Annotated in this window: 48 protein-coding genes, 1 tRNA gene and 2 pseudogenes (2 of these 51 cut by a window edge); 31 read left to right on the forward strand and 20 right to left on the reverse strand. The window is 71.8% G+C overall.

Features of this window, described 5'->3' with window-relative positions; translation table 11 throughout:
• Both EES41_RS20005 and EES41_RS43080 read right to left on the reverse strand, forming a co-directional pair.
• On the reverse strand, nt 1-370 hold the 5' portion of the coding sequence (locus EES41_RS20005; protein WP_254211514.1) for an ATP-binding protein. 329 nt of this gene lie to the left of the window's left edge; 370 of the gene's 699 nt are visible here — the first part of the coding sequence; its start codon is at nt 368-370; its stop codon lies off the left edge, out of view.
• Nucleotides 367-1,287 carry a hypothetical protein gene (locus EES41_RS43080; RefSeq protein WP_254211515.1) on the reverse strand — a complete coding sequence of 307 codons (921 nt, stop codon included), beginning with the start codon at nt 1,285-1,287 and terminating at the stop codon, nt 367-369. The genes EES41_RS20005 and EES41_RS43080 overlap by 4 nt, the downstream gene beginning before the upstream one ends.
• 641 nt (nt 1,288-1,928) lie before the next feature.
• Between EES41_RS43080 and EES41_RS20010 the strand changes: the two genes are divergently transcribed.
• The 3 genes and pseudogenes from EES41_RS20010 (at nt 1,929) to EES41_RS20020 (ending at nt 4,195) form a co-directional block, all read left to right on the forward strand.
• The gene (locus EES41_RS20010; protein WP_123079749.1) at nt 1,929-2,180 is read left to right on the forward strand and encodes a helix-turn-helix domain-containing protein; all 252 of its coding nucleotides are present in this window, start codon (nt 1,929-1,931) and stop codon (nt 2,178-2,180) included.
• A gap of 124 nt (nt 2,181-2,304) precedes the next feature.
• A pseudogene (locus tag EES41_RS43085) lies at nt 2,305-2,654 on the forward strand (helix-turn-helix domain-containing protein).
• A gap of 29 nt (nt 2,655-2,683) precedes the next feature.
• Nucleotides 2,684-4,195, forward strand: coding sequence for a LacI family DNA-binding transcriptional regulator (locus tag EES41_RS20020; RefSeq protein ID WP_123079750.1), 1,512 nt, complete (start codon nt 2,684-2,686; stop codon nt 4,193-4,195).
• Between the two features lie 43 nt (nt 4,196-4,238).
• On the opposite strand, the gene EES41_RS20025 is transcribed toward EES41_RS20020, so the two are convergent.
• Nucleotides 4,239-5,819 (reverse strand): restriction endonuclease, encoded by a 1,581-nt coding sequence (locus tag EES41_RS20025; protein ID WP_254211516.1) that lies wholly within the window; start codon nt 5,817-5,819, stop codon nt 4,239-4,241.
• Between the two features lie 154 nt (nt 5,820-5,973).
• On the opposite strand from EES41_RS20025, the pseudogene EES41_RS20030 reads away from it, so the two are divergent.
• Nucleotides 5,974-6,833 (forward strand): annotated as a pseudogene (locus EES41_RS20030) (PE-PGRS family protein).
• Here the strand turns inward: EES41_RS20030 and EES41_RS20035 are convergent.
• From EES41_RS20035 to EES41_RS20045, 3 genes are all read right to left on the reverse strand, one after another.
• Complete coding sequence (locus tag EES41_RS20035) at nt 6,763-8,397, reverse strand: PE-PGRS family protein (RefSeq protein ID WP_123079751.1); 1,635 nt, start codon at nt 8,395-8,397, stop codon at nt 6,763-6,765. The pseudogene EES41_RS20030 and the gene EES41_RS20035 overlap by 71 nt on opposite strands.
• 192 nt (nt 8,398-8,589) lie before the next feature.
• Nucleotides 8,590-8,663: transfer RNA gene (locus tag EES41_RS20040), tRNA-Pro, on the reverse strand.
• Between the two features lie 171 nt (nt 8,664-8,834).
• Nucleotides 8,835-9,773: a metallophosphoesterase gene (locus tag EES41_RS20045; RefSeq protein ID WP_123079752.1), complete on the reverse strand. Its 939-nt coding sequence runs from the start codon at nt 9,771-9,773 to the stop codon at nt 8,835-8,837.
• A gap of 68 nt (nt 9,774-9,841) precedes the next feature.
• On the opposite strand from EES41_RS20045, the gene EES41_RS20050 reads away from it, so the two are divergent.
• Nucleotides 9,842-10,303: a GatB/YqeY domain-containing protein gene (locus tag EES41_RS20050; protein WP_073774358.1), complete on the forward strand. Its 462-nt coding sequence runs from the start codon at nt 9,842-9,844 to the stop codon at nt 10,301-10,303.
• A gap of 57 nt (nt 10,304-10,360) precedes the next feature.
• On the opposite strand, the gene EES41_RS20055 is transcribed toward EES41_RS20050, so the two are convergent.
• The gene (locus EES41_RS20055) at nt 10,361-12,667 is read right to left on the reverse strand and encodes a transglycosylase domain-containing protein (RefSeq protein WP_123079753.1); all 2,307 of its coding nucleotides are present in this window, start codon (nt 12,665-12,667) and stop codon (nt 10,361-10,363) included.
• Nucleotides 12,668-13,053: 386 nt separating this feature from the next.
• Between EES41_RS20055 and EES41_RS20065 the strand changes: the two genes are divergently transcribed.
• On the forward strand, nt 13,054-13,404 hold the full coding sequence (locus tag EES41_RS20065) for a WhiB family transcriptional regulator (RefSeq protein ID WP_174261829.1): 351 nt from the start codon (nt 13,054-13,056) through the stop codon (nt 13,402-13,404).
• A gap of 63 nt (nt 13,405-13,467) precedes the next feature.
• On the opposite strand, the gene EES41_RS20070 is transcribed toward EES41_RS20065, so the two are convergent.
• Together EES41_RS20070 and EES41_RS20075 are read right to left on the reverse strand one after the other, a co-directional pair.
• Entirely contained in the window at nt 13,468-14,796 is a 1,329-nt protein-coding gene (locus EES41_RS20070) for an ArsA family ATPase (protein ID WP_254211517.1), read from the reverse strand.
• Entirely contained in the window at nt 14,793-15,776 is a 984-nt protein-coding gene (locus EES41_RS20075) for an ArsA-related P-loop ATPase (RefSeq protein ID WP_123079755.1), read from the reverse strand. Before EES41_RS20075 ends, EES41_RS20070 begins: the two co-directional genes overlap by 4 nt.
• An 84-nt stretch (nt 15,777-15,860) precedes the next feature.
• On the opposite strand from EES41_RS20075, the gene EES41_RS20080 reads away from it, so the two are divergent.
• The 5 genes from EES41_RS20080 to EES41_RS20100 all read left to right on the forward strand — a co-directional run bounded on the left by EES41_RS20080 (nt 15,861) and on the right by EES41_RS20100 (nt 18,864).
• Complete coding sequence (locus EES41_RS20080; protein WP_008742438.1) at nt 15,861-16,022, forward strand: DUF4177 domain-containing protein; 162 nt, start codon at nt 15,861-15,863, stop codon at nt 16,020-16,022.
• Complete coding sequence (locus EES41_RS20085; RefSeq protein ID WP_008742436.1) at nt 16,019-16,489, forward strand: RidA family protein; 471 nt, start codon at nt 16,019-16,021, stop codon at nt 16,487-16,489. Before EES41_RS20080 ends, EES41_RS20085 begins: the two co-directional genes overlap by 4 nt.
• A gap of 340 nt (nt 16,490-16,829) precedes the next feature.
• Complete coding sequence (locus EES41_RS20090) at nt 16,830-17,744, forward strand: NUDIX hydrolase (protein WP_123079756.1); 915 nt, start codon at nt 16,830-16,832, stop codon at nt 17,742-17,744.
• Nucleotides 17,741-18,586 (forward strand): MBL fold metallo-hydrolase, encoded by an 846-nt coding sequence (locus tag EES41_RS20095; RefSeq protein WP_123079757.1) that lies wholly within the window; start codon nt 17,741-17,743, stop codon nt 18,584-18,586. Before EES41_RS20090 ends, EES41_RS20095 begins: the two co-directional genes overlap by 4 nt.
• A complete protein-coding gene (locus EES41_RS20100; protein WP_073774249.1) occupies nt 18,583-18,864 on the forward strand; it encodes a hypothetical protein in 282 nt (93 codons plus the stop codon). The genes EES41_RS20095 and EES41_RS20100 overlap by 4 nt, the downstream gene beginning before the upstream one ends.
• A gap of 146 nt (nt 18,865-19,010) precedes the next feature.
• Here EES41_RS20100 and EES41_RS20105 read toward each other — a convergent pair whose 3' ends face one another.
• Together EES41_RS20105 and EES41_RS20110 are read right to left on the reverse strand one after the other, a co-directional pair.
• On the reverse strand, nt 19,011-19,856 hold the full coding sequence (locus EES41_RS20105) for a nucleotidyltransferase domain-containing protein (RefSeq protein ID WP_123082585.1): 846 nt from the start codon (nt 19,854-19,856) through the stop codon (nt 19,011-19,013).
• A 139-nt stretch (nt 19,857-19,995) separates the two neighbouring features.
• On the reverse strand, nt 19,996-20,670 hold the full coding sequence (locus EES41_RS20110) for a Crp/Fnr family transcriptional regulator (protein WP_003981529.1): 675 nt from the start codon (nt 20,668-20,670) through the stop codon (nt 19,996-19,998).
• 293 nt (nt 20,671-20,963) lie between these two features.
• Between EES41_RS20110 and nth the strand changes: the two genes are divergently transcribed.
• The 3 genes from nth (at nt 20,964) to EES41_RS20125 (ending at nt 23,998) form a co-directional block, all read left to right on the forward strand.
• Nucleotides 20,964-21,782, forward strand: coding sequence for an endonuclease III (nth, locus tag EES41_RS20115; protein ID WP_254211774.1), 819 nt, complete (start codon nt 20,964-20,966; stop codon nt 21,780-21,782).
• A gap of 358 nt (nt 21,783-22,140) precedes the next feature.
• A complete protein-coding gene (locus EES41_RS20120) occupies nt 22,141-22,782 on the forward strand; it encodes a CoA pyrophosphatase (protein ID WP_037794095.1) in 642 nt (213 codons plus the stop codon).
• A 13-nt stretch (nt 22,783-22,795) separates the two neighbouring features.
• Nucleotides 22,796-23,998, forward strand: coding sequence for a MarP family serine protease (locus EES41_RS20125; RefSeq protein ID WP_123082586.1), 1,203 nt, complete (start codon nt 22,796-22,798; stop codon nt 23,996-23,998).
• A 128-nt stretch (nt 23,999-24,126) separates the two neighbouring features.
• Here EES41_RS20125 and EES41_RS41500 read toward each other — a convergent pair whose 3' ends face one another.
• From EES41_RS41500 to EES41_RS20150, 6 genes are all read right to left on the reverse strand, one after another.
• Nucleotides 24,127-24,300 (reverse strand): hypothetical protein, encoded by a 174-nt coding sequence (locus EES41_RS41500; RefSeq protein WP_008742428.1) that lies wholly within the window; start codon nt 24,298-24,300, stop codon nt 24,127-24,129.
• Nucleotides 24,301-24,428: 128 nt separating this feature from the next.
• A complete protein-coding gene (locus tag EES41_RS20130) occupies nt 24,429-25,415 on the reverse strand; it encodes an alpha/beta fold hydrolase (RefSeq protein WP_123079759.1) in 987 nt (328 codons plus the stop codon).
• Complete coding sequence (locus EES41_RS20135; protein ID WP_008742426.1) at nt 25,412-25,870, reverse strand: phage holin family protein; 459 nt, start codon at nt 25,868-25,870, stop codon at nt 25,412-25,414. The genes EES41_RS20130 and EES41_RS20135 overlap by 4 nt, the downstream gene beginning before the upstream one ends.
• A 54-nt stretch (nt 25,871-25,924) precedes the next feature.
• On the reverse strand, nt 25,925-27,346 hold the full coding sequence (nhaA, locus tag EES41_RS20140; protein ID WP_254211518.1) for a Na+/H+ antiporter NhaA: 1,422 nt from the start codon (nt 27,344-27,346) through the stop codon (nt 25,925-25,927).
• A gap of 223 nt (nt 27,347-27,569) precedes the next feature.
• On the reverse strand, nt 27,570-29,525 hold the full coding sequence (gene acs, locus EES41_RS20145) for an acetate--CoA ligase (RefSeq protein WP_123079761.1): 1,956 nt from the start codon (nt 29,523-29,525) through the stop codon (nt 27,570-27,572).
• Between the two features lie 193 nt (nt 29,526-29,718).
• Nucleotides 29,719-32,106 (reverse strand): SulP family inorganic anion transporter, encoded by a 2,388-nt coding sequence (locus EES41_RS20150; protein ID WP_123079762.1) that lies wholly within the window; start codon nt 32,104-32,106, stop codon nt 29,719-29,721.
• A gap of 233 nt (nt 32,107-32,339) precedes the next feature.
• Here EES41_RS20150 and EES41_RS20155 point away from each other — a divergent pair, with 233 nt between their 5' ends.
• Complete coding sequence (locus EES41_RS20155) at nt 32,340-33,644, forward strand: hypothetical protein (protein WP_123079763.1); 1,305 nt, start codon at nt 32,340-32,342, stop codon at nt 33,642-33,644.
• A gap of 36 nt (nt 33,645-33,680) precedes the next feature.
• On the opposite strand, the gene EES41_RS20160 is transcribed toward EES41_RS20155, so the two are convergent.
• Entirely contained in the window at nt 33,681-34,688 is a 1,008-nt protein-coding gene (locus EES41_RS20160) for an ATP-binding protein (RefSeq protein WP_073797914.1), read from the reverse strand.
• A 109-nt stretch (nt 34,689-34,797) separates the two neighbouring features.
• Between EES41_RS20160 and EES41_RS20165 the strand changes: the two genes are divergently transcribed.
• Nucleotides 34,798-35,619 (forward strand): oxidoreductase, encoded by an 822-nt coding sequence (locus tag EES41_RS20165; RefSeq protein ID WP_123079764.1) that lies wholly within the window; start codon nt 34,798-34,800, stop codon nt 35,617-35,619.
• 814 nt (nt 35,620-36,433) lie between these two features.
• On the opposite strand, the gene EES41_RS20170 is transcribed toward EES41_RS20165, so the two are convergent.
• Complete coding sequence (locus EES41_RS20170; protein ID WP_123079765.1) at nt 36,434-37,300, reverse strand: HAD family phosphatase; 867 nt, start codon at nt 37,298-37,300, stop codon at nt 36,434-36,436.
• 489 nt (nt 37,301-37,789) lie between these two features.
• Between EES41_RS20170 and ssd the strand changes: the two genes are divergently transcribed.
• From ssd to EES41_RS43090, 7 genes are all read left to right on the forward strand, one after another.
• Nucleotides 37,790-38,956, forward strand: a complete 1,167-nt coding sequence (ssd, locus tag EES41_RS20175; RefSeq protein WP_123079766.1) for a septum site-determining protein Ssd — start codon at nt 37,790-37,792, stop codon at nt 38,954-38,956.
• Nucleotides 38,953-40,101: a TadA family conjugal transfer-associated ATPase gene (locus EES41_RS20180; RefSeq protein ID WP_073774257.1), complete on the forward strand. Its 1,149-nt coding sequence runs from the start codon at nt 38,953-38,955 to the stop codon at nt 40,099-40,101. Before ssd ends, EES41_RS20180 begins: the two co-directional genes overlap by 4 nt.
• Nucleotides 40,098-40,982 (forward strand): type II secretion system F family protein, encoded by an 885-nt coding sequence (locus EES41_RS20185; protein WP_123079767.1) that lies wholly within the window; start codon nt 40,098-40,100, stop codon nt 40,980-40,982. Before EES41_RS20180 ends, EES41_RS20185 begins: the two co-directional genes overlap by 4 nt.
• A complete protein-coding gene (locus tag EES41_RS20190) occupies nt 40,982-41,758 on the forward strand; it encodes a type II secretion system F family protein (protein ID WP_123079768.1) in 777 nt (258 codons plus the stop codon). The genes EES41_RS20185 and EES41_RS20190 overlap by 1 nt, the downstream gene beginning before the upstream one ends.
• A 36-nt stretch (nt 41,759-41,794) precedes the next feature.
• Nucleotides 41,795-41,992 carry a DUF4244 domain-containing protein gene (locus EES41_RS20195; RefSeq protein ID WP_123079769.1) on the forward strand — a complete coding sequence of 66 codons (198 nt, stop codon included), beginning with the start codon at nt 41,795-41,797 and terminating at the stop codon, nt 41,990-41,992.
• Nucleotides 41,979-42,377, forward strand: coding sequence for a TadE family type IV pilus minor pilin (locus EES41_RS20200; protein ID WP_123079770.1), 399 nt, complete (start codon nt 41,979-41,981; stop codon nt 42,375-42,377). Before EES41_RS20195 ends, EES41_RS20200 begins: the two co-directional genes overlap by 14 nt.
• A gap of 137 nt (nt 42,378-42,514) precedes the next feature.
• A complete protein-coding gene (locus EES41_RS43090) occupies nt 42,515-42,862 on the forward strand; it encodes an Rv3654c family TadE-like protein (protein ID WP_302186189.1) in 348 nt (115 codons plus the stop codon).
• 595 nt (nt 42,863-43,457) lie between these two features.
• Here EES41_RS43090 and EES41_RS20210 read toward each other — a convergent pair.
• Nucleotides 43,458-45,932, reverse strand: coding sequence for a DEAD/DEAH box helicase (locus EES41_RS20210; protein WP_123079772.1), 2,475 nt, complete (start codon nt 45,930-45,932; stop codon nt 43,458-43,460).
• An 81-nt stretch (nt 45,933-46,013) separates the two neighbouring features.
• Between EES41_RS20210 and bldG the strand changes: the two genes are divergently transcribed.
• The 8 genes from bldG to tmk all read left to right on the forward strand — a co-directional run.
• Nucleotides 46,014-46,355 carry an anti-sigma factor antagonist BldG gene (gene bldG / locus EES41_RS20215; RefSeq protein ID WP_008743037.1) on the forward strand — a complete coding sequence of 114 codons (342 nt, stop codon included), beginning with the start codon at nt 46,014-46,016 and terminating at the stop codon, nt 46,353-46,355.
• Nucleotides 46,356-46,444: 89 nt separating this feature from the next.
• Entirely contained in the window at nt 46,445-46,873 is a 429-nt protein-coding gene (locus tag EES41_RS20220) for an ATP-binding protein (RefSeq protein ID WP_008743038.1), read from the forward strand.
• A gap of 386 nt (nt 46,874-47,259) precedes the next feature.
• On the forward strand, nt 47,260-49,668 hold the full coding sequence (locus EES41_RS20225) for a sodium-translocating pyrophosphatase (RefSeq protein WP_123079773.1): 2,409 nt from the start codon (nt 47,260-47,262) through the stop codon (nt 49,666-49,668).
• 138 nt (nt 49,669-49,806) lie between these two features.
• Nucleotides 49,807-50,370, forward strand: coding sequence for a small secreted protein (locus EES41_RS20230; RefSeq protein WP_123079774.1), 564 nt, complete (start codon nt 49,807-49,809; stop codon nt 50,368-50,370).
• A 221-nt stretch (nt 50,371-50,591) separates the two neighbouring features.
• Nucleotides 50,592-52,130 (forward strand): methyltransferase, encoded by a 1,539-nt coding sequence (locus tag EES41_RS20235; RefSeq protein ID WP_123079775.1) that lies wholly within the window; start codon nt 50,592-50,594, stop codon nt 52,128-52,130.
• Between the two features lie 101 nt (nt 52,131-52,231).
• Nucleotides 52,232-52,429 (forward strand): hypothetical protein, encoded by a 198-nt coding sequence (locus tag EES41_RS20240; RefSeq protein ID WP_008743042.1) that lies wholly within the window; start codon nt 52,232-52,234, stop codon nt 52,427-52,429.
• Between the two features lie 267 nt (nt 52,430-52,696).
• A complete protein-coding gene (topA, locus tag EES41_RS20245) occupies nt 52,697-55,543 on the forward strand; it encodes a type I DNA topoisomerase (RefSeq protein ID WP_123079776.1) in 2,847 nt (948 codons plus the stop codon).
• A gap of 198 nt (nt 55,544-55,741) precedes the next feature.
• Nucleotides 55,742-57,284: the start of a dTMP kinase gene (gene tmk / locus EES41_RS20250; protein WP_123079777.1), read on the forward strand. Its footprint extends 1,664 nt past the window's final position; 1,543 of the gene's 3,207 nt are visible here — the first part of the coding sequence; its start codon is at nt 55,742-55,744; its stop codon lies beyond the right edge, outside the window.

A 57,284-nucleotide genomic window follows, 5' to 3' on the forward strand; every position in this document is an offset into this window, starting at 1 on the left:
CCTGCCAGCGCAGCCGGACGCCGGCCATGAGCAGGGAGCGGACGGCACCGTAGGCCTGGTGGGTCTTGCCAGTACCGGTGGTGCCGGCGATCAGCAGGGAGGGCCCGTACGAGATCCCTCGGGTGCCGCCGGGGCCGACCCGGCCCATGCACGCCACCTCAGTGGTCCAGGCCCGTACCCCGGGGTCGGTGGCGGTGGCCTCGCGGTACCGGGCGGGGATCCGTCGGTCGGCCAGCTTCAGCGCGGTCACGGGCTCGGACGCGGGCTGCACGGGGGCGGAGTCGGGGTCGATGCCCCGGGCGGCGAGGATCGCGTTCAGGCGGGCTGCCAGGATTCCGGCACGCTGCGGTTCGCGGGTCGCGGTGGTCACAGGGCGCCTCCGTAAGCGGCTTCCGCGTCGGCCGGGTTGGCGTAGGCCTGGTGAGAGTGGCGACCGGGAGCCTGCTTCTGCGCCGGGTTCATGGCCTCGTTGACCAGGCTGGGCAGCACGCTCGGGTGCAGGGCCTTCTCCCGCAGCCGTAGCAGTCCGGCGCGGATGTGGGCGGGGTCGATGCCTTCGGCGATGAGCTTGGCGACGGATCGCGCGAGCTGTCCCAGCACTGCGCTGGGCGGGCGGTTGGGGCATGCGGCGGCGTACTCGGCGACCATCTGCTGGGTCGAGACGGTCTCAGGTGCGGGCGCGCTCGCGCCCCCCAACGGAGTTGATCCTAGATCCCTGATCCTAGGTCCTAGATCCGGACGGTGAGGGCTCACGGACGATTCGTCGAGCCCTCCATGCACCCTCACGGAGGGCTCAGTGAATCCGCTCTGACCTGCGGAATTCTGACTCAGTGAGGACTCACGCCGTTCTGGCGAACCCTCACTGAGGGGTGCGTGAGCCTGCACGGAGTTCTCACGGAGCCCTCTGTGATCCAGCGGTGAGGGCGAGGGCACCTGGCTGCCGTCGTGGTGAGGACAGGCCGGATGGCGGACGCCGCTGGGGCGGTTGATCTTCTGGTGCTTGGCGAAGGTGACGATGTGCAGGTACCGCTTGCCGTCCTCACCCTCGTACCGGCAGATCAGGTCGGCCATGGCGAGTTGGTTGAGGTCGTCTTCGACCTCGAGCCGCCCGTGTTCGGGTCGCAGGGACCACAGGAGGCCGGCGATGACGGCCGTCTGGTCGCGGAAGCGCCCGTGGTCGTCGGCCTGGGTGAGCAGGCCGTAGAAGGTCCGTTCGGCGGCGACGCTGACGGCGGCCAGCGACTCGGAACTGAAGGCTTCCGGCTTGATGGTGCGGATGCGTGCCATGTCTATCGCCCCGCCTTCGTATCAGGCGTTGACGCGGTACGCGAGGTGGGCAGGGGGCTGTCGACGGCCGCCTGGGCCGTACTGTGGGGCATCTACGTTCCTCACCCGGCGGCGGCAGGGCCTGGCAGCCCGCCACCACCGACTCGATCGTTCAGGAGTGGGCGGTTCGGTAGGGGACTCATCGGCCCTCGGCGTTTGCGCGCCGGGGGCCGTTTCGTATTCCCTCACCGGGTCGTGGCCAACATAGCCACACCCGGCGCGCGCAAGTCCAGCGATTCCGGCTGCGGAACAGCAGCAGCCGAAATCGCGGTCGCGGTTTTCGTCGACGATAGGGCCCGACCCGGGAATAGCCAAAAAGTCGGCGGCGAATAGCGGCGTGAAGGAGAAGGTGCCCTGAAGCCCCTTGACCGGGGTCCGGGCCTCGAATACGTTGCCGCCCCTGCAGGTGTGGAGCGGCCGTGACCAGCAGGTCTGCGTAAGTGTCGCCCGAATGTCCGGAATCGTCGTGTGTGGCGGTTTGGTTGAATCCAACCCGAGTTCGACCCCGTCGGTATTTCGTCGAGCGCGAAAGCGGGCCGCAGGATGCCATACATCCCGATCCGGGATTTCCGAAATCTGGGATCCAGGGCTACAACAGGTGCATGACCCGACGTCCTACAGAAATCGGCCCTGCCGGAGAACGGACCGCCGCCGCCATTGAAAACCTGCGCATTGCGCGAGGCTTCGCCCAGCGGGAGCTCGCCGACCGGGTGACCGCTCTCGGCCGCCCCATGACCAACACGATGCTCTCTCGCATAGAGCGCACTCGGCGCCGCTGCGACGTCGACGACCTCGTCGTCATCGCCGCCGCCCTCGGGGTCTCCCCGCTCGCCCTGCTCCAGCGGGCCTCGTAGCAGCACTCCCCAGGCCGACGGTGTGCCAGCGCCCTCGCCCCGGGCTTTCAAAGCGCAATCCCCGCCCACTCCTGAACCGCCGCCACGGCGCCGGCCTGCCTGCCGCGCCAGACGAGGATCCGCCTTGCACCAATCGCCCGTTCCCCCGGCCCGCCCCACCGCGCCAGCCCTTCCCCGTCTCTACCGCCCGGAGGAGGTAGCCGAAGCCCTCGGCTGCTCCGCCTGGTGGGTCAAAGACCGGGCCAGCCGCGCCCTCATCCCCTTCGCCAGGGTCGGCCGCGCCTACCGCTTCACCGCCGAGCACCTCCCGAGATCGTCCGGCTCCACGAGACACGGCCGCCCAGCGCCCCGAGCTTCGGCGCACGAGCCGTACGGCCGGTGCCACTTCTCACGACGGCTGTCCGCCCGGCCACCGGCCTCCGTGCCCGCCCGCCTCGCCGAACCCGCCAGGACGGCTTCGGCGCCACGGCGTAGCGGGACCAGCAACCAGAGGGGAGGGAACAGTGGGCTTCGCGGAGAAGCGCGTCAACTACTGGCGTGGCCGGTACAAGACGGCGCCCGGAAAGCACAACACGGTCGTCGACTCGACCGGAGCGACCATCAAGTTCGCTACCAAGCGGGAGGCCAAGCGGGCCGCCGACGAGGCGGAGATCGGCTTCCGGCGCGGCGACGTACGTGACCCGTCACTGGGCCAGGAAACGTTCGGCGAGTACGCGAGCCGCTGGTACGAGGCCCAGGAATTGGCCGCGTCCACCATGCAGAACTACCGCCGCCACATCGAGGAGCACCTGCTCCCCGACTTCGAGGACAAGGCCCTCGCCGGCATCCTCCGCACCGACGTGGCGCTGTGGGAGAAGAAGGAACGCGCCTCCTACGCCGCCTCCAGCGTCAAAACCTGGCGGGCCACGCTCCACCTCATCCTCGCTGACGCCGTGGACGAGGGGCTCATCGACGCGAACCCCGCCGCGAAGCGCCGAGGGAGGGGCAAGCGGGCCGGCCGCTCCGCCGACCGCGGCCCGGAGAAGGTCGTCACGGACGCGCTCGGCGCCCTCCTGATCGCCGAGCGGGCCGCCTTGCTCTCCGGCCGAGACGACGAGTTTGTTGCGGTAGTCCTCAAGGCGTACACCGGCATGCGCTGGGGTGAAATCGTCGGCCTGGAGACCGAGTTCGCCCGCCGGGGCACGGTCCGTGTCGAGTGGCAGCTGTACGAGCTCGACTCGGGTGTGATGGTCCGCTGCCCGCCCAAGGACGACAGCTATCGCACCATCGACGCCCCCGACTGGCTCTCGGCCCTCGTGGCCGACCATGTCGCCCGTACCAAGCCCAAGTCGTGCCCGTGCCATGGCAGGACGTACGTCTTCCAAGGCCAGGGCACCGCCCGCACCGGAGGCCACCAGGGTGCGAAGCTGGTCGACGTAGCCCGCCGCGCCGGCGTCTCCACGGGCACGGTGTCCAACGTCCTCAACCACCCCGACCGCGTACGCGAGGCCACCCGTATCCGCGTCGAACTCGCCATCACCGAGCTGGGCTTCGTACGAGGCGGTGCACCCTCGGAACACGCCGCCCACTGGCGCCGCAACGGCTTCGCCACCTGGCTCTTCCACCCGGCGACGACGGGCTGGTACCCGAAGAAGGCGCCGCAGGAGCCCCGTCCCGTTCCGCTCCTTGGTGACCCGTTCCCGGGCATACCGGTCCGGGGCCGCAATGCCCAGGGCCGCGCCGACGCCTGCTGGACGGCTATCGCCAGGGGCCTCACCCCGCACGGCCTACGCCATTCCCACCGCACGCTCATGGAGGACCTCGGCACGGAAAAGGTCCTCATGGACGAGCGCATGGGCCACATCGACGGCTCGATCTCCGCCCGGTACGCCCACGTGACAGCGGGCATGCGCAAGCGCCTCATGCTCGGCGTCACCGAGCAGTGGGAGGCAGCCCTGGACGCCCGCCGAGGGATGGCCCCCGGGTCCCCCGTACACATACTCGATGCACTTCTGCGGGTGCGTAAGGCTGGGTAGCTGGGCGGAGGAGGTCCGGCGCCCTGCCTGGTGGGCGGGGTGCCTAGCGAGGCCGACTCTTCGGCGGGACGGGTCCGGGAATGACGTTGAGTCCCAGGTGTTCCTTGAACAGGTGCACCAGGTTGGCGCCGTCGAGGAGTTCCAGTCGTCCGTGGTCGTTGGCGAATGCCTCGCTGGCCCGGCCGAACCAGGATGTGGTCACCAAGATGCCTTTGGCCGCCCGCTTGTGCTCGACCACTCCCGCGAGAGCGGACACCGTCTCGAACGGAACCACGTTCTTGGTGCGCTTGGCCTGGATGATGCACAACCCCCTCATGACGGGATCGGTGTTCATGGCAATCGCGTCCACGCCCTCGTCCTTCGAAGGCTGGGTGTTAACGCTCTCCAGACCGATCGCCTCGAACAACTGTCGAACGAGATGCTCGAACTCGGTGGGCGTGAGGTCCATCAGCACGGGTCGGCTGTCCAGCCCCGCAACTACGTCCAGGCTGTCCATGAGTCGGAACTTGCTCAGGTCGAAGGTGACCAGGGGACGGACCGGCTCCAGCTCATAGGGATTGGGCGAGATCAGTGAGCGGAGCCGCTTCAGGCAAGCCCGGGGATCCACCTGGGTCAGGACGAGCTTGCCGAACTCCTCGCGGTCCGTCTGGAGGGTGATCAGACACGGATGCACCTCCCGGCCCGTGGCACGATCGATGGTCGCCACGTGCCCGTTCAGGGCGATGGAGCGGATCACGCCCTCGGTATCGGCGGTGAACAGTTCGTGCACGGTGCGCAGAGCGGTCTGCGCGAGGACGGAGGCGTACAGCTCCTTGCGGTCCTTCTCGGGGCGCGGAACAGGTGTGAGCTCATCCCGTGTCTTCACATACCGGTATGCCCGGGCAGCCGGGACCACGTCCTCCAAGGGCAGGTCGACCTGTACGAGGAGGTCACCGGTGTCTGCCTGGTACGAGACCTGGTGCGCCTTGGGAAAGCCATGAGGGTACGACGAGGCTGCGAGGACCTGATCGATGAACCACTCGACGGCTTCGACTTCCCTGTCACGGTAGGCGTTGTGGCGTTCCTCGATGGCTGCGTTCCACCCATCGATCCGGGCGGCTTCCTCCCGGTTCTGCTGGTCGTGCCGAACGCGAGCTTTTTCAAGCTTCGCCGTGCGTTTCTGTTCCTCGCGGGCGTGATCCTGCAGCGCTTGGTCGAACCGCTTACGCGCCTCTTCCATTCCGGCGTCATACGCTCGACGTCCGAACCCGAGGGCGCCCAGCAGGCCTCGCGGCGCCTCCGGTTCGAAGTCCGACCACCGAGGCTCGCGTGTTGGTTTGGTGCGTCCGGTGGGGGCGAAGGCGGATGGGACGAATTCCTGAGTGAGTGCGTCGAAGGTCAGCGGTCGACCGTCCAGGACCGCCGCACGCAGCAACGTCGCCAGCTGCTCGGCGTCGTGCTCGGCCACACTGGTCCGGTCGACGGCTTCCTGAGCGCGGGCCGCCTCGTATGCGAGCTTCTCCTCGCGGGCCTTCCGCTTGGCCTCCAGCTCGGCGGCCTTCCGGGCCCGCTCATGCTCTTTGGCTTGGCGTGCGAGCTCTCGGGCGTATGGGTCGTTCCCATGTGCTCCAGTGCGGCTGGCCACCGCTACCCCCCAGGTCAGTGCGTATGTATCTGCTTGAAATTCCCCACCGTATACCGCACCTAATCTGCCGTATCGATCACCCACAGATCGCCAGAACGGCGGTAGTTCCTCGGAAGACCGGCGGTGTTCTTGAGTGACCTGGCTCAATGACTGCATGGAGATCGGGGAGTGCTGGGCCTATCGGGCCAAGCCGAAGGAACTGGGCGGCGCCCTGCGCCAGGTGGAGATCGTCCGAGTGGGCGCCTCCGGCAGGTCAGGAATCCACGTGCGGTTCCTCGAAGGCGATGAGGCCGGACTGCAGGAGTGGGTCAGCGCCGGCAGTCTGCTCGTGCTCTGGGCTGACGCCGACGCCTTCCGTGCGGATGACACGGCGGAGCTCGCCCTGGCCGAGGCGTCGAGGGAGGTACGGGGGAGCGCCGAGTTCGAGGCGGCGCGGATGATCCTGGGCCTCGTCCGTCCCAAGGAGCGGCTGCGGCTGCGTAAGGCGGTGGCCGACGCGGGCGTGCTGGAGCTCGGCCACCTCGACGATACGGCGCCGCTGGTTGGGATGGAGCCCGCCGATCTGCGGGGCGACGCCATGGTCTTCGAGGACCGCAACGGCCGTTGCCTGGCTGGCTGGCTGGCTGGCTGGCTGGCTGGCCGGTCGTCGAGCGGATCGCGCGGCAGGTGGCCCAGCGGCTGGCAGAGGAGGTCCTGCCGGAGGTGGACCGCCGACAGCAGGCTGTGGACGAGGAACGCGCCCGGCCCTCCTGGCAGTCGTACCACCGCCGGGACGACCGCAAGCTGGACGGGGAGGCGGGTGCCCTGCGCACGGTCCGGGAGTGGTGCGGGGGCGAGAAGGCCGAGCGCTACGACGAGCTCGTCGCCCTACGCGCCGAGGTGCTGCGACTCGGTGAACTGGTCGAGCAGGCCGTGAAGGCGCTCCGAGACCGCGGGCACGGCGTCATCGCCTCCACCATTGAGCGCGGCCTTGGGGTCCATATCTCCAGCCTTGGTCCTGACGTACGTCGTTGAAGCCGTCACGCCACCGCTCGGGCTCCTGCTTGGGCGGTGCGGGCTCCACGGGTGGCTTCACCTTCTCCGGGCGGTGCGGGTGCCAGCCGTCGAGGAACGGCCGCAACTCGTCCCCCGTCGGCTCGGCGTGGAAGTTGCGGACACCGAGACCCTTCCCGTTCAGGGTGGGGTCCAGGCGGTCGGCCTCCGTCCTGCCCCACGCCGACCACTCTCGGAGCCGCTCGGCCTCGAAGGGGTCCTGCGTCTGGGCGGCGGTCTCGTCCAGCGCGTTGCAGAAGGTCCGGATCTCTCCTGCGGCTCGCCACTGTTCCAGCGCGGTGCCGAAGTGCTCGGCCCGAGCCGCGTCCACTGCCTTGATCGAAGCCACGCCGACCGCGGCCTCCCACTCTCGCTGGGCACGTTCCTTCCGTTCGGCCTCCAGCCGGCGGTTCTCAACTGCCTGCCGTTCCCGCTCGTCTTGCTGCCGACGCTGTTCGGCTTCCCGCTCCAGCCGGGCCCGTTCCTGCTCATCGGCCCGGGTCCTGAGTGCCCGGAGTACCGAACCGATCTGGTCTTCAAGCGGCTTCTTCGCGCTGTCGGCCCACTCCTTCTTCCAGCCGTAGTTGTAGCCCTGTTGCTGGGAGACGACCATCTCCAGCTCCCCGGACGGCTCGAACCGCTGCGCCGGAACGACCCGCTGCCAGTCGTAGGTGCGGCGGCTCGCCGCTTTGGGCACGTACCGGACCTGCTTCTGCCGTTCCTTGAAGGTGATCTCGTACGTCCGGCCATGGATCGTGAGCAGTGGCAGCGGCTGCCTGCGCTTCTTGGACACCGCGAGCTCCCCGTGGAGGGGGAGGGCCTGCTCGGAGATGAGGCGGAGCAGGGACAACGCACGCGGCAGGACCCCCTCGGAGATCTCGAAGGCGCTGTGATCCGCGGTCACGGCAGCGAGGACATCGTCCACGTCGGTGATCACGCGGCTGCGCGCCAGACGGATCCGGTTCCACTCCGTGTCGTCCTCGCCTGTCACCCGGAGCAGGCCCAGGAAGAAGTCTCCTTTGGTTCGCCCGCTGTACTTCAGGTGGTACCCAGCAGGCGCACACTGGCGAGCTGCGTCGAATGCCCTTCGGTAGCGGGCTCGATCCGCCTCGTCCGGATCGGGGACGCGCAGGAACCGGCCGGCCTGCTGCACCTCGGTGATCAGTGCCCGTCCGATCTCGGCCGGAGAGAGCCGTGGTGCTCTGGCGACACGCTGTACCGGGGGCTTCTGCTCGGCAGAGGCTTTCTCCTCGACGACGTCGGACTCCTGCTTTTTGGGTCCGGGCGTCGTCACCGGGCGGGTCTTCCGTGGTGCCGGGTCAGGCCGGTCGGGGTGATGGCCGTGCTGGAGGTAGAAGCGCCCGACCTCGGTGATCTCCGCCCGCCGCCTCCCGCCCTCCTTGGGCATGGCGATGTGCCCCCGCTCCTTCAGGGCTCGGGCGGTGAGGGCGAGTTCGGGGGTGTCCGACGTGACAGGTTCGACGCCCTCCCCGATCCGGGTCAGGAGGGCGAGCTGGCGATCGTTGAGGGGTGACCAACGGTGCATGTGATCGTCGTACCGTCGGAGATCGTGCCGGCACAAGCCATGCGGTGAGCTTTCCGGGCGGACGCTCGGCCCGGCTCCCCGTGGGAGCCGGATTCCGAGGTCGGCTCCCAGATGGCTCCCAAGACAGGCCCGTAAACCACTCAAGGGCCTGACCCGCGATGCGGATCAAGCCCTTGACCTGGTCTTACGAAGTCGGGGTGGCGGGATTTGAACCCACGACCTCTTCGTCCCGAACGAAGCGCGCTGCCAAGCTGCGCTACACCCCGATCGTCGCCTTGGCAGCTCTCGCTGTCCTGGCGACATCGATTACTTTAGCGGACCCTTGGCCGGAGACGAAATCCGGTTTCGCGGGGGGTCGGGCGGAAGGGGGCCGATGCCGTCAGGGCCGGGTCCGGGGTGTGGCGGGTGCCCGGGCGGCGGGCGGCGGGCGGGGCTCGTCAGGCCTTCGGGGTCAGGGTCAGGAGGGTGGCTTCCGGGGGGCAGGCGAAGCGGACCGGGGTGAAGCGGTTCGTCCCGCAGCCCGCCGAGACGTGGAGGTACGCGCGGTGCCCCGCGGCCTCGTGCGTCGAGAGGCCCTTCACCCGGTCGGTGTCCAGGTCGCAGTTGGTGACGAGCGCCCCGTAGAAGGGGACGCACAGCTGCCCGCCGTGCGTGTGGCCGGCCAGGATCAGCGGGTAGCGGTCGGCGGTGAACGCTTCGAGGACGCGCAGGTACGGGGCGTGCACGACGGCCAGCGAGAAGTCCGCGTCCGCCTCGGGGCCGCCCGCGACCGTCTCGTAGCGGTCGCGCTTGATGTGGGGGTCGTCCAGGCCGGTGAAGGCGAGCTCCAGCCCTTCCAGCTTCATCCGGGCCCGCGTGTTGGTGAGGTTCAGCCAGCCCGCCGTGTCGAAGGCGTCGCGCAGCTCTTCCCACGGGTTGTGGACGGCGCCGACGACGGGCTTGTTGCCGTTCAGCCCGTGGCGGCCCTGGGCCTTCTCGATGAGGTAGCGCCCCGGGTTGCGCAGCCGCGGCCCGTAGTAGTCGTTCGACCCGAAGACGTAGGCCCCCGGGAACTCCATCAGCGGACCGAGGGCGTCGAGCACCTCGGGCACGCCCTCCGTGTCGGAGAGGTTGTCGCCGGTGTTCACGACGAAGTCGGGGCGCAGGCCGGCGAGGGACTGCAGCCAAGCCCGCTTCTTGTCCTGGCCGCTGACCATGTGGATGTCCGACACCTGGAGCACGCGCAGCGGGCGCATCCCCCGGGGCAGCACCGGTACCGTCACCCGGCGCAGGCGGAATGACCGCGCCTCGAAACCGGCGGCATAGGCCAGACCTGCGGCCCCCACCGCCGCGATCCCGGCGGTGACCTTCAGGGGTACTCCGTAACGCGCGCGCATGCCCCCATCGTCGCAGACCCGGAAAACCGGCGGGCGCCATCAGCCCCGCACCTGGCAGACTCATGGGCATGACCACGCTCAAGGCCAAGCTCCAGGAAGACCTCACCACCGCCATCAAGGCGCGCGACGAGCTGCACTCGTCCACGCTGCGACTGACCCTCGCCGCCATCACCAAGGAGGAGGTCGCGGGCAAGGAAGCGCGCGTGCTCTCCGACGACGAAGTCCTCAAGGTGATCGCCAAGGAGGCGAAGAAGCGCCGCGAGGCCGCGGACGCCTTCGCCCAGGGTGGCCGTCCGGAGCAGGCCGCGCGGGAGACCGCGGAGGGCGAGTTCCTCGACACCTACCTGCCCAAGCAGCTCGGCGACGACGAGCTGCGCGCGATCGTGGCGCAGGCCGTCGAGGAGGCCAAGGCGGCTGGTGCCGAGGGGCCGCGGGCCATGGGCGCCGTCATGAAGATCGTGAACCCGAAGGTGGCCGGGCTGGCGGAGGGCGGCCGCGTCGCCGCCGTCGTCAAGCAGCTCCTCAGCTGAGGAAAGGGGGAGGGGCCCGGCCGTTCGGCCGGGCCCCTCCCCCCTTTTGCCTCTCCTCTACTGCGTGTCGCCCCCGCCGGTCAGGCCCGGCACGACCGGCAGACCCGGGAACGTGTTCCCGCCGTTCCCGCCGTTGCCGCCGCCCGCGCCGCCGTTGCCGGCCCCGGCGTTCGTCGCGCCGCCGGGGCGGCCGCCCGGCTTGTTGTCACCGCCGCCCGGCTTGTTCGGCTTCCCGGGCTTGTTCGGGCTCGGGGTCTGCGTGGAGGGCCGGCCGCCGCCGTTCGGGGTGGACGGCTCGGCGATGTGCACCGTGCTGAAGCTCGGGGCCTCGCGCCCGGACAGCGCGTCCGAGACGGCGTCCTTCCAGATCGGGCCGGGCAGGCCGCCACCGAAGACCTTCGGGTAGTACTGCCCGCCGATGGTGATGTTCTCCATCGAGATCTTCTTCGCGCCGCCCGAGCCGACCCACACCGCGCCCGACATGTTCGGGGTGTAGCCGACGAACCAGGCGTTGTGCCGGGAGTCCGTCGTACCGGTCTTGCCCGCGCTGTCGCGGTCGGTCAGACCGGCCTTCTCACCGGTACCGGAGTCGACCACACCGCGCAGCAGGGTGTTGACGGTGTCCGCCGTCGTCTCCGACATCGCCCGGTCGCACTTGGACTTCGGCACCGAGAGCGCCTTGCCGTGCGAGTCGGTGATCGACTCGATGGCGACCGGGGTGCAGTAGACACCGCGGTTGGCGAAGGTGGCGTACGCGTTGGCCATCGTCAGCGGCGACAGCTCGGCGGAGCCGAGCGCGATGGACGGCGTCTCGGGGAGCTTGACGCCGCTCGCCGGGACGACGCCCAGCTTCTGCGTCATCTCGGTGACCGGGCAGAGCCCGATCTCGTCGATCAGCTGCACGAAGTACGTGTTGATCGACTTCTCCATGGCGGTCCTGAGCGCGTACGGACCGACCTCGTCCTCGGTCTCGTTCTCCGCCGTCTCCCGCTTGTTCCTGTTGTTGTTCAGGTACTGCGTCCCGTCGCAGCGCGCGATCGGGGACGGGTAGTCCATCTTGTTCGGCGCCGAGAACACCTTGGTCGCCGGCATGCCCTGCTCCAGCGCGGCCGCCGCGATGAACGGCTTGAACGTGGAGCCGACCTGGAAGCCGAAGTTGGAGCCGCCCATCCGCTTGTCCACGGAGAAGTTGATCTGCGTCTCGTTCTTGCCGAAGCCGTACGGCTTCGACTGGCCCATCGCCAGTACCCGGCCGGTACCCGGCTGGACCATGGTCACGGCCGTCGCGATCGAGTCGTCCTGGTAGACGTGGTCCTTGATCGAGGCGTTGGCGCCCTCCTGCGACTGCGGGTCCAGGGTGGTGCGGATCGTCAGACCGCCCTGGTTCCAGACCTTCGCCCGCTCCTCGCGCGTCTTGCCGAACACCGCGTCGGTGAGGAAGGAGTTGCGGACGTAGTCGCAGAAGAAGCCCGCGCCCTTGACCGCGGTGATGCAGCCGTTCCTCGGCCTGGTCACCTTCAGCTGGACGGGCTTGGCCTTCGCGGCGTCCGCCTCCGCCTGCGAGACGTCCTTCATGTCGACCATCCGCTGCAGGACGGTGTTGCGGCGCTTGAGCGCCTCCTGGGCGTCGTTCACCGGGTCGTAGCGGCTCGGCGACTGGACGAGCCCGGCGAGCAGCGCCGACTCGTCGAGGGTCAGGTCCTTGGCCGGCTTGCTGAAGTAGCGCTGCGCGGCGGATTCGATTCCGTACGCCTGCTGGCCGAAGTACGTGATGTTGAGGTAGTTCTCGAGGATCTTCTTCTTCCCGAGTTCCTCCTCGACCTGGATCGAGTACTTCAGCTCGCGGACCTTGCGACCGAGGCTCTTCTCCTGGGCCTCGCGGACCTTCGTCTCGTCGTCGCCGGCTTCCTCGACGAACACGTTCTTCACGTACTGCTGCGTCAGTGTGGAGGCGCCCTGTGCGGCGCCGCCCTCCTGCGCGTTGCGGTTGACCGCGCGCAGGATGCCCTTGAGGTCGACCGCGCCGTGTTCGTAGAAACGCGAGTCCTCGATCGCGACGATCGCCTTCTGCATGTACGGGGAGATCGCCGTCAGGGGGACCACCTGACGGTCCCGTGAATAGACCGTGGCGATCAGGCCACCCTCGGCGTCCAGAATCGTCGTGCGCTGGCTCAGCGGGGGTGTCTTGAGATTGGCCGGGATCTCATCGAATCCTTCGACCGTCCCCTTGGCCGCGAGTCCTAGGGCGCCTGCGCCCGGGATCGCGATGCCTGCCAGGACGACTCCGGAGAGGACGGACACTCCGAGGAACTTGGCGGCCTGCTGTGGCCCGGTGAGCCCGCCGCCCGAGCGCTTCTTTCCCATGGAGGGCAGCCTACGTTCTCATTCGCCGGACACACGAGAATGCCTTGGCCTAAGCTGTCCCCAACTGTCACAGCAGTGTGGTGCGACATCAACCCCTCGGCTTGATTTTCACCCTTCCCGAATGGGGTGGACTGATGTCCGAATCTTGTCCCTCACTCTGATGGTCTGCCGCCGATTCCACCCGAATTGCCGGAATGGTCGGGCATGTCGTCCGATCACTCCGTCGGGTGATCTGCCGCTTACCCATAGTCCGTTCGGACCATTCAAGATTGGGCCCGTCGGGGGTGTTGCGCTGTGTCCTCCTTCCGTAACGTCCTCAACTGGCAGCGGTGAATATGCCGCTTCCGCCGTGGGGGAGCCTCGATTCGGGAGAGGACGGCGCCGGGATGGGCTGGGTTACCGACTGGAGTGCGCAGGCAGCCTGCCGCACTACCGATCCGGATGAACTGTTCGTTCAAGGAGCGGCACAGAACAGGGCCAAGGCGGTGTGCACCGGATGTCCGGTGCGGACCGAGTGCCTGGCCGACGCGCTCGACAATCGTGTCGAGTTCGGCGTGTGGGGCGGTATGACAGAGCGGGAACGACGGGCGCTGCTGCGCCGGCGTCCCACCGTCACTTCGTGGCGACGGCTGCTCGAAACCGCGCGCACGGAGTACGAGCGCAGTACGGGCATCCTCACCGTGGATGTGGATACGGAGGTTGACGTTCCGTACGAGACGTACGCGGCAGCCGGGTAAACCACACCCGCGCCGTCCCGCGTAAGGACGCCCCCGCATCCAGGGGCGTGGCGTACGGAACGCCTATGCTCCGGCCGGAACCCCGGCCGCGAGCCGCTCTCCGATGGCCCGTAGCCCGGCGAGGTCGTGCACATCGCCGGGCAGGGCGGCCACCTCGGCCACCGCCACCTCGGGATGCAGCGAGGTGAAGCGGTCGCGCGTGCGCTGTTCGCGCGCGATCACCTGCATCCGCTCGGCGTGCAGGCGCAGCAGCCCTGCCGTGATCTCGTCGACGTCGGCATCGGCCTCGGCAGCGGTGTCGGCACCGAGGTCGAGACCGGTATCGGGAGTGGAGCGGTCGTCGTCACGAAGTCCAGCTTTCCCGGACTCCTGATCGACAATGCCGCCCTCCTCAAGATTCTCCGCGGCCGCCAACGCCCGCTCGGCGGACAGCTGATCGGCGTCGCTGCCGTGTACGCGGTTCAGCACCAGCCCGGCCAGCGGCATCCGCTCCGCGGCCAGCCGCTCGACGAAGTACGCCGCCTCGCGCAGGGCGTCCGGCTCGGGCGCCGCGACCACGAGGAAGGCCGTACCGGGCGCCTGGAGCAGCCGGAAGGTGGCGTCCGCGCGGGTGCGGAATCCGCCGAACATGGTGTCCATCGCGGCCACGAAGGTCTGTACGTCCTTTAGCAGCGAGGCGCCCATCAGCTTGCTCAGGGTGCCGGTCATCAGCGACATGCCGACGTTGAGGAACTTCATCCCGGCACGGCCGCCCACCTTCGCGGGGGCCATCAGCACCCGGATGAACTTCCCGTCCAGGAAGGACCCCAGGCGCTTCGGCGCGTCCAGGAAGTCCAGCGCGGACCGGCTCGGCGGGGTGTCCACGACGATCAGGTCCCAGTCGTCCCGGGCCCGGAGCTGCCCCAGCTTCTCCATCGCCATGTACTCCTGCGTGCCGGCGAACCCGGCGGACAGGGACTGGTAGAAGGGGTTGGCCAGGATCGCCTCGGCGCGCTCCGGGTCCGTGTGGCCCTCGACGATCTCGTCGAAGGTCCGCTTCATGTCCAGCATCATGGCGTGCAGTTCGCCCGGGGCACGGCCGTCCCCGTCGCCGCCGACTCCGCCGTCAACGTCACCGTGACCCCCGTCGCCGCCGACCCCGGCGACCTTGCGGGGCGTGTTGTCCAGCGAGTCGATCCCCATCGACTGGGCGAGCCGCCGCGCCGGGTCGATGGTGAGCACCACCGCCCTCCGCCCGCGCTCGGCCGCCCGCAGGCCCAGGGCGGCGGCGGTGGTGGTCTTGCCGACCCCGCCCGAGCCGCAGCACACGATGATCCGGGTCTCGCGGTCGTCCAGCAGCCGGTCGACCTCCAGCCGCGCCGGCTCGTCCATGGCCATGCCCGCCTCGCTCATTCGTCGTCCGCCTGTTTCCGGAGTTCCGTCGCCAGCTCGTACAGCCCGGCCAGGTCCATCCCCGTGCCGAGCAGCGGGAGTTCGTACGTCGCCGTGCCCAGCCCCTCCAGTACGGTGCGCTGCCCGCGCTCCAGCTCCACCCGGCTCGCGTGCTCGGCGGCCTGGGCGACCAGCGGGCCCACCAGCCGCTCGGCCAGCCCGCCGCGCCGGGCGCCGCCGAGCCCGGCCCGGGACAGCGCCTTGGCGACATCGGCCCGGCGCTCCCCGGAGGCGGCGCGCAGGGCGTCTGCGTCCAGATGGTGCGGGCGCACCATGTTGACGATGACCCGCCCGATCGGGAGCCCGGCCGCGCGCAGTTCCTCGATCCCGTCGGCGGTCTCCTGGACGGGCATCTCCTCCAGCAGCGTGACCAGGTGGACGGCCGTCTCCGGCGACTTGAGCACCTTCATCACGGCCTGGGCCTGGTTGTGGATCGGCCCGAACCGGGCCAGCCCGGCCACCTCGTCGTTGACGTTGAGGAACCGGGTGATCCGCCCGGTCGGCGGGGCGTCCATGATCACGTGGTCGTAGACGAACTTCCCGGCCTTGTCCTTGCGCCGGACCGCCTCGCACGCCTTGCCGGTCAGCAGGACGTCCCGCAGCCCCGGCGCGATGGTCGTCGCGAAGTCGATCGCGCCGAGCTTCTTGAGCGCGCGGCCGGCCGAGCCGAGCTTGTAGAACATCTGGAGGTAGTCGAGGAGCGCCCGTTCGGCGGCGATGGCGAGCGCGTACACCTCACCGCCGCCGCCCGGCGCCACGGCGATCTTCCGCTCCTCGTACGGGAGCGCCTCCGCGCCGAAGAGCTGCGCGATTCCCTGCCTGCCCTCGACCTCCACGAGTAGAGTCCGCTTGCCCTCGCGCGCGAGGGCCAGCGCGAGTGCCGCGGCGACCGTGGTCTTGCCGGTGCCGCCCTTGCCGCTGACCACCTGGAGCCTGCTCACAGCGCCCGAGCCTAATTCCTCCGTCACGACACCGGTGGTGCCGGGTGGCGATGTGGCGCTGTCGCGGCGGCTACCCTCGCTCCCATGTCTAAGAAGTTCGAATACGCGACGGTCCCGCTGCTGGTCCACGCCACCAAGCAGATCCTGGACACCTGGGGCGAGGACGGCTGGGAGCTCGTCCAGGTCGTGCCCGGTCCGAACAACCCCGAGCAGCTCGTCGCCTACCTCAAGCGGGAGAAGGCATGAGTGCCGTCGAGGCGAAGCTGGCCGAGCTCGGCCTGACGCTGCCGGAGGTCGTCCCGCCGCTGGCCGCGTACCAGCCGGCCGTGCGCTCGGGTTCGTACGTCTTCACCGCGGGCCAGCTGCCGATGGTCAAGGGCAGCATGCCGATCACCGGCAAGGTCGGTGCGGAGGTCTCGGCGGAGCAGGCCAAGGAGCTGGCGGCGGTCTGCGCGCTGAACGCCCTGGCCGCCGTCAAGTCCGTCATCGGTGACCTCGACAAGATCGCGCGTGTCGTGAAGGTCGTCGGATTCATCGCCTCCGCTCCCGACTTCACGGCCCAGCCGGGCGTGCTGAACGGTGCGAGCGAGCTGCTGGGCGAGGTCCTCGGCGAGAAGGGCGTGCACGCCCGCAGCGCGGTCGGCGTGGCCGTCCTCCCGCTGGACGCCCCGGTCGAGGTCGAGATCCAGGTCGAGCTCGTCCCCGGAGCCTGACCCTCCGGGGGCTGACCGGATCGCGGGCCGCGAGCCGAGGGCCGTGCCTGCGACGGGGAGGCTCCCCTTCCGGGCTACGGAGTCGTTCACGGACGGGCCGGGTGCGCATGCGCCCGGCCCGTCCGGCGTCCCCGGCCGCCGCGCCGCGCCGGCGGCGTCTCGGGACGCGGCCCCGGCGTCGGGGCTGCGCGGGTCGGGGCGCGGCGCACCGGCGGTGTTCGGGGAGCGGGCCCGGCGAGGTTCGGGGCGCGGCCCGGCGGGGCCCGGCCGCACCACGCCGGGGGCCAGGTGGCGCGGGTGGCCCCTCGAACATCGGGCCGGATGGCCGTAGCATCCCGCCATGCCGAACGGTGATAACGGAACGCAGAGCCCGCCCCCCTCCGGAGGCCAGTGGTACCCCCCGGAGTGGCCCGACCGCATCCGCGCCCTCGCGGACGGCGCCCTCACCCCGGTGGACCCCAAACGCGCCGCGACGGTGATGCTGCTGCGCGACACCCCCGACGGCCCCGCCGTGCACATGCTCCGCCGACGCGCCTCGATGGCCTTCGCCGGCGGTGCGTACGCCTACCCCGGCGGCGGTGTGGACCCCCGCGACGAGGACCACCGCATCGGCTGGGCCGGCCCCGCGCTGGCCGACTGGGCCGAGCGCCTCGGCACGGATCCCCGTACCGCCCAGGCGATCGTCTGCGGAGCCGTCCGGGAGACCTTCGAGGAGGCCGGCGTACTCCTCGCGGGCGAGACCCCCGACACCGTCGTCGACGACACCACCGCCGACGACTGGGAGGCCGACCGCGCGGCCCTGGTGGCCCGCGAGCTGTCCTTCGCCGAGTTCCTCGACCGCCGCGGCCTCCTGCTGCGCTCCGACCTGCTCGGCGCCTGGGCCCGCTGGATCACCCCCGCGTTCGAGCCGCGCCGCTACGACACCTGGTTCTTCGTCGCCGCCCTCCCCGAGGGGCAGCGCACCCGCAACGCCTCGACCGAGGCCGACCGGACCGTCTGGATCCGCCCCTCGGACGCGGCGCGCGGCTACGACGAGGGCGAGCTGCTGATGATGCCGCCCACCATCTCCACGCTGCGGTCCCTGGAGCCGTACGAGAGCGCCGCCGAGGCCCTGACCGGCGCCGTGGTCCAGGACCTCACTCCCGTCCTCGCCCAGGCCGCCCTGGAGGACGGCGAGGTGGTCCTCAGCTGGCCGGGCCACGACGAATTCACCAAGCGCGTGCGCCTCGGGCGCCCCGGAGGAGCCTCCGCATGACCGACGCCGCCGCACTCCCCGGCCAGCCCCGCGGCACGGTCACCTCCGGGCGGGCCACCGCCCGCGCGGTGAACGTCCTGGCCCCCAACGCCTCCGCGATGACCCTGGACGGCACGAACACCTGGCTCGTCTCCGAGCCCGACTCCGACCTCGCCGTCGTGATCGACCCCGGGCCGCTGGACGACGTACACCTGCGGGCGGTCATCGACACCGCCGAGCGGGCGGGCAAGCGGGTCGCCCTGACCCTGCTCACCCACGGCCACCCCGACCACGCCGAGGGCGCCGCCCGCTTCGCCGAGCTGACCCGGACCAGCGTCCGCGCCCTCGACCCGGCGCTGCGCCTCGGTGACGAGGGGCTGGCCGCGGGTGACGTCATCCGCACCGGTGGGCTGGAGATGCGGGTGGTGCCGACCCCCGGCCACACCTCGGACTCGCTCTGCTTCCACCTGCCCGCCGACCGGGCCGTCCTGACCGGAGACACGATCCTCGGGCGCGGCACCACCGTCGTCGCGCACCCCGACGGCCGTCTCGGCGACTACCTGGCCTCACTGCGCCGGCTGCGCTCGCTGACCGTCGACGACGGGGTGCACATCGTCCTCCCCGGGCACGGTCCGGTCCTCGACGACGCCCAGGGCGCGGTGGAGTTCTACCTGGCCCACCGCGCGCACCGGCTCGCCCAGGTGGAGACCGCCGTCGAGAACGGGCACGTCACGCCCGAGCAGGTGGTGGCCCACGTCTACGCGGACGTGGACCGCTCGCTGTGGCCGGCCGCGCAATGGTCCGTCCGGGCGCAGCTGGAGTACCTTCAAGATCACGGACTCATCCCGGGGGGATCTGAATGACCACGCTGTACCTGCTGCTCGCGCTCATCGGCACCGCCGCGTGGATCACGGCGACGGTGTCCCAGCGGATGAAGGCGCTGGAGCGCCGGGCCGACCGGCTGGAGCACCGCCTCGGCCTGGTCCTGGAGCACTTCGACATCGAGGAGCCTGAGCCGGCCGGGCTGGACGAGGTACGGGCCCTCGCGCGGGACGGCCGCACCATCGAGGCGATCCGGGTCTACCGCCGGGTCACGGGCGCGGACCTGCGCGAGGCCAAGCAGGCGGTCGAAGCCCTCTAGCGGCTCCGGCGGGCCACAAGCGCTCCGGGCGGGCCCTGCGGCGGGCTCCCGGCGCTCCTGCGGGCCCTCGGGCGGGCCTCAAGCGCTCCCGCGGGCCCTCGGGCGGGCCTTTCAGTGCGCTCCGCTCCGGTGGAGCCCAGCGGGCCTCAGTGCGCTCCTGCGGGCTCCGGCGGGTCCTGCTCCGGCGGGCCCTGGCGCGGCGCCTTCGCGCCGTGCCGGGCGGTGTACTCGTCCGCGAGCCACGGCCCGAGGTCCTCTACGAGGCCGCGCACCACGGCCGGGTCCCCGACGGGGTCCAGCGCCACGGCCGCCGCGGCCCGCATCTGCGCGGCGCGCTCGGGGTAGTACCGGCCGAAGATCTCCGCGGACTCGGCGAGATCGCTGGTCCAGCCCGCGTAGCGGGGCATGACCAGCGTGAACCCGGTGCGCACCAGGTGCCGCGCGAAGGCCCGGCTCAGCTTCCGGTGCTCCTCGGGCGTGTCGGCCGCCCGGGCGCGGTCCCGCCAGGTGGGGAGCACGTCGGCCAGGCCGCCGTTGGTCTCGCGGGCGAGCAGGCTGTCCGGCCGGTAGCGGGGCAGGTGCTCGGCCAGGTCCGCGCCGAGCAGCGGGGTGCACAGGCAGGCGAGGAACCAGCCGAGGTCGAAACGTTCCTGCTCGCTCAGCAGGGCGTCCTTGCCGTACAGCAGGATCCCCGCGCCGTCGATCTGCGGGAAGTCCTCGTCGAGCCCGCGCGCGAGCACCTCGGCGGCGTCGCGGTCGTCGTCGCCGGGCTCGTGGTGCAGGGCGAGCAGCAGGTCGAGGTCGGACCGCCCGGGGCGGGCGGTGCCGCGCGGGACGGACCCGTACAGGTACGCGCTGTGCAGCCGCCGCCCGTACGCCTCCGCGACCCGCGAGCGCGCGGCGGCGACGACGGGGGCGAACTCCCGCTGGACCCGCCCGAGGGAGCCCTCCCGCTCGAAGTACCCGTACGCGTCCAGCCCTCTGTGCTCCATGCCGCCCACTCTGCCCTTCCCCGGGCCGGGGTTCGACGGGTTTTGATCCGGCCGGATCCGGCCACGCCGGCGTGGCGCGAAACGCGCGGAGGGGCCCCGCCCTTCCGGGCGGAACCCCTCCGCGAAGTCGTACTCCGGATCAGCGCGAGCGCTTCGCCAGGCGTTCCACGTCCAGCAGGATCACCGCGCGCGCCTCCAGGCGGAGCCAGCCGCGGCCCGCGAAGTCGGCCAGCGCCTTGTTCACGGTCTCGCGCGAGGCGCCGACGAGCTGGGCCAGCTCCTCCTGCGTGAGGTCGTGCACGACGTGGATGCCTTCCTCGGACTGCACGCCGAAGCGGCGCGACAGGTCCAGGAGGGCGCGGGCCACGCGGCCCGGGACGTCGGAGAAGACCAGGTCGGACATCTGGTCGTTCGTCTTGCGCAGGCGCCGGGCCACGGCGCGCAGCAGCGCGGTCGCGACCTCGGGGCGGGCGTTCAGCCAGGGCTGGAGGTCGCCGTGGCCGAGGCCGAGCAGCTTGACCTCGGTCAGCGCCGTCGCCGTGGCGGTGCGCGGGCCCGGGTCGAACAGCGACAGCTCGCCGATCAGCTCGCCGGGGCCGAGGACGGCCAGCATGTTCTCGCGGCCGTCGGGGGAGGTGCGGTGCAGCTTCACCTTGCCCTCGGTGACGACGTACAGCCGGTCACCGGGGTCGCCCTCGTGGAACAGGGCGTCACCGCGTGCGAGGGTCACCTCGCCCATGGAGGCGCGGAGCTCCGCGGCCTGCTCGTCATCGAGCGCCGCGAAGAGCGGGGCACGCCGCAGTACGTCGTCCACGAGTCTCTCTCCTATGTCGACCAGCTCCAGGGGACCGTGCTCCCCATTTTGCCGGACGGCTCAAACAGTGCAGTGCGATCAATCACAAGGATGCCGGACGCACGGGTGTGCTGTGCGGCGAGAGGCCTTTCGGGGTGGTGTTACCTGAGGTCCGGGCGGGTGTCAGCGCCCGGCCTTAGGCTGGCCGGGTGTCCAATAAGCCGGTGAGAGCACAGGCCAAGGGGTCCGCGGCAGTGCCGGGGGTCCGTAATTCAGCCGTGGGCGAACAAGCCCCCGCGAAGGCGTCCCCGAAGATCCCGTCGACCCCCCAGGGCAAAGCTTCGGCCAAGAAACCGAAGGCGGAATCCCGCGTCGCCCTGGTCCGGAGGGCCCGCCGGATCAACCGGGAGCTGGCCGAGGTGTACCCGTACGCCCATCCGGAGCTGGACTTCCGGAATCCCTTCGAGCTGCTGGTCGCGACCGTCCTCTCCGCCCAGACGACCGACCTCCGCGTGAACCAGACGACCCCGGCCCTCTTCGCCGCCTACCCGACCCCGGAGGACATGGCGCAGGCCGCTCCGGAGGCCCTGGAGGAGATCATCCGGCCGACCGGGTTCTTCCGGGCGAAGTCGAAGTCCCTCCTCGGCCTCTCGCAGGCCCTGCGCGACAACTTCGGCGGTGAGGTCCCCGGCCGGATCGAGGACCTGGTGAGCCTCCCGGGCGTCGGCCGCAAGACGGCCAACGTGGTCCTCGGCAACGCGTTCGGCGTCCCGGGGATCACCGTGGACACCCACTTCGGCCGCCTGGTGCGCCGCTGGAAGTGGACCGAGCAGGAGGACCCGGAGAAGGTCGAGGCGGAGGTCTGCGCACTCTTCCCCAAGAGCGAGTGGACGATGCTCTCGCACCGCGTCGTCTTCCACGGCCGCCGGATCTGCCACGCCCGCAAGCCCGCCTGCGGCGCCTGCCCGATCGCCCCGCTCTGTCCGGCCTACGGGGAGGGCGAGACGGACCCGGAGAAGGCCCGCAAGCTCCTCAAGTACGAGAAGGGCGGCCAACCGGGCCAGCGCCTGAGCCCGCCGCCGGACTACCCGGGCCGGCCGGCCCCGCCCCTGGGCGCCACCCCGGCATCCTGAGCACGCAGCACAGACCGAGGAACGAATCCGGCCACGGCCCGCGTTGTGCCGGTGTCGGGAACGACAGGGAGCAGGGGTGCCTATGACGCGCGGAAGCGGTAGCGGGACGCGGGACGAGAGCGTGGCCGCCCAGCCGGCCCCGCCCCCACTGCACGCCCGGCCGGGCCGGCAGGGCCCGTACGAGGGTCACGGCGGCCACGATGGTCACGGCGCCCACGACGGTCGCGGCGGCCACGATGGTCACGAGGGTCACGGCAGCCACAGCAGCCACGGCGGCGTGCGCGACGGCCTCCGCGACGGCCTCGGCGACGACGTCGGCGACGGCGTCCGCGAGGCCCCCGTCCTCTCCACCGACGGGCTGCCCGGCTGGCTCGATCCCGTGGTCCGTGCCGCGCGTACGGTCCGGCCGACGCAGCTCAGCCGCTTCCTGCCCCCCGAGGACGGCCGGGGCCGCCAGTCCGCCGTCCTCGTCCTCTTCGGCGAGGGCCCCCGCGGCCCCGAGCTGCTGCTCCAGGAGCGCGCCGGCAGCCTCCGCTCGCACGCGGGCCAGCCCTCCTTCCCCGGCGGCGCCCTGGACCCGCAGGACGGCGATCCGCAGACCACCGGCCCGCTGCGCGCCGCCCTGCGCGAGGCCGAGGAGGAAACCGGCCTGGACCCGGCCGGGGTCCAGCTCTTCGGGGTGCTGCCCCGGCTCTACATCCCGGTCAGCGAGTTCGTCGTGACCCCGGTCCTCGGCTGGTGGCGCGCCCCGAGTCCGGTCGGCGCCGTCGACCCGGCCGAGACGGCCCGGGTCTTCACGGTTCCCGTGGCGGATCTCACGGATCCCGATCATCGGGTCACCGTGGTCCACCCCGGCGGCTTCCAGGGCCCCGCCTTCACCGTCGAATCGGCTCTGGTCTGGGGATTTACCGCCGGTGTGATCGACCGGCTCCTGCATTTCGCGGGCTGGGAGCAGCCCTGGGACCGCTCGCGCGAGGTCCCGCTCGACTGGCGCGCATGAGACGGTGACCCTCGTGAACGTGCTGGACATCCTGTTGCTGGTCGCCGCCGTGTGGTTCGCGATCGTCGGCTACCGCCAGGGGTTCGTCGTCGGCATCCTGTCGGTGATCGGCTTCCTCGGCGGTGGTCTTGTCGCCGTGGCCCTGCTCCCGTTGATCTGGGACTGGGCGACGAACAACGGCACCGAGGTCACCACCCCGGTCGTCGTGATCGCCGTCGTCGCGATCATCATCTGTGCCTCGATCGGTCAGGCCCTGACCACCCATCTGGGCAACCGGCTGCGCCGCAACATCACGTGGTCGCCCGCCCGCGCCCTCGACGCGACCGGCGGGGCGCTGGTCAACGTCGTGGCGATGCTGCTGGTGGCGTGGCTGATCGGATCGGCGCTCGCCGGTACCTCGCTGCCCACCCTCGGCAAGCAGGTGCGCAACTCCAAGGTGCTGCTCGGCGTGTCGAGGGTGGTGCCGACCCAGACGAACACCTGGTTCTCCGACTTCAGTTCGACGCTGGCCCGCAACGGCTTCCCGCAGGTCTTCAGCCCGTTCTCCAACGAGCCCATCACCGCGGTGCAGGCTCCCGATCCGGACCTCGCCACCGGGCCCGTCGCCGCGGCGGCCAAGCGCTCGATCGTGAAGGTCGTCGGCACCGCGCCCAGTTGCAGCAAGGTGCTGGAGGGCACCGGCTTCGTCTTCGCGCCGGGCAAGGTGATGACCAACGCCCATGTCGTCGGCGGCGTCGGCGAGCCGACCGTGCAGATCGGCGGCGAGGGCAAGCTGTACGACGGCAAGGTCGTGCTCTACGACTGGCAGCGCGACATCGCCGTCCTGGACGTGCCCAAGCTGAAGGCGCCCGTGCTGGAGTTCACCGAGAGGGACGCGGTGACCGGCAGCGACGCGATCGTCGCCGGGTTCCCCGAGAACGGCGGGTACGACGTCCGCGCCGCCCGGGTCCGTACCCGGATCAACGCCAACGGCCCGGACATCTACCACCGGGGCACCGTCCGGCGCGATGTGTACTCGCTGTTCGCCACGGTCCGTCAGGGCAACTCCGGCGGCCCGCTGCTGACGCCCGACGGCAAGGTGTACGGGGTGGTCTTCGCCAAGTCCCTCGACGACCCGAACACCGGATACGCCCTGACGGCGGACGAGATCCGCGATGACATCCAGCTGGGGAAGACGGCGAACCGGCGGACCGACAGCCAGGGCTGCGCCCTCTGACCACCCGCCCGGGGCCACTCCGCCCGGCCGTACCCCGCCCGGGGCCACTCCGCCCGGCGGCGCCCTGCCCGGCGCCACTCCGCCCGGCGGCCTGACCCGTCAGGACCGCCGGCGCGGCCGCCGGCGCTCTACATCCGCGGATGGCGCAGGCGCGCCGAGACCCAGCGGGCCCGGCGGCGCAGGATGCGGGGGATGCCGAGTCGGGGGTCGTGGCCGTCGCGGCCGGCCCTCTCGTGGGTGCCCGGCGTCGCTGCCGAGCGGCCTTCGTGTGCGGTGTCACCGTAGTCGTGCGTCCAGCCCATACATCGAGCTGTGCCCGGGCCCCAAGGTCGGTAATCCCGTCAGGGGCGGCCAATTGGCCTATGCGCCGGGCAATTGAATGTTCGTAAGACAAGCCCGCGAGGGGCGGGTTGGGCGGTCCGCCCTGCGATCAGCGGTCCGGCTCGGGGTCCTTGAGCCAGTTCACCAGCTCGGTGGAGAAGGCCGCCGGGTCCTCTTCGTGCGGGAAGTGCCCCAGGCCGTCGAACAGCCGCCACCGGTAGGGGGCTTCGACGTACTGCCCGGAACCGGCCGCGCTGCGCGTGCGCATCACGGGGTCGAGGGAACCGTGCAGGTGCAGCGTCGGCACCCGCACCGGCCGCTTCATCCGCCGGTTGAACTGGAGGCCGTCCGGCCGCGCCATGGACCGCATCATCCAGCGGTACGGCTCGATGGAGCAGTGCGCGGTGGAGGGGATGCACATGGCCCGCCGGTACGCGGCGATGCGCTCGTTGCCCTCGGCGTCCTTCTCGTCCTCGTCCCGCAGCAGCGGCCCGGACCAGTCCCGGATCAGCTGCCCCACGAGCGCCCCGTCATCGGCGACGAGCTGCCGCTCGGGGATGAACGGCCGCTGGAAGCCCCAGATGTGCGAACTCGCCCGGGTCTGCCCGAAGTCCGCGAGCATCGCGGCGCGCCACCGCCGCGGATGCGGCATCGAGGACACCACGAGCCGGCGGACCAGCTTGGGCCGCATCACGGCCGCCGTCCACGCGAGGTAGCCGCCCAGGTCGTGTCCGACGAGCGCGGCGTCCGGCTCGCCGAGGGACCGGACGACCCCGGTGATGTCGAGCGCCAGGTTCGCGGGGTCGTAACCGCGCGGGGTGCGGTCGCTGCCGCCCACCCCGCGCAGGTCCATGGCGACCGCGCGGTACCCGGCGTCGGCGAGCGCGACCAGCTGGTGCCGCCAGGTCCACCAGAACTGCGGGAACCCGTGCAGCAGCAGGACCAGCGGCCCGTCACCCAGCTCGGCGACGTGGAAGCGGGCCCCGTTGGCCGCGACGTCCCGGTGGATCACCGTTCTCCCGCCGGGCACGCCGAGCCGGACCGCCGTGGCGGCGGTGGGCGGGGTACTGCCGAAATCCGGCGAGGGAGCTGTCATGAGGTCGAGCGTGCCACACCCACGGCCTTGTCACTGACCGGCCGGGGATGGGGCTTGACGGTCCCGACCAGCGCGGCGGTCTGCTTGACCGAGGCGATCGTCTTCTCCGGCGGCTTGACCTTCTTGAACTTCGACACGGCGATCAGCGCGAGCAGGCCCGCGAGCAGCAGGAACGCCACGCCGACGATGAGGAAGGACCAGGCGAGCCCGAGCCCGAGGTTGTGGATCCCGTACGCCGCGGCGAAGCTCAGCACCGGCAGCGAGAACAGCGCGAACACTCCGGCGATACCGATGGCGGTGCCACCGATCCCCGCGCGCTTGACGTCCTGGCGGATCTCCGCCTTGGCGAGGGCGATCTCGTCGTGCACCAGGGCGGACATCTCGGCGGTGGCCGAGGCGACCAGCTGGCCGAGTGTGCGCTCGGCGCCTTCTGCCCCTTGGTCCACTGCACTCATCGCTCTCTCCCTCTGTCGTCTGCCGTCGGCGGCTGTCCTGCGTCGTCAGTCAGATCATGCCGGACGGTCGCCCTCGGCGCTGGACCCGGCTGCGGCTTGCGCGCCGGAGGCCATCGCGGCGGCGGCCTTGCGGCGGTGTTCGGCGGCCTTCGCCTCGTGGATGCGCGCCATGCGCAGGTGGTACTCCGGCTTGTCCTGCTCGTAGATGTCGGGGATGCCGTCGAGGTCCTCGTCGAGCTCCTCGGCCTCGGTCAGCGCCCGGTACTTGCGGTCGCGCAGCTTCAGCAGCACGCTCGCGATGATCGCGGCGATGAGCGAGCCGATCAGGACGGCGGCCTTGACCTCGTCGGTGAGGGCGGCGTTGTCGGTGAAGGCGAGCTCGCCGATCAGGAGCGAGACGGTGAAGCCGATGCCGGCGAGCGAGGCGACGGCCAGCACGTCGGGCCAGGCGAGGTCCTCGTTCAGTTCGGCCTTGGTGAAGCGGGCGGCCAGCCAGGTGCCGCCGAAGATGCCCACCGCCTTGCCGATGACCAGGCCGAGGAGCACGCCGAGGGTCTCGGGCCGGGTGAAGACCTGCGCGATGGACTTGTCGGAGAGGGAGACCCCGGCGGAGAACAGGGCGAAGAGGGGAACGGCGATGCCGGCGGAGAAGGGGCGTACGAGGTGCTCGATGTGCTCGCCGGGGGACTGCCGCTCGCCCTCCTTGCGGGAGCAGCGCAGCATCAGGCCCATGGCCACGCCGGCGATGGTGGCGTGGACGCCGGAGTTGTACATCAGGCCCCAGATGACCAGGGCGAGCGGAACGTAGACGTACCAGCCGTGGACGCCCTTGCGGAGCAGGAACCAGAAGAGGACCAGGCCCACGACCGCGCCGCCGAGGGCCAGGAAGTCGATCTCGCTGGTGAAGAACACCGCGATGATCATGATGGCGAAGAGGTCGTCGACCACGGCCAGGGTCAGCAGGAACGCCCGCAGGGCGGACGGCAGCGAGGTGCCGATGACCGCGAGTACGGCGAGCGCGAAGGCGATGTCGGTGGCGGTCGGGACGGCCCAGCCGTTCATCGCGCCGCCGCCGAAGACGTTGACCAGTACGTAGATCAGCGCGGGCGCGGCCATCCCGCAGACGGCGGCGATCACCGGGAGGGCGGCCGCCTTGGGGTCCCGCAGATCACCCGCGACGAGTTCGCGTTTGAGCTCGATGCCCGCGACGAAGAAGAAGACGGCGAGCAGGCCGTCGGCCGCCCAGTGCTGGAGCGAGAGGTCCAGGCCCAGGGCGGCGGGCCCTATGTGGAAGGACCGGACGCTGTCGTAGCTGGCGGAGACGGCGGGGATGTTCGCCCACAGGAGGGCGGCGATCGCGGCCACGAGGAGCAGCACACCGCCGACGGTTTCGGCGCGCAGCGCGTCGGCGACGAAGCGGCGCTCGGGGAGGGAGAGACGTCCGAGCAGCTTGCGGCGGGGTGTGGGCGTGGCCACGGGTGGGCACCTCCGGATGGTCGACGGCATGACAAAACCTGTTGCCGACCAGACTTCCCGGCGCACCCTGTTAAGAAATTTACGCTTTCACTACTTTACAGGGCGCACGCAAGGTCTAACTGGATGATCGTCACTTTAAGCGCGAAACGGGCATGCGGCGCGTCGCGCCACATGCCCGTCCCGTTGCCGGGCCGGCCGCCCGTCGCGCGGCCGGCCGGCCGGATCAGTCCTCGCTGCCCGCCGCAGGCAGCTTGCTCTGGATCAGGTCCATCACGGAGGAGTCGGCCAGCGTGGTGACATCGCCGACCGCCCGGTTCTCCGCGACGTCGCGCAGCAGACGCCGCATGATCTTGCCCGAGCGGGTCTTCGGCAGCTCCTGGACCGGCAGGATCCGCTTCGGCTTCGCGATCGGGCCGAGCGTGGCGCCCACGTGGTTGCGCAGCTCCGCGACCAGGCCCTCGGTCTCGGAGGCGGTGCCGCGCAGGATCACGAAGGCCACGATGGCCTGGCCGGTGGTCTCGTCGGCCGCACCGACCACGGCCGCCTCGGCGACCGAGGGGTGCGAGACCAGCGCCGACTCGACCTCGGTCGTCGAGATGTTGTGGCCGGACACCAGCATCACGTCATCCACCCGGCCGAGCAGCCAGATGTCGCCGTCCTCGTCCTTCTTGGCGCCGTCGCCCGCGAAGTACTTGCCCTCGAAGCGCGACCAGTAGGTGTCGATGTACCGCTGGTCGTCGCCCCAGATGGTGCGCAGCATCGACGGCCACGGCTCGGTGAGGACCAGGTAGCCGCCCCCGCCGTTCGGGACCTCGCGCGCCTCGTCGTCCACGACGGTGGCGGAGATTCCGGGCAGTGCGCGCTGCGCCGAGCCGGGCTTGGTGTGGGTGACGCCGGGGAGCGGCGAGATCATCATCGCGCCGGTCTCGGTCTGCCACCAGGTGTCCACGATCGGGCAGCGGTCGCCGCCGATGTGCTTGCGGTACCAGATCCAGGCCTCGGGGTTGATCGGCTCGCCGACCGAGCCCAGCACGCGCAGGCTCGACAGGTCGAACTTCGCGGGGATGTCGTCGCCCCACTTCATGAACGTCCGGATGGCCGTGGGCGCCGTGTAGAGGATGGTGACGCCGTACTTCTGCACGACCTCCCAGAAGCGGCCCTGGTGCGGGGTGTCCGGCGTGCCCTCGTAGATCACCTGGGTGGCGCCGTTGGCGAGCGGCCCGTAGACGATGTAGGAGTGCCCGGTCACCCAGCCGATGTCGGCGGTGCACCAGTAGACGTCGGTCTCCGGCTTCAGGTCGAACACCGCGTGGTGGGTGTACGCGGCCTGCGTGAGGTAGCCGCCCGAGGTGTGCAGGATGCCCTTGGGCTTCCCCGTGGTCCCCGAGGTGTAGAGGATGAACAGCGGGTGCTCGGCGTCGAAGGGCTGCGGCGCGTGCTCGGTCGACTGCCGGCCGACGATCTCGTGCCACCAGACGTCGCGGCCCTCGGTGAAGGCGGTGTCCTGGCCGGTGCGCCGCACCACCAGGACGTTCTTGACCTGCGGACACTTGCCGACGGCCTCGTCGATGGCGGGCTTGAGGGCGCCGGGCTTGCCGCGGCGGTAGCCGCCGTCGGCGGTGATCACGAGCTTGGCGTCGGCGTCCTGGATGCGGGAGGCCACGGCATCGGCGGAGAAACCGCCGAAGACCACGGAGTGCGCGGCGCCGACGCGGGCGCACGCGAGCATCGCGACGACCGCCTCCGGGATCATCGGCAGGTACACGGCGACGCGGTCGCCGGCCTGTACGCCCAGCTCGGTCAGGGCGTTGGCGGCCCGCGAGACCTCGTCCTTGAGCTGCGCGTAGGTGATCGACCGGCTGTCGCCGGGCTCGCCCTCGAAGTGGATGGCGACGCGATCGCCGTTGCCGGCCTCGACGTGCCGGTCCACGCAGTTGTACGCGACGTTCAGCTTGCCGTCGGCGAACCACTTCGCGAAGGGCGGGTTGCTCCAGTCGAGCGTCTCGGTCGGCTCCGTGTCCCAGGTCAGCCGCCGGGCCTGCTCGGCCCAGAAGCCCAGCCGGTCCGCATCGGCCTGTGCGTACGCAGCCTCGGTCACATTGGCGGCGGCGGCCAGATCGGCGGGCGGTGCGAACCGCCGCTCCTCCTTGAGCAGATTGGCCAGGCTTTCATTGCTCACGACATCTCCCTTTCCCAGGGTGTCCGTTGTGTCCCCGGGGCATAGCTCATCAGTCAGACGACCAGGTGACAAGGGCTAGCCGGAAATTGGTTTAGACCTATATCGCGTACGGGCCACACGAGCGAGTGGCCCCTTCCCGCTGCAGGATGCGGGAAGGGGCCACTGCGTTGCACGGAATCCGGAGGGTATCGGTTCACACCCGCGAGGACGCCACGCCGTGGGCCGCGGGGCTCGCCTCCTCCGGTCCGCGTCCTGTCGGCCGGACGCTGTCGAAGACCCGGCAGTCGAAGAAGTCCTCGCCCTCGGACAGCAGGTACGCCTGGGCCTCGCCCACGTGGAAGTACATCCCGTGCAGCTCCAGCGTGCCCTCGGCGAGCCGCCGGGCCACCGACTCGTGGGCCCGCAGGTGCTCCAGCTGCTGCACCACGTTGGTCAGGCAGAGCTGTTCCACCGCGTCCGCCGGGAGCCGTCCGGAGATCCGGGCCCAGGCGTGATGGCGGCTGGCCATCCGCTCCAGGCTGGGCAGCCCGTGCCGCAGCCACCGGCGCAGCGGGGTCGGCGGGGCTCCGGGCGTGGAACTCAGCAGGGCCTGCATGGCTCCGCAGCCCGAGTGCCCGCACACCGTGATGCTGTCCACCTTCAGTACGTCCACGGCGTACTCGATGGCCGCCGCGACGGAGTCGTCCGTGGCCTCGGCCCCCGGTGGCGGGACCAGGTTGCCGACGTTGCGGACCGTGAAGAGATCGCCCGGGCCACTGGCCGTGATCATGCTCGTGACCAGGCGGGAATCGGCGCAGGTGAGGAACAGCTGGGAGGGCCGCTGCCCCTCGCGGGCGAGCCGGGCCAGTTCATCGCGGACATGAGGTGCGGTATCCCGCTGGAACGCGCTGATACCGCTGGCCAGTTGGCCCGCCCCGCGGCGACGGGGCTCCGCCCGGGCCGCTTCGGCCGCGCCCGCGGACGCCGCCGCGCCGGGCCTCGTGCGCTCGGCGGCCGAGCGGTGAGCGCAGTGGTTCTGCCACGGGGTCCAGGGGCGACAGCAGTGGTGGGCCCCGCGTTCGTGCCGGTCGGTTTCGGGGATCCGGGCGCCGGAGCGGCCGGTGACCTCCACCGAGCCCCCGTGCGCCAGGTGGGAGTCCTGCCAGTCCTGGAGCGTCTCGTACGCCGCGTGGTCCATGAACGAGCCGTCCAGCTCGACCACCGCGGGCGCGTCGTGCGGGATCTGGTTCAGCACCCGGCTCAGCCGGGGCACCGCGAGGAAGGTCAACTGCCCGTGCGCCCACACCCGGTGGACCCCGTCGAGCACCTCCACCGTGATCCGCGTCCGCGTCAGCCGGTACAGGGCCAGCGCGACGGCGACCGCGATGCCGATCGCGACCCCCTCCAGTACCCCGCCGAGCACCACGCCCGCGATGGTCGTGGCGTAGACGAGGGCCTCGCGGTGCCGGGTGACACTGCGCAGGTGCGTGATGCTGACCATCTGCACGCCCACCGCCATCACCAGCGCGGCCAGCGCGGCCAGCGGGATCAGGTCGAGGACCGGCGCGAGCAGCCCGGCCGCGATCAGCACCCACAGCCCGTGGAACATGGCCGATTTCCGGCTGGCCGCACCTGACTTGACGTTCGCCACGCTGCGGACGGCCACACCCGTCACGGGCAGCCCGCCCAGCGCCCCGGAGACGATGTTGGCCGCGCCCTGGCCGCGCAGCTCCCGGTTGAGGTCCGCGCGCGGCGGGCGGTTGCCCGTACCCCGCTCGGAGGCGATCAGCTTGTCGGTCGCGACCGACGACAGCAGCGACTCCACGCTGCCGACCAGGGTGATCGTCAGTACGGCGGCGATGAGGCCGAGGACCGGGCCCTCGGGCAGCTCGGGCAGCGCGTGGCTGCGCCAGGACGGCAGGTCCACCCGGGGCAGGCTGAGCCCGGCGAGCGACGCGAACGCGGTGGCGGCGGCGACGGCGGCGAGCGCGGCCGGCACCTTGCGCAGCATCCGGCCGGCCCGCCCGGGCAGCCGCGGCCAGCTGAGCAGGACGGCCATCGTCAGCGCGCTGATGCCGAGCGCGACCGGATGCAGATCGGCCAACTGCGCGGGCAGCCCGCGGACATTGGCCACGACGGAGCTCTGTGGGGTGCCGCCGAGCACGATGTGCAGTTGCGCGACGGCGATGGTCACGCCGATGCCCGCGAGCATGCCGTGCACGATGGCCGGGCTGACCATCAGCGCCGACCGGGCGGTGCGCAGCAGGGCGAGGCCGAGCTGGCAGAAGCCGGCGAGCACCGTGATGGCGCAGGTGGTCCGCCACCCGTAGCGCTGGATCAACTCGGCGGTGACCACGGTGAGTCCGGCGGCGGGCCCGCTCACCTGGAGCGGGGCGCCGCCGAGCCGCCCGGCCACGATTCCGCCGACGGCCGCGGCCACCAGGCCGGCTTGGAGCGGGGCGCCGGTGGCCAGGGCGATGCCGAGGGAGAGCGGCAGGGCGATCAGGAAGACGGCGATGGAGGCGGACAGGTCCGCCGGGAGGTCGGGGGGAAGCCGGGAGGGGAGGCCCTGGGCGGTGCGGTCGGGGGAGGTGGCTTTCATTGGTCCCGTCTCCTCGGGGGAGGGGTGAAGCGGCGGGAGTTTCAACACTCAGTAAACGAATGGTAATGGAGAGTAAAGGGTGGCGGTAGGGAATGGGGGCAAATGGCCTACGAATTAGCGCTGCCGGGTGATTAAGCATTTTGTACGGCTTGTCACATCTTCTTCAAAGCAGATCGCGTGGGACGTTGCGGCGCGGAAGTCCTGCGATGGAACTGCGAGGGAGAGGTGGACGGATGATCACCGCCACGAAGAAGATCGCCGGTGGCCTGGTCGCCGCGACGCTGGTCCTGTGCGCTGCCGGCTGCTCGGAGTCCGGGAAGTCCCCGTCCGGCGCCGGCCGCAACGGCCCGAAGGGGGCCGCCGCCCCGGTGGCCCCCGGCAGTGTCCTGCGGCCCATCGGCGACGGCTCGACCGCGTACACCGGCCCGCAGCCGAACGTACAGAAGGCGCAGAAGCTGAAGCCCGGCGAAAAGCCGCCGCAGTTCGTGGTGTTCTCGTGGGACGGGGCCGGCGAGGACAGCCAGAAGCTCTTCTCCCACTTCCGGGAGGTCGGCAAGGAGTACAACGCCCGCATGACGTACTTCCTCAGCGGCGTGTACATGCTCCCGGAGGAGAAGCGGGACCTCTACACGGCCCCGCAGCACTCCCCGGGCCACTCCGAGATCGGCTTCGGCGACCTCCAGGGCATCAAGGACACCGCCACCCAGGTCCGAGCGGCCTGGATGGAGGGCAACGAGATCGGCACCCACTTCAACGGCCACTTCTGCGGCCCCGAGGGCGGCGTCGGCACCTGGTCGGTGGACGAGTGGAAGAGCGAGATCAGCCAGGCCAAGTCGTTCGTCAAGAACTGGAAGACCAACGCCGGGCTGAAGAGCATGGACCCGCTGCCCTTCGACTACGACAAGGAACTCATCGGCGCCCGCACCCCCTGCCTCGAAGGCCAGAAGAACTTCATGCTGGCGGCGAAGGACCTCGGCTTCCGCTACGACTCCAGCGGGATCAGCAAGCAGATCTGGCCCAAGAAGACGGAAGGGCTCTGGGACCTCCCGCTCCAGCTGGTGCCCATGCCGGGCCGTGCCTTCGACACGCTGAGCATGGACTACAACTACATGGTCAACCAGTCCGGCACGACCACCCAGGGCGACCCCTCGCAGCACGCGTACTGGGGCGAGCAGATGCGGGACGGGCTGCTCCAGGCCTTCGAGCGGGTCTACCAGGGCAACCGCGCCCCGCTGATCATCGGCAACCACTTCGAGTCCTGGAACGGCGGCACCTACATGCACGCCGTGGAGGACTCCATCAAGAGCATGTGCACCCAGAAGGAGGTCCGCTGCGTGCCGTTCCGCGAGCTGGCCGACTGGCTGGACGCGCAGGACCCCAAGGCGCTGGAGTGGATGCGCGGCCTCGACGTCGGCGAGGCGCCGAAGGACGGCTGGACGAAGTTCCTGACGGCGGGTCCGCCGCCGCGGCCGGCCGCCCCCGTCGAGGCCAAGCCGGCCGCGGGCGCGGCCGCGTCGGAGTCCGAGGAGGAGCACTGACGGGACCCGGCCGCGGCTGGCGGGGGCTGGCAGGGGCTAGCGGGGGCCGCTGACGAGGCTCCCCTCCATCCCCTTGCTCAGCCCCTCGTGGAGCACGAACTCGGGGTCGACCTGCGCCGCCAGGTCGACCCCGGTCTTGGTGTTGCCCCAGCTCTCCGCGTTGCGCAGGTGGAAGTGCACCATCTGCTCGGTGTACCGGTCCCAGTCGCGGTGGGCGTACGAGTCGTCCGCCGCGTCCTGGAGCGTCTGGAGGGCGAACCGGTTGGTCGCCTCCAGCAGCTCGAAGGCGGCCGGCCGGCCCTTCTCCATCGCCCGCACCCAGTCGGAGTGCCCGACGGTGACCAACAGGTCCTCGCCCACCTCGTCCTGGAGGAACTCGACGTCCTCCGGCCCCTGGACCTTGTTGCCGATCACCTTCAGGCAGACCCCGAAGTCCCGCGCGTACTCCTTGTACTGGCGGTAGACGGAGACGCCCTTGCGGGTCGGTTCGGCGACCAGGAAGGTCACGTCGAAGCGGGTGAACATGCCCGACGCGAAGGAGTCGGAGCCGGCCGTCATGTCGACGACGACGTACTCGTCGCGGCCGTCGACCAGGTGGTTGAGGCAGAGCTCCACGGCCCCGACCTTCGAGTGGTAGCAGGCCACGCCCAGGTCGGACTCGGTGAACGGGCCCGTGGCCATCAGCCGCACGGGCTCCCCGTCGAGCAGGACCGTGCGCGCGCAGGCCTCGTACACGGGGTTGTCCTCGGAGACCCGCAGCAGGCGCGAGCCGGACCCGGGCGGGGTCGTCTTGATCATGGTGTCGGCGGACGCGATGCGCGCGTTGGCGCCGCGCAGGTACTCCTTGATCAGGGGCAGGTGCGCGCCCATGGCGGGCAGCGCGGCGGCCTCGTCCTCGCCGAGGCCGAGGGCGGCGCCGAGGTGCTGGTTGATGTCGGCGTCCACCGCGACGACAGCGGCTTCATTGGCGGCGAGGTGGCGGATGAAGAGGGAGGACAGCGTGGTCTTCCCGCTGCCGCCCTTTCCCACGAAAGCGATCTTCATGTTCACCAAGCGTAGCGGGTTGGTCGCGTTGAGTGGTCTGGGTGAGTGAAGAAGACCACTCCAAGGAGGGGTCGGTGGTACGGGCGCGCAGTGCGTAGGCTCCCTACTTATGAGTAGCGCTTCTGACCCGCTGGCCCCCCTGGGTGCGCTCCCGGGTGTGGCCGAGTCCGTGGATTCCGTACGCAAGGCCGTGGACCGGGTCTATGGCCACCGGGTCATGCGCCGTCGCAGCGGGGAGATCACCTCGGAGGCCGCCCTGCGCGGGGCCCGCGGGAGCGCGGCGCTGTCCGGCGCGGACTGGGGGCTGGAGGAGGTGCGCCGCCGGACCGACTTCGGCGCGGAGCGCGAGGCGCGCACCGTGGGCGCGGCGCTGCGGCTGACGGCGGAGGCCGGGCAGCTGCTGAGCATCTGGCGCCAGTCGCCGCTACGGGTGCTCGCGCGGCTGCATCTGGTGGCGTCGGGCTCGACGGCCGACGGGGACATCGTGGGCCGCCCCCGCCTGGCGGGGGAGCCGGTGGACGAGCCGCTGGTCGAGCTGCCGCTGCCCAGCGCTCAGGAGGTCGCGGGCCGTCTGGACGGGCTGTCTCGGCTCATCATCGCGGGAGGTTCCGCCCCGGCGCTGATCACGGCGTCGGTGGTGCACGGCGAACTCCTCGCCCTCCGGCCGTTCGGCTCGTACAACGGCCTGGTCGCGCGGGCCGCGGAGCGCATCGTGCTGATCAACAGCGGGCTCGACCCGAAGGCGATCTGTCCGGCGGAGGTCGGCCACGCGGAGCAGGGCTCGGACGCGTACCTGGCGGCCTTCGAGGGCTATGTGTCCGGCACTCCGGAGGGGATGTCGGCCTGGATCGCGCACTGCGGCCGGGCGATCGAGCTCGGGGTCCGCGAGTCGACGGCGGTCTGCGAAGCCCTGCAGCGCGGCGCGGCCTGACCCCTGACAACGGGTTGCGGCGACACCGTCCAACTTTGGTGTCGCCGCTGGCATTCACGTCCAGGTACCAAGCGTCCTCGATATATGCCCATCAGGTCGGGAACTTTGCCCGTCACCTGGTGCGGCTGGCCCGTAATCGACGGGTCGACGTCGCGTGGGTGCTCGACGTTCATGCTTCGGTCCGTGGGCCTTACTGCGTTTTAAAGATGATCCTCTCGGATGTTCTTTGGTCTCGCGGGCCGTTGACTCCTTTGTACTCCGCTTCCGAGCCATGCGAAACCCCTGGCCCCGGTTCTTTACTTTCCAGGACGTTTCCCCGCGATCCGGACACCCGACGTCTCGGCCCCGCCGGCACTGGAACCCACCCCCCGAGTGGACCGGCCCCTCCAGCCTCGCCGGCGCTTGAGGCGCGACGTTGGGCTGTGGCGAGCTCCCAGCCCGGCTTGAGGCCCGGTCGGGGCGGGGAGCCCGCCACTCCAGCCTCGCGGCGGGGTCGGGGGCGGAGCCGGCCACCCCAGCCTCGCCGGCGCTTGAGGCGCGGGTCTGGGCAGAGCCGGCCACCCCAGCCTCGCCGGCGCTTGAGGCGCGGGTCTGGGAAGAGCCCGGGAAACGGTGAAAGGGCGGGGCGGGGAGAAAAGCCCACGCAGCGGGGCAGCGATCCAGCAGCCGGCGGGGCGGCGCGCGCCGGGCCGACGCGCGGCCGGGCCGACGCGCCCACGCGCGGCCGGGCCGACGCGTGCCGGGCCGACGGGCGCCCGGCCCCGTCCGGGTCAGGGGCGCCCCGGGCTCGCCCCGGCCCGGCCCGGGCCCGGGGTCAGGCCGAGCCGCCGGCCAGCGCACGCCGCCGACTGGCGTACCAAACCAGCCCTGCGGTAGCGGCGGCAGCCCCCACGGCGGCGGCAGCGACCAACGCCGGCCGCCCGCCCATCGAAAACCCCGGCAGCCGCTGCTTCAACCGCACCGGCCGGTTGAACACCAGCACCGGCCACTCCCGCGCCACCGCCTCCCGCCGCAACGCCCGGTCGGGGTTGACCGCGTGCGGATGCCCCACGGCCTCCAGCATCGGCACGTCCGTGATCGAGTCGCTGTACGCGTAGCACCGCGCCAGGTCGTACCCCTCGGACTCCGCGAGTTCCCGTACTGCCTCCGCCTTCGTCGGGCCGTAGGCGTAGTACTCGATCTCCCCGGTGAAGCAGCCGTCGTCGCCGACCACCATCCGCGTGGCGACGACCCGGTCCGCGCCGAGCATCTCGCCGATCGGCTCGACCACTTCCGCGCCGGAGGTCGACACGATCACCACGTCACGCCCCGCCGTGTGGTGGGCCTCGATCAGGGACGCGGCCTCGTCGTAGATGATCGGGTCGATGAGGTCGTGCAGGGCCTCGGCGACGATCTCGCGCACCTGCTGCACGTTCCACCCCTTGCACAGGGCGGACAGGTACTCCCGCATCCGTTCCATCTGGTCGTGGTCGGCGCCGCCGGCCAGGAAGATGAACTGGGTGTACGCGGTGCGCAGCACGGCCCGGCGGTTGATCAGACCGCCTTGGTAGAAGGACTTGCTGAACGTCAGAGTGCTCGACTTCGCAATGACCGTCTTGTCCAAGTCGAAGAAGGCTGCGGTACGAGGCGAGGAGTGCGGCAAGGGCTGGTTTTCCACGCCCCGAGCATATGCGCCCACCATTCGGCGTAAGGTGTGGCGCGTGGGTTTGCCTGAGAAGGCTCTCGGGTACACCATGGAAGTCACGGATCGTTCGCGACCGTGCTAACCCGGTCTGGCTCCTCCCCCCCCCGAGTCGGACTGTGGGGACGACCCCCGCTCTCCCCCCCGGCGGGGGTCGTCGCATGTCCGGACGCGGTTTGCGTCCTCTGCCTTCGGCCCTTGGTGACCATCTCCCCGGCCCTCCTCTTCGTGGGCCCGCGTGCCGCAAGCCCTTCACCCCGTCAGACGCGTGACGCTCCGTAGTTGTTCCGGCGCGCTCTGGAACTCACCTGACGGAGTGGCGAAGTTATTCACAACGGCAGGGTTGTCCACAGTTTTCGGGCAAGATCCACTTCTTTTTCCGGATCCCGTCACCGTGATTCCAGCCGCGAAGTCCGCGGCCTTCGGATTTGCGGTGAGAAGGGGGCGGAGATCGTGGCTGGATCGAAGTCGTGTGAAGCACCGGAGCGCGTGCTCGTCGGTGGAGGCGGGCGGTCGGCCCGTGCGGTCGCGGCCGGGACGGCGGGCGGGCGGCCGCTGATCATCACCGAGGACCCCCTGCTGCTCGATGACCTGCTGCGGCTCTGCGCCGCCGCGGGCGCCGAGCCGCATGTGCGCCACGCGGTGCCCGAGCAAAGCGGTACCGGCGGTACCGGCGGTGCGGCAGGAGTCGAAGAGGTGCGCGGGGGAGTCGGCTGGGAGTCCGCGCCGCTCGTGCTCGTCGGGGACGATGCCGCCCGGAGGGTGCGCGGTGCGCCCCGCCGGGACGGCGTGTTCCTCGTGGGCCGGGAGCTGGACGATCCCCTGGTGTGGCGGCGGGCGGTGGAGATCGGCGCCGAGGAGGTGCTGCGGCTCCCCGACGCCGAGAGCCGGCTCGTCGACCGCATCGCCGATGTGGTCGAAGGCGCCGGGAAGCCGGCCCTCGCCGTGGGGGTGATCGGCGGCAGCGGCGGGGCCGGCGCCTCAACGCTCGCCTGCGCCCTCGCCATCCGGGCGGCCCGGGCCGGCGAGCGGACCATCCTCATCGACGGTGACCCGCTCGGCGGCGGGATGGACGTCCTGCTGGGCGGCGAGGGCGCCGAAGGGCTGCGCTGGCCGGACTTCGCCGGGTCGCGGGGCCGGGTCGGCGCCGGAGCGCTGGAGGAGTCCCTGCCCGAGCTGCACGCGCTGCGGGTGCTCAGCTGGGACCGGGGAGAGCGGGTGGTGGTGCCGCCCGCCGCGATGCGGTCGGTGCTCGCCGCCGCCCGCCGCCGGGGCGGGGTCGTGGTGGTGGATCTGCCGCGCCGGGTCGATGAGGCCGTGGCCGAGGTGCTGGCCCAATTGGACCTGGTGCTGATGGTGGTGCCGGGCGAGTTGCGGTCGGTGGCCGCGGCGGGCCGCGTCGCCGCCGGGGTGCGGATGGTCGCCCGGGACGTCCGCGTCGTCGTACGGGGCCGCTGCCCCGGCGGGCTCGACGCCGAGACGGTGGCCGGGCTGCTGGGTGTTCCGCTGGCCGGCGAGGTCCCGGTCGAGCTGGGGCTGCCCGGGCGGGTGGCCGAGGGGGAACCGCCGGGGGCGCAGCGGCGCGGCGCGCTGGCCCGGTTCTGCGACGGCTTCTGGCAGCGGGCGCTCGGTGCCGCCCCGGGGGTGCCGGCATGAGCGCGGTACTGCTGGACGCGGTGCGCCAGCGGCTCGCCGAAAGCGGCGCGGAGCCGACTCCGGCGAGGGTCGCGGCCGCCCTGCGGGCCCAGGGCCGGCTGCTCGGTGATGCGGAAGTGCTGGGCGTGGCCGCCGAGTTACGGTCCGAGCTGGTGGGAGCGGGCCCGCTGGAGGCGCTGCTCGCCGATCCGGAAGTCACCGATGTGCTGGTGGCGGCCCCGGACCGGGTGTGGGTGGACCGCGGCGGGGGGCTGGAGCTGACCGGGGTGACCTTCCGGGACGCCGAGGCCGTGCGCAGACTCGCCCAACGGCTCGCCGCCGTCGCGGGACGGCGGCTGGACGACGCCCGGCCGTGGGTGGACGCCCGGATGCCCGACGGAACCCGGCTCCACGCGGTTCTGCCACCGGTCGCGGTCGGGTCGGCCTGCCTGTCCCTGCGGGTGGTGCGGCCCCGGGCGTTCACGCTGGAGGAGCTGGTCGCCGCCGGGACGCTGCCGCCCGGCGGGCAGAAACTGCTCCGGGCGATGGTGGAGGCCCGGCTGTCGTTCCTCGTCTCCGGCGGTACCGGGACGGGGAAGACGACCCTGCTCAGTGCCCTGTTGGGGCTGGTGGGCCCGGCGGAGCGGATCGTGCTGGCCGAGGATTCGGCCGAGTTGCGCCCCGATCACCCGCATGTGGTGCGGCTGGAGACGAGGCCGGCCAACCAGGAGGGCGCGGGCCTGGTCACGCTGGCCGATCTGGTCCGGCAGGCGCTGCGGATGCGGCCGGACCGGCTCGTCGTCGGCGAGGTCCGGGGCGCCGAAGTGGCCACGCTGCTGGCCGCGTTGAACACCGGGCACGAAGGCGGCTGCGGCACCGTGCACGCGAACGCGGCCGCGCATGTCCCGGCCCGCCTGGAGGCGCTCGGGACGGCCGCCGGGCTCGACCGGGCCTCCCTGCACAGTCAGTTGGCGGCCGCGCTCAACCTGGTGGTCCATCTCGTCCGCGATCGGGACGGGCGCCGCCGCGTCGCCGAGGTGCACGTCCTGGAGCGGGATCCGGCGGGGCTGGTCGTCACGGTGCCCGCACTGCGCTGGGCGGCGCGCGGGTTCGTGCGGGAGCGCGGCTGGGAGCGGCTGGACCCGCTGATGGGCGGTGCGCGATGACCGCCGGGGCGGTGTTCGGGGTGCCGGTGTTCGCCGGGGTGCTGTGCGCCGGGGCTGCGGCCTGGGTGCTGGCCGGGGGCGGCCGGGTGTCCCGGCGGGCCCGGGTGGTGCTGGCCGGCGGCGGGCCCGTGGTGCCCGGCGGGCCGGTGCGCTGGGAGCGGCTGGTTGTCGGGGTCCGGGTGCGGGCGGCGGAGCGGCGCGAGTGGGCTTGCCCGGGAGTCGGGCTGCTGGTCGCGCTGTTGGGCGGCTCAGCGATCCCGGCGGTGCTGGGCATGGCGGCCGTACCGCTGGTGCGGCGGTGGCTGCGGGTCCGGGTGCGGGAGCGCGCGAGGGCGGCCCGGGCGGTGGGGGTGGTGGCCCTGTGCGGGGCGGCGGTCGGTGAGCTGCGGGCCGGAGCGCAGCCCGGGCAGGCGCTGACCGCGGCGATACGGCGTACGGCTTCGGGCCCCGGCGGCCCGGGCGCCGCGGAGGCCGCGGTGCTGGCCGCGGCGGCGTTCGGCGGGGACGTGCCGGGCGCGCTGCGGCTGGCGGCCCGGGAGCCGGGCGCCGAGGGGCTGGCCGGGATGGCGGCCTGCTGGCGGGTCTCCGTGGACGGCGGCGCCGGGCTGGCGGCCGGGCTGGACCGGCTGGAGGGGGCGCTGCGGGCCGAGCGGGACCGGCGGGAGTCGCTGCGGGCCCAGCTGGCCGGAGCCCGCTCGACGGCGGTGGTGCTTGCCCTGCTCCCGCTGGTGGGCCTGCTGATCGGTACCGGGCTCGGGGCGGACCCGCTGCGGGTACTGCTGCACACGCCGGTCGGGTGGGGCTGCCTGGCGGTGGGAGGGGCGCTGGAGGCGCTGGGCCTGCTGTGGTGCCGTCGGATCGTGCGGGCGGGGGAGTGGTGATGGGCGGGTTCGTGATCCACAGGCTGGGGATGGCGCTGTGCCTCGCGGTGGCGGCGCTGTGCGCGGGGTCGGCGGTGGCCGCCCGGGTGCGGGAGCGGACCGTCCGGCGCCGGATCGGGTCCCTGCTGGCGGCGGCGCCGGTGCGGCGCGGGCCGGTGGTGGGGTCGCGGATACGGGGCGTGGCGCGGGCCTGGGCCTGGCCGGCCGGGGCGCTGCTGGCGGGCTGGGTGCTGGTCGGCGGTGCGGTGGGAGTGCTGACCGGCTGCGGGGCGGCGTTCGGGGCATGGCGCTGGCTGCGCCGGGCGCGACCGCCGGCCGGGGTGGACCCGAAGGAGGCGGAGCGTCAGCTGCCCTTCGCCGCCGATCTGTTGGCCGCCTGTCTGGTGGCCGGGGCGGGCCCGGTGGAGGCGGCCGAGGTGGTGGGTGAGTCGCTGGGCGGCCCGGTGGGCGAGCGGCTGGCCCTGGCCGGGGCGGAGCTCCGGCTCGGCGGCGAACCGGGCGCGGCGTGGGGGAGGTTGGCGGAGATACCGGGCGCGCGGGGGCTGGCGGAATGCCTGGAGCGGGCGGCCCGCACCGGGGCGCCTGCGGCGGAGCCGGTCTCGCGGATGGCGGCGGCCCTGCGCGAGGACCGGACCCGGCAGGCGGGAGCCCGCGCCCAGCGGGCGGCCGTGCTCGTCACCGCGCCGGTGGGCCTGTGTTTCCTTCCCGCCTTTCTCGCGGTGGGGGTGGCTCCGGTGGTGATCGGAATGGCCTCAGGACTTCTCTCGCGTACCTGAAATCACATCAAGAACATAAACTGACTGGAGGTTGACATGAGGATCATCTGGTTTCGTGTGCGGGCGGCGCTGAGCGGTCGCCGGAGCGACGCGGGGATGTCCACTTCGGAATACGCCATGGGCACGATCGCGGCGTGTGCGTTCGCCGCCGTTCTGTACAAGGTGGTGACAAGTGAGGTGGTCTCCACGGCACTTCAGTCGACCATCGGGAAGGCGCTCGATGTGCCGTTCTGAGAAGACCCCGCAGCGGCGCCGGGAACGAATGGGCCCGGCCGGTGACCGGGGATATGTGACGGCCGAGGCGGCTCTGGTGATCCCGGCCCTGGTGCTGTTCGCGGCGCTGCTGGTGTGGGCGCTCATGGCGGCCGCCGCGCAGATCCGGTGCGTGGACGCGGCGCGGGCCGGTGCGCGGGCGGCGGCCCGTTCGGAGCCGGGGGACACCGCGGTGGCGGCGGCGAAGGCCGCCGCCCCGCCGGGGGCGGAGGTGGCGCTGGAGCGGTCCGGCGACCTGTGGCGGGTCCGCGTGACGGCGCCCCCACCCGGCCCGCGCGGCCTCCCGATCCGTCTCGGCGCGCTGGCGGTCGCCCTGGCGGAGGACATCGTAGGGCCCCCGCCATGACCCGCTCCCGGGCCCAGACCCCCATCCGGCCCAACGTCCCCACCGGAGATTGCCCGCCAATTCCGCCGCAGCCCCGACGCGCCTGCCGGGACCGGGTGCGGGACTGGCGACGCCGCCGCGGACGGGTCCCGAGGCCGGTGCGGATCGGGGCGGACCGGGGGTCGGCGACGGTGTGGGGGCTGGTCGTGGCCACGGGGTTGGTGGCGGTGTTCGGGGGCGTGCTGCTGCTCGGACAGGCGGTGGTCGCGCGGCACCGGGCCGCGTCCGCAGCCGACCTGGCGGCGCTCGCGGCGGCGGCGCGCTGGGCGCACGGCCCCGAGGCCGCGTGTGCCACGGCGATACGGGTCGCCGGGGCCCAGGGGGCGACCGTGACGGCCTGCACCCTGCGGGGCGAGGTCGCGGAGATCTCGGCCCGTGCCCCGGCCGGCCCGTTCGCCCCCAGGATCAGCGCCCGCGCGGGCCCTCCCCTGCCGCCCTCCGAGTAACGGCCCGGGCCCGGCCGCACCGACGCCCCGTGCTCCGCCCGGGCCCCCGCGTCCGTCGGCCCTGCGGTCCGGCGTGCTCCAGGGGGCACAGGTCCCGCCGGGACTGGCGGCAGGTCCGCGTGGTCCTACCGGCGGGAGCGCTGGCTGGACCTCGTGGCGGCTTCCGCCGGGAGCGCTGGCTGGACCTCGCGGGCGACTCCCGCCGGGGCCGGCGGCGGGGCCGCGCGGTGACTCGCGCCGGATGGGGGCCCAGGCGAGCCCTCGCACGCCTGAGCGGGCCGGGCAGCCGGTGTCCGGATAGCGGGGCCTCGGTGGTCCTCGGACGGCGCGTACGCGTCGTGTGCGGCCTCGTGGGGGCCGGTCCGGGATCCGGGCCCCACGAGGCCGCACAGCGTCGGCACCGGGCCCGGCCGGGCCCTGGGTCGACCCGGGCCTGGCTCCGTGTCGGCACCGGGTTCGGTCTGGCTTCGCGTCGGCGCCGGGCCCCGGACCGGCTCCGTGTCGGCACCGGGTTCGGTCTGGCTTCGCGTCGACACCGGGCCCCGGACCGGCTTCGCGTCGGCGCGGCCGAGGCGTGAACGGTGGGGCGGAGGGGCTACTGCGGGGTGTCGGAGGTGGGGGGTGGGGCTTCGGAGAGGAGGCGGGTGAGGAGGCGGATGGCGCCGCGTTTGTGCAGGGGGTCGTTGCCGTTGCCGCATTTGGGGGACTGGATGCACGAAGGGCAGCCGGCCTCGCATTCGCAGGCGGCGATGGCGTCCCGGGTCGCGGTCAGCCAGGCGCGGGCCGTGTGGAAGCCCCGCTCCGCGAAGCCGGCGCCGCCGGGGTGGCCGTCGTAGACGAAGACCGTCGGAAGGAGGGTGTCCGGGTGGAGCGGCACGGAGACGCCGCCGATGTCCCAGCGGTCGCAGGTGGCGAACAGCGGCAGCAGGCCGATGGAGGCGTGTTCGGCGGCGTGCAGCGCCCCGCCGAGGATCTCCGGGTTGATCCGGGCCTCGTCGAGCTGGTCCTCGGTGACCGTCCACCACACGGCCCGGGTGCGCAGGGTGCGCGGCGGCAGGTCCAGCTTGGCCTCGCCGAGCACCTCGCCGGTGATCAGCTTGCGCCGCAGGTACGAGACGACCTGGTTGGTCACCTCGACGGAGCCGAAGCAGAGCCTGCCCTGGCCCCAGGGGATCTCGGAGTCGGTCTCCAGGACGGAGATGGCGGTGGTGTCCCGGGCCGTGGTGGAGAACGGCGGGCTGGCCTCCTCGACCAGCGCGACGGAGTCCTCCAGGTCCAGGTGTTTCACCAGGTAGGTGCGGCCCTGGTGGAGGTGGACGGCGCCGTCGTGGACGGCGGTGTGCGCGGCGTCCCCGTCGACCGTGCCGAGCAGCCGCCCGGTGGCGGCCTCGACGATCTGCACCGGGCGGCCCCCGCCGCCCCGGATGTCGGTGAGGTCGCAGGCCCGCTCCCGCCGGGTCCAGTGCCAGGCGGTGGCCCGGCGGCGGAGCAGTTTCGCGGCCTCCAGCTGCGGCAGCAGCTCCCGCGCGGCCGGGCCGAACAGGGCGAGGTCCGGCTCCGTCAGGGGCAGCTCGGCGGCGGCCGCGCACAGGTGCGGGGCCAGGACGTACGGGTTGTCCGGGTCCAGGACGGTGGCTTCCACGGGCTGCCGGAACAGCGCCTCGGGGTGGTGGACCAGGTAGGTGTCCAGCGGATCGTCCCGGGCGACCAGGACGGCCAGGGCGCCCTGCCCGGACCGTCCGGCGCGGCCCGCCTGCTGCCACAGGGAGGCCCGGGTGCCCGGGTAGCCGGTGATCAGCACGGCGTCCAGGCCGGAGACGTCCACGCCCAGCTCCAGGGCGGTGGTCGCGGCCAGGCCCAGCAGCTCGCCGGAGTGCAGGGCCCGCTCCAGGGCCCGGCGCTCCTCGGGCAGGTAGCCGCCCCGGTAGGCCGCGACACGCCCGGGCAGGGAGCGGTCCACCTCGGCGAGCCGCTCCTGGGCGATCACGGCGATCAGCTCGGCGCCGCGCCGGGAGCGGACGAAGGCGACCGTCCGGACGCCCTGGACCACCAGGTCGGTCAGCAGGTCGGCGGTCTCGGCGGTGGCCGTGCGGCGCACCGGTGCGCCCTTCTCGCCGCGCAGCTCGGTCAGCAGCGGCGGCTCCCACAGGGCGAAGACCACCTCCCCGCGCGGCGAGGCGTCGTCGGCCACCTCGGTGACCGGCACCCCGGTCAGCCGGGACGCGGCGGCCGCCGGGTCGCTCGCGGTGGCGGAGGCCAGCAGGAACACGGGATCGGAGCCGTAGCGGGCGCACAGCCGCCGCAGCCGGCGCAGCACCTGGGCGACGTGGGAGCCGAATACTCCCCGGTAGGTGTGGCATTCGTCGATGACGACGTACCGCAGGGCCTTGAGGAACGAGGCCCAGCGGGGGTGGGCGGGCAGGATCCCCCGGTGCAGCATGTCGGGGTTGGTCAGGACGTAGTTGGCGTACTGGCGCACCCATTCGCGTTCCTCGAACGGCGTGTCCCCGTCGTAGACGGCGGGCCGGACGGCGTTCCCGAGCGGGGCGGCCAGTTCCCGTACGGCGCGCCGCTGGTCGGCCGCGAGGGCCTTGGTGGGGGCCAGGTACAGGGCGGTCGCGCCCCGCCCGTTGGGGGCTTCGGCGCCGTCGGCGAGGGCGGAGAGCACGGGGGCCAGATAGGCCAGCGACTTGCCCGAGGCGGTGCCGGTGGCGACGACCACGGACTCGCCGTCGAGGGCGTGCTCGGCGGCCGCGGCCTGGTGTTCCCACGGGTGTTCGATCCCGGCGGCCCGAATGGCGGCTACTACATCCGTTCGGATGCGGTCGGGCCAGACTGCATGACGACCCGCCCGAGGGGGCAAGTGCTCCGTATGGGTGATGCGCGCAGCTCGGGAAGGCCCCCGTGAGAGCCGGTCCAGAACCGTGCCCGGGGCGGGTCGAGGGTCCGCCGGTACCGTGGGCGGACCGGGGCGGTGAGTGTTGGCCATTGGAACCGAGTGTGTCACTGGCGTGCGGGACAATGGTCCCAAGGCGTCGTGCGCGCCTGCCGGTAAGTGATTGAATGCCATCGCGGCAGCCAATCCCTCGCCCACCTTCGGGTGGGGAGGCCCCTGGGGGGCGCCGCTCGATAGCAAGGTGCTGGAGGATCCGTGGACCTGTCCCTGTCGACTCGCACTGTCGGCGACCGTACGGTCGTGGAGGTCGGTGGCGAGATTGATGTGTATACCGCGCCCAAGCTGCGCGAGCAGTTGGTCGAGTTGGTGAACGACGGCAGCTACCACTTGGTTGTCGACATGGAGCGAGTGGACTTCCTCGACTCCACCGGCCTCGGTGTGCTCGTGGGAGGCCTCAAGCGCGTTCGCGCGCACGAGGGCTCGCTGCGTCTGGTGTGCAACCAGGAGCGCATCCTGAAGATCTTCCGGATCACCGGTCTGACCAAGGTGTTCCCGATCCACACCACGGTGGAAGACGCCGTGAACGCCACAGACTGACGGCTCCTGAACGTCAGGAGCAGGGGTACCGGACCGTCGGTCGGTCCGGGCCCCTGTCAAGGCACGCCCGTAGTCCGAGGGGGACGCGCATGGCCACCGTTGAACTGCGCTTCAGCGCCCAGCCCGAACACGTCCGGACGGCCCGCCTGGTCGCGGCCGCCGTGGCGCGCCGGGCAGGCGTGGAGGAGGCCCTGCTCGACGAGGTCCGCCTCGCCGTGGGCGAGGCCTGCTCGCGTGCCGTCGGACTGCACCGCGTCAACGGTCTGCTCGCGCCCGTCCGGGTGGTGTTGACGGAGGAGGAGAAGACCTTCTCCATCGAGGTCGGTGACGGGGTGCCCGGTGCGGCCGAGTCCGTGCCGGGCATCGCCGCCGTCCTCGACCCGGACATCGAGGGCGAGGACGAGATGGGCCTCGCGGTGATCAGCGGGCTCGTCGACGACGTCGAGGTGACCACCGGAGAGTCGGGTGGGACCATCAAGATGAGCTGGCCGGTGGCCGGCGCGTCCGACGTCGCCTAGCCCGGTCCTCTCCTCGGAGTGGCCTAGCTCGGCCCTCTCGCCGAAGTGGCGCCTGCGCGCCAACGGGAGGGGAGCCGGGACTTTCGCCGTGCCCGCGCGTCTCTTCTCGTACGGTCTGATCTTCTTTTGATCTTATTCAAGACCCTGTCAAGGCCCTGCCGAGTACCTTCGAGCAGGGCCTTTTCCATGCTCCCGCGCGCCCTTTTCCGGAAATTGATCAAGCGTCAATGCTTTTGCCCCATTACCACTTTCGGGGGTAATGGAGTGACGCGATCTATTGCTGAGGAGCAAGAGCAGGCCAATTCCGTTTCCCGCGCACTGTTTTGATCGGGGCGCGCTCCCTACAATCCGTCCACATCTTGAGCTCATCACGTCAAGGAGGACGAATGACGGGGCTCTTCACCCCCAACGCGCCGGTCGGTAACTCAGATCTGGCAGCCGCAGTACTCACTGATGACAATCGGCTCATCGTGATCGTCATTGCGGCGGTCGCACTCGCCGCACTCGTCGTCGCGCAGATCCTGGTCCGCCAGGTGCTCGCCGCCGACGAGGGAACCGATGCGATGAAGAAGATCGCCGCGGCCGTCCAGGAAGGCGCCAACGCCTACCTCGGCCGGCAGCTGCGCACCCTCGGCGTCTTCGCCGTCGTGGTCTTCTTCCTGCTCTTCCTGCTCCCCGCCGACGACTGGACGCAGCGGGCCGGCCGGTCCGCCTTCTTCCTCGTCGGCGCGCTCTTCTCCGCCGCCACCGGCTACATCGGCATGCGGCTCGCGGTCCGCGCCAACGTCCGCGTCGCCGCCGCGGCCCGCGAGGCCACTCCGGCCGAGGGCGAGCCCGCCAAGGACCTGACCGAGGTGTCCCACAAGGCGATGAAGATCGCCTTCCGCACGGGCGGCGTGGTCGGCATGTTCACCGTCGGCCTCGGTCTGCTCGGCGCCTCCTGCGTCGTCCTGGTCTACGCCGCGGACGCCCCCAAGGTCCTGGAGGGCTTCGGCCTCGGCGCCGCGCTGATCGCGATGTTCATGCGTGTCGGCGGCGGCATCTTCACCAAGGCCGCCGACGTCGGCGCCGACCTGGTCGGCAAGGTCGAGCAGGGCATTCCGGAGGACGATCCGCGCAATGCCGCGACCATCGCCGACAACGTGGGCGACAACGTCGGCGACTGCGCCGGGATGGCGGCCGACCTCTTCGAGTCGTACGCCGTCACGCTCGTGGCCGCGCTGATCCTCGGCAAGGTCGCCTTCGGCGACCTCGGCCTCGCCTTCCCGCTGATCGTCCCCGCGATCGGCGTCGTCACGGCCATGATCGGCATCTTCGCGGTCTCCCCGCGCCGCTCCGACCGCAGTGGGATGACCGCCATCAACCGCGGCTTCTTCATCTCCGCCGTGATCTCCCTGGCGCTGGTCGCGGTCGCCGTCTACGCCTACCTGCCGGCCACCTACAAGGAGCTCATCGGCGTCGAGGACGCCGCGATCTCCAACCACTCCGGAGACCCGCGGATCCTGGCCCTGGTCGCCGTGGCCATCGGCATCGTGCTCGCCGCCCTGATCCAGCAGCTGACCGGCTACTTCACCGAGACCACCCGCCGTCCCGTCCGGGACATCGGCAAGTCGTCCCTGACCGGCGCGGCCACCGTCGTCCTCGCCGGCATCTCGGTCGGCCTGGAGTCCGCCGTCTACACGGCGCTGCTCATCGGCCTCGGCGTCTACGGGGCGTTCCTGCTCGGCGGCACCTCGATCATGCTGGCACTCTTCGCGGTGGCCCTGGCCGGCACCGGCCTGCTGACCACCGTCGGCGTCATCGTCGCCATGGACACCTTCGGGCCCGTCTCCGACAACGCCCAGGGCATCGCCGAGATGTCCGGTGACGTCGAGGGCGCCGGGGCGCAGGTCCTGACCGACCTCGACGCGGTCGGCAACACCACCAAGGCCATCACCAAGGGCATCGCCATCGCCACCGCCGTGCTCGCCGCGGCCGCGCTCTTCGGCTCGTACAACGACGCCATCGCCACCGCGGTCAAGCAGGTCGGCGCCAAGGCCGGGGAGATGAACCTCAGCCTGGACATCGCCCAGCCCAACAACCTGGTCGGGCTGATCCTCGGCGCGGCCGTCGTGTTCCTGTTCTCCGGGCTCGCGATCAACGCCGTCTCCCGCTCCGCGGGCGCCGTCGTCTACGAGGTGCGCCGCCAGTTCCGCGAGCACCCCGGGATCATGGACTACTCCGAGAAGCCCGAGTACGGGCGCGTCGTGGACATCTGCACCAAGGACGCGCTGCGCGAGCTCGCCACGCCCGGCCTGCTCGCCGTCCTCACCCCGATCGCCGTCGGCTTCTCCCTCGGCGTCGGCGCGCTCGGCTCGTTCCTCGCGGGCGCCATCGGCACCGGCACCCTGATGGCGGTGTTCCTCGCGAACTCCGGCGGCGCGTGGGACAACGCCAAGAAGCTCGTCGAGGACGGCCACCACGGCGGCAAGGGAAGCGAGGCCCACGCCGCGACCGTCATCGGCGACACGGTCGGCGACCCGTTCAAGGACACCGCGGGCCCCGCGATCAACCCGCTGCTCAAGGTCATGAACCTGGTGGCGCTGCTGATCGCCCCGGCCATCGTGCAGTTCAGCTACGGCCCGGACACCAGCGCGACCGTACGTGCGATCGTCGCGGTCGTCGCCATCGGCGTCATCGTCGGCGCGGTGTACGTCTCCAAGCGCCGCGGCATCGCGGTCGGGGACGACGCCGAGGGCGAGGGCGCGAACGCCGAGCGGGTGGCCCAGCCGGCCGACCCGGCGGTCGTTTCCTGACCGTAGGACCACCGGAGCCAGGGTACGACCGAACGGCGGACAGGCGGCGCGGACAGACGCGCCGTCCGTCCGCCTTTCCGCGTGGCCCGATCGAGGGCGTGTATCTTCCGGCCGAGAGCCTTCGAAGGGACCAACCCGGTGAACAAGAAGATTGCGGCCGCAGTATCCGGCGGTGCGGTACTGATGCTCGTCCTGTCCGGGTGCGGCGGCGACGACAGTGACAAGAAGGCCGAGGCCTGGGCCAAGAAGGTCTGCGATGCCTGGCAGCCTGAGCTGAGGAAGATCGAGACGGCCAACGCGGACATCAAGCGCGTGTCCTCGGAGAGCAACAAGCCCGAGGAGGTCCAGAAGACGGACTCCGAGGCCTTCCAGACCATGTCCGACTCGTACAAGACGATGGGCGCCGCTCTGACGGGGGCGGGGGTGCCGCCGGCCAAGGAGGGCCAGGCGACCCAGGACGCCGCCGTGAAGGGCTTCGCGGACACCTCCAAGGGGTACGCGGACCTGAAGGCGAAGGTGGACGCCCTCGACGTCAAGGACCAGAACAAGTTCGCCGAGGGGCTCAAGGACGTGGCCAACGGCCTCGCCGAGGCCACCAAGGGCGGCGAGGAGGCGCTCGCCAAGCTGAAGGCGGGCGGCCTGGACAAGGTGATGAACAGCCAGAAGGGCTGCCAGGTCACCGTGGTCGCCTCGCCGAAGTAGCCCACGGCTCCCGCGGTACGTCGACCAGGGCGGCCGGGGTCCCCAGCGGACCCCGCGCCGCCCTGACGCGCGCCGGGGGCCGACTCCCGCGCGGCCGGGCGCGGCGCCGGCCGGGCGGCGGCGGCATGGTGCGGTGCGCAACTACGGCCGCGACTACCGCCGCGAGCGGTGGCGGCGTGGAGGGCGCGGCGATTGTCGGGGGCAGCGGACACAATGGAGGCGTGAGTACCACCAGCCTCCCCTCGCCCGAACACGCCGCCGAACTCCGCGGGGCCCTGCTCTCCGCCGGCTTCACCGCCGACGGGCTGCTCGACCTGCTCGGCGCCCCCGCCTACGCCGCCCTGGCCCGGAGCGAGACGGTCCCCGCCCTGCGCGCCACGCGCGTCGGCGGGGACAGCCCGCTCGCGACGCTGGTCCGGCTGTTCCTGCTCCAGCAGCCCGCTCCGTACGCGCACGCCGCCGGCGCCCTGCCCGTGGAGGCCGCGCTCGCCGACGGGTGGCTGCGGCGCGAGGGCGACGAGGTGCACGCCACGGTGGACGTGCGCCCGTACGGCGGCCCGGACGGCGAGGACTGGTTCATCGTCTCGGACCTCGGCTGCGCCGTCGGCGGGGCCGGCGGGATCGGCAGCCGGGGGCGTCAGCCGGGCACTGCCGTGGTCCTCGGCGTCGGCGGCGCCTCCACCACACTGGCCGGGATCACCGTCCGCGTGCCGGTCGCCACCGCGCTGGACCTCGGCACCGGATCCGGCATCCAGGCCCTGCACGCCGCCCACCACGCCACCCGGGTCACCGCCACCGATGTCAACCCCAGGGCCCTGGAATTCACCCGCCTCACGCTGGCGCTCTCCGGGGCGCCCGAGGCCGAGCTGCTCGCCGGGTCGCTCTTCGAGCCCGTCGGCGACGCGACGTACGACCTCATCGTGTCCAACCCGCCCTTCGTGATCTCGCCCGGCGCCCGGCTGACGTACCGGGACGGCGGCATGAGCGGCGACGACCTGTGCCGGACGCTGGTCCAGGAGGCCGGCGCGCACCTCAACCCCGGCGGGTACGCGCAGTTCCTCGGCAACTGGCAGCACGTGGAGGGCGAGGACTGGCACGACCGGGTCCGCTCCTGGGTGCCGCGCGGCTGTGACGCGTGGATCGTGCAGCGTGACGTGCAGGATGTGACGCAGTACGCAGAGCTGTGGCTGCGCGACGCGGGCGACCACCGCGCCGACCCGGCCGAGTACCAGCGGCGCTACGAGGACTGGCTGGACGAGTTCGAGGCCAGCAAGACCAAGGCCATCGGCTTCGGCTGGATCACGCTGCGCCGTACCGACGCGCCCGAGCCCTCGGTCGTCGTCGAGGAGTGGCCGCACTCGGTGGAGCAGCCGCTCGGCGACGCCGTCCTCGCGCACTTCGCCCGCCAGGACTACCTGCGCGCCCATGACGACGCCGCCCTGCTGTCCGGGCACTTCCTGCTGGCCGCCGAGGTCGTCCAGGAGCAGGTCGGCGCGCCCGGCGCGGAGGATCCGGAACACGTGGTGCTCCGGCAGAACCGCGGCATGCGGCGCGCCACCAAGGTCGACACGGTCGGCGCCGGATTCGCCGGAGTGTGCGACGGCTCACTCAGCGCGGGCCGGATTCTCGACGCGATCGCCCAGCTGATGCAGGAGGACCCGGTGGTGCTGCGCGACCGCACTCCGGAGGCGATCCGGATGCTCGTGGAGCAGGGGTTCCTGGAGCCCGTGAGCGGCCCGGCGCAGCGCTCGGCACCGTGATGTAACCCACGGTTCGCCCGCTGTTACCCGGGGGCTGTCAGGCTCGTCGGCAGGCGGGATCCGGGGGGATCCCGGGAGTGGCCCAGGGGTAGGGGAGCAACGTGGAAACCGGTCCGGCGATCTTCGCGGCGGCCGTGTTCCTGCTGTTCGGAGCCGCTCTGCTGGCCTGGACGGGGGCGCGCGTCCGCCATCGCGCGCCGGTGGCTGAAGGCGTGCGCCCCGTCGTGGCCGTCCCGCTGGCCGTACTGGCCGGCGGGACCGCCCTGGCCCTCGGCGTCTGGTGCCTCGCACGGCTGTGACGCGGCCGTGCGCGTCGAAGTGAACAACGAGTCGCGCCGGAGTTCCGGAGGCCGCCCGGGAGCGGGGCCAGACGGCCCTTTGGCCACTCGGCCCGGTGATCGGGACGGGCCCGGCACGGTATCGGGGCGGCAGAAGTGGCACTTGTCGGGTTACCGTTCGAGTGGCCGTTGCGGGCTTGTGCCGTTTGACACGGGGGCGGGTTGTACCGTCACACTCCGCAGCGTCGCCGTACTGCGACCGAGTGCCGACCGGAGAGAAGAGCCAAGTTGTCCCCGACTAGCGAGACCGCAAAGGGCGGCCGCCGACTCGTCATCGTCGAGTCCCCTGCCAAGGCGAAGACGATCAAGGGCTACCTCGGCCCCGGATACGTCGTCGAGGCGAGCGTCGGGCACATCCGCGACCTCCCGAGCGGCGCGGCCGAGGTTCCCGACAAGTACACCGGCGAGGTCCGCCGTCTCGGCGTCGACGTCGAGCACGACTTCGCGCCGATCTACGTCGTCAACGCCGACAAGAAGGCCCAGGTCAGGAAGCTCAAGGAGCTGCTGGCCGAGTCCGACGAACTCTTCCTCGCCACCGATGAGGACCGCGAGGGCGAAGCCATCGCGTGGCACCTGCAGGAAGTCCTCAAGCCCAAGGTCCCCGTCCACCGGATGGTCTTCCACGAGATCACCAAGGACGCGATCCGCGACGCCGTCGCCAACCCGCGCGAGCTGAACCAGCGCATGGTCGACGCCCAGGAAACCCGCCGCATCCTCGACCGCCTCTACGGCTACGAGGTCTCGCCGGTCCTGTGGAAGAAGGTCATGCCGAAGCTGTCGGCGGGCCGCGTCCAGTCGGTGGCCACCCGCCTCGTCGTCGAGCGGGAGCGCGAGCGCATCGCCTTCCGCACCGCCGAGTACTGGGACCTCACCGGAACCTTCTCCACCGGCCGGGCCGGTGACGCCTCCGACCCGTCCACGCTGGTCGCCCGCCTGAACACGGTGGACGGCAAGCGCGTCGCGCAGGGCCGTGACTTCGGCTCGAACGGGCAGCTCAAGAGCGAGGTGCTGCACCTCGACGAGGCGAACGCGCGGGCGCTCGCCGCGGCGCTGGCGGACACCTCGTTCGCCGTCCGCTCGGTCGAGTCCAAGCCGTACCGCCGCTCCCCGTACGCCCCGTTCCGCACGACGACGCTCCAGCAGGAGGCCTCGCGCAAGCTGGGCTTCGGTGCGAAGGCGACCATGCAGGTGGCGCAGAAGCTGTACGAGAACGGCTTCATCACCTATATGCGTACGGACTCCACGACGCTGTCCGAGACCGCGGTCTCGGCGGCCCGGGCGCAGGTCACGCAGCTCTACGGGGCCGACTACCTGCCGGAGAAGCCGCGCGTCTACGCGGGCAAGGTCAAGAACGCGCAGGAGGCGCACGAGGCGATCCGCCCTTCGGGTGATCGTTTCCGCACCCCGGCCGAGACCGGCCTGACCGGCGACCAGTTCCGCCTGTACGAGCTGATCTGGAAGCGGACCGTCGCCTCCCAGATGAAGGACGCCGTCGGCAACTCGGTCACCGTGAAGATCGGCGGCCGGGCCTCGGACGGGCGCGACGCCGAGTTCAGCGCCTCCGGCAAGACGATCACCTTCCACGGCTTCATGAAGGCCTACGTCGAGGGCGCGGACGACCCGAACGCCGAGCTCGACGACCGCGAGAAGCGGCTGCCGCAGGTCGCCGAGGGCGACGCGCTGAGCGCCGAGGAGATCACCGCCGACGGCCACTCGACCAAGCCGCCGGCCCGGTACACCGAGGCCTCGCTGGTCAAGGAGCTGGAAGAGCGCGAGATCGGCCGCCCGTCGACGTACGCGTCGATCATCGGCACGATCCTGGACCGCGGGTACGTCTTCAAGAAGGGCACGGCGCTCGTGCCGTCCTTCCTGTCGTTCGCCGTGGTCAACCTGCTGGAGACGCACTTCGGGCGGCTCGTCGACTACGACTTCACCGCCAAGATGGAGGACGACCTCGACCGCATCGCGCGGGGCGAGGCCCAGTCCGTGCCGTGGCTGAAGCGCTTCTACTTCGGCTCCGAGGACGCGACGGAGGTCGTACCGGCCAACGGCGACCACCTCGGCGGCCTGAAGGAACTGGTCACGGACCTGGGCGCGATCGACGCCCGGGAGATCTCCTCCTTCCCGGTCGGTGACGGCGTCGTGCTGCGCGTCGGCCGCTACGGGCCGTACGTGGAGCGGGGCGAGAAGGACGCGGAGGGCCACCAGCGGGCCGACGTGCCGGACGACCTGGCGCCCGACGAGCTGACGGTGGAGTACGCCGAGGAGCTGTTCGCCAAGCCGAGCGGCGAGTTCGAGCTGGGCAAGGACCCGGTGAGCGGGAACGAAATCGTCGCGAAGGACGGTCGCTACGGGCCGTACGTGACGGAGATCCTGCCCGAGGGCACGCCGAAGACCGGCAAGAACGCGGTCAAGCCGCGGACGGCCTCGCTGTTCAAGTCGATGACCCTCGACACGGTGACGCTGGACGAGGCGCTGAAGCTGATGTCCCTGCCGCGCGTGGTGGGCGCGGACGCCGAGGGCGTGGAGATCACGGCCCAGAACGGCCGCTACGGCCCGTACCTGAAGAAGGGCACGGACTCGCGGTCGCTGGAGACCGAAGACCAGCTGTTCTCGATCACCCTGGACGAGGCCCTCGCCATCTACGCGCAGCCCAAGCAGCGCGGGCGGGCCGCGGCCAAGCCGCCGCTGAAGGAGCTGGGCACGGACCCGGTCAGCGAGAAGCCGGTCGTCGTCAAGGACGGGCGCTTCGGGCCGTACGTGACGGACGGCGAGACGAACGCGACGCTGCGGCGGGACGACGACGTCGAGACGATCACGCCGGAGCGGGGTTACGAGCTGCTCGCCGAGAAGCGCGCGAAGGGCCCGGCGAAGAAGACCGCGAAGAAGGCGCCGGCGAAGAAGGCCCCGGCCAAGAAGGCGACGGCGACGAAGGCGACGGCCGCGAAGAAGACGACCACCGCCAAGAAGGCCGTCGCGAAGAAGACGGCCGCCAAGACGGCGACGGCGAAGACCGCGGCGGCGAAGAAGACCGCGGCCGCCTCGGCCTCGGCCTCGGCCGCCGCGGACGAGTAGCCTCCGGGCCGCCTCCGCCCGAGTGTTGCCCCCGGGGCCCGTGCGATCCGCACGGGCCCCGGGGCGTTCCCCGGGACCCCGCCGCCGCCCGCCCGGTCCGCCGGCGTTCGAGGCGCAGGTCGGAAGGGGGACGGGGGTCACATCCGAGGTTGTCCACAGGCCTCCGCACCTGCCAAGCACAGCGGATAGGCTGGGCGGATGACGCGAGCCGAGCAGCCAACGGTCGTGACCGCCGCCGAGAACCCCACCTACGACGAAGCCCTAGCCGCGGACTCCCGCGAGCGAGCGGTGCGCGCCCTGCTGCGCACACCCAGACTCCGCCGCCTGTGGAGCGCCCAGCTGGTGAGCGGCATCGGCGATGCCCTCGCCCTGCTGGTCCTGGTGCTGCTCTCGCTCCAGGCGGCCGTCTCCGAAAGCACCTTCGGCGACGGCTACCGGGGCTGGGCGCTCGCCGTCGCGGCCGTCTTCGGGGTCCGGGTCCTGGCCACCCTCACCTTCGGCGCGGTCCTGCTCGGGCCCTTCGCCAAGCTCCTCGCCCCGAAGGAGTCCGGCGGCCGTCTCGACCGCCGCTGGACGATGGTCGGCGCCGACGGGGTCCGCATCGCGCTGTTCGTCGTCGCCCCGCTGTGGCTCGACTGGGTCCCCGACCACGCGCTGACCGCGCTGCTGGCCACCGTCTTCGTCGCCGGCGCCGCCGAGCGGATGTGGACCCTGGCCAAGGAGAGCGCGGCGCCCGCCCTGCTGCCCGAACCTCCGCTGGAGGGGGCAGCCGTCCGGCCGCTGCCGGACCACCTGGACGCGCTGCGCCGGCTGACCCTGCGTACCGCTTTCGCGACGCTGCCCGCCGCGGCCGCCGCACTGCTCGCCGCGACCCTGGTCGGCAAGGCCCTCGGCCTCGGCGTGGACTGGTTCGCCGCGAACCAGGCCGCCCTCGGCTCGTACGTGGCCGCCGGCCTGTTCGCGGCCTCCGTGTCGCTGCTGCTGCCGCTGGTGCTGCCCGGTGCGAAGACCCCGCGCCCGCGCTCCCCGCTGGAGGGCCTGCGCGCCCCCAAGGTGGGCGACCGGCCCGAGAAGGGGCGTACGGGAGCCGTCCCGCTCCTCGTCCTGGCCTGCGCGGCGGTCGCCGGAGCCGTGGCCTCCGCCGCCGCCGTGGCCGTCCTGCACGCCTTCGACCTGGGCGGCGGACCGGCCTCCTTCGCCCTGCTGGTGCTGGCCCTGATCGGCGGTATCGGCCTCGGTATCCGCGCCACCCAGGCCGGGAAGGTACTGCCCGCCCTGTCCCGGCGCCGGCTGCTGGCCCTCGCCATAGGGGTGACCGGGCTGGCGCTGCTGCTGAGCGGCCTGGTCCCGGACACGGCGACCGTCCTGTTCCTGTCACTGCTCGCCGGCACCGCCGCGGGCGTCGTCGCCAACACCGGGCACACCCTGCTGGACCAGGAGACCGAGGAGTTCCGCCGGGCCCGGGTCACCGAGCACCTCCAGGCGGTCGTCCGCGTGGCCGTGGGCGTGGGCGCCGTCCTCGCCCCCGTCCTGGCGGCGCTGATCGGCCCGCACCGGCTGGGCGACGGCGAGGTCGTCTTCGAGCACGGCGGCGCGGCCTTCACGCTGATGCTGGTCGGCGCCCTGCTGCTGCCGGTCGCCGTGGTCGTACTGATCAAGGGTGACGACCGCGGCGGGGTACCGCTGCGCCGGGACCTGCGCGAGGCGCTGCGCGGCGGGGAACCGGTGCAGGCCGCCTCCG

Origin of the sequence: Streptomyces sp. ADI95-16, assembly GCF_003721495.1 — a bacterium.
Taxonomy (GTDB): Bacteria; Actinomycetota; Actinomycetes; order Streptomycetales; family Streptomycetaceae; genus Streptomyces; species Streptomyces goshikiensis.

Coding starts and splice junctions, on each gene's coding strand:
- EES41_RS43080 (WP_254211515.1), bottom strand. CDS start 1,287: ATGGCACGCATCCGCACCATCAAGCCGGAAGCCTTCAGTTCCGAGTCG.
- EES41_RS20010 (WP_123079749.1), top strand. CDS start 1,929: ATGACCCGACGTCCTACAGAAATCGGCCCTGCCGGAGAACGGACCGCC.
- EES41_RS20035 (WP_123079751.1), bottom strand. CDS start 8,397: ATGCACCGTTGGTCACCCCTCAACGATCGCCAGCTCGCCCTCCTGACC.
- EES41_RS20045 (WP_123079752.1), bottom strand. CDS start 9,773: ATGCGCGCGCGTTACGGAGTACCCCTGAAGGTCACCGCCGGGATCGCG.
- EES41_RS20050 (WP_073774358.1), top strand. CDS start 9,842: ATGACCACGCTCAAGGCCAAGCTCCAGGAAGACCTCACCACCGCCATC.
- EES41_RS20055 (WP_123079753.1), bottom strand. CDS start 12,667: ATGGGAAAGAAGCGCTCGGGCGGCGGGCTCACCGGGCCACAGCAGGCC.
- EES41_RS20065 (WP_174261829.1), top strand. CDS start 13,054: ATGGGCTGGGTTACCGACTGGAGTGCGCAGGCAGCCTGCCGCACTACC.
- EES41_RS20070 (WP_254211517.1), bottom strand. CDS start 14,796: ATGAGCGAGGCGGGCATGGCCATGGACGAGCCGGCGCGGCTGGAGGTC.
- EES41_RS20080 (WP_008742438.1), top strand. CDS start 15,861: ATGTCTAAGAAGTTCGAATACGCGACGGTCCCGCTGCTGGTCCACGCC.
- EES41_RS20085 (WP_008742436.1), top strand. CDS start 16,019: ATGAGTGCCGTCGAGGCGAAGCTGGCCGAGCTCGGCCTGACGCTGCCG.
- EES41_RS20090 (WP_123079756.1), top strand. CDS start 16,830: ATGCCGAACGGTGATAACGGAACGCAGAGCCCGCCCCCCTCCGGAGGC.
- EES41_RS20095 (WP_123079757.1), top strand. CDS start 17,741: ATGACCGACGCCGCCGCACTCCCCGGCCAGCCCCGCGGCACGGTCACC.
- EES41_RS20100 (WP_073774249.1), top strand. CDS start 18,583: ATGACCACGCTGTACCTGCTGCTCGCGCTCATCGGCACCGCCGCGTGG.
- EES41_RS20105 (WP_123082585.1), bottom strand. CDS start 19,856: ATGGAGCACAGAGGGCTGGACGCGTACGGGTACTTCGAGCGGGAGGGC.
- EES41_RS41500 (WP_008742428.1), bottom strand. CDS start 24,300: ATGGGCTGGACGCACGACTACGGTGACACCGCACACGAAGGCCGCTCG.
- EES41_RS20130 (WP_123079759.1), bottom strand. CDS start 25,415: ATGACAGCTCCCTCGCCGGATTTCGGCAGTACCCCGCCCACCGCCGCC.
- EES41_RS20135 (WP_008742426.1), bottom strand. CDS start 25,870: ATGAGTGCAGTGGACCAAGGGGCAGAAGGCGCCGAGCGCACACTCGGC.
- EES41_RS20150 (WP_123079762.1), bottom strand. CDS start 32,106: ATGAAAGCCACCTCCCCCGACCGCACCGCCCAGGGCCTCCCCTCCCGG.
- EES41_RS20155 (WP_123079763.1), top strand. CDS start 32,340: ATGATCACCGCCACGAAGAAGATCGCCGGTGGCCTGGTCGCCGCGACG.
- EES41_RS20160 (WP_073797914.1), bottom strand. CDS start 34,688: ATGAAGATCGCTTTCGTGGGAAAGGGCGGCAGCGGGAAGACCACGCTG.
- EES41_RS20165 (WP_123079764.1), top strand. CDS start 34,798: ATGAGTAGCGCTTCTGACCCGCTGGCCCCCCTGGGTGCGCTCCCGGGT.
- EES41_RS20170 (WP_123079765.1), bottom strand. CDS start 37,300: ATGGTGGGCGCATATGCTCGGGGCGTGGAAAACCAGCCCTTGCCGCAC.
- EES41_RS20180 (WP_073774257.1), top strand. CDS start 38,953: ATGAGCGCGGTACTGCTGGACGCGGTGCGCCAGCGGCTCGCCGAAAGC.
- EES41_RS20185 (WP_123079767.1), top strand. CDS start 40,098: ATGACCGCCGGGGCGGTGTTCGGGGTGCCGGTGTTCGCCGGGGTGCTG.
- EES41_RS20190 (WP_123079768.1), top strand. CDS start 40,982: ATGGGCGGGTTCGTGATCCACAGGCTGGGGATGGCGCTGTGCCTCGCG.
- EES41_RS20195 (WP_123079769.1), top strand. CDS start 41,795: ATGAGGATCATCTGGTTTCGTGTGCGGGCGGCGCTGAGCGGTCGCCGG.
- EES41_RS20200 (WP_123079770.1), top strand. CDS start 41,979: ATGTGCCGTTCTGAGAAGACCCCGCAGCGGCGCCGGGAACGAATGGGC.
- EES41_RS20210 (WP_123079772.1), bottom strand. CDS start 45,932: ATGGCATTCAATCACTTACCGGCAGGCGCGCACGACGCCTTGGGACCA.
- EES41_RS20220 (WP_008743038.1), top strand. CDS start 46,445: ATGGCCACCGTTGAACTGCGCTTCAGCGCCCAGCCCGAACACGTCCGG.
- EES41_RS20225 (WP_123079773.1), top strand. CDS start 47,260: ATGACGGGGCTCTTCACCCCCAACGCGCCGGTCGGTAACTCAGATCTG.